General features: G+C 69.4%; 49 protein-coding genes, 1 tRNA gene, 3 pseudogenes and 1 riboswitch (1 of these 54 running past the window's edge). Of the genes and pseudogenes, 37 read left to right on the forward strand and 16 right to left on the reverse strand.

Annotated features, from left to right (window positions below; genetic code table 11):
* Positions 1 to 80: 80 nt before the first annotated feature.
* Both RF637_RS11505 and RF637_RS11510 read left to right on the forward strand, forming a co-directional pair.
* A pseudogene (locus RF637_RS11505) lies at positions 81 to 485 on the forward strand (nuclear transport factor 2 family protein); the annotation flags it as partial.
* Between the two features lie 27 nt (positions 486 to 512).
* Positions 513 to 899 (forward strand): annotated as a pseudogene (locus RF637_RS11510) (integrase core domain-containing protein); the annotation flags it as partial.
* On the opposite strand, the gene RF637_RS11515 reads toward RF637_RS11510, so the two are convergent.
* The 8 genes from RF637_RS11515 to RF637_RS11550 all read right to left on the reverse strand — a co-directional run bounded on the left by RF637_RS11515 (position 893) and on the right by RF637_RS11550 (position 10,107).
* Complete coding sequence (locus tag RF637_RS11515; RefSeq protein ID WP_368844903.1) at positions 893 to 1,363, reverse strand: DUF779 domain-containing protein; 471 nt, start codon at positions 1,361 to 1,363, stop codon at positions 893 to 895. The pseudogene RF637_RS11510 and the gene RF637_RS11515 sit on opposite strands and share 7 nt — an antisense overlap.
* Positions 1,364 to 1,390: 27 nt before the next feature.
* Positions 1,391 to 2,914 carry an aldehyde dehydrogenase family protein gene (locus tag RF637_RS11520; RefSeq protein ID WP_368844904.1) on the reverse strand — a complete coding sequence of 508 codons (1,524 nt, stop codon included), beginning with the start codon at positions 2,912 to 2,914 and terminating at the stop codon, positions 1,391 to 1,393.
* A 172-nt stretch (positions 2,915 to 3,086) separates the two neighbouring features.
* A complete protein-coding gene (locus RF637_RS11525; RefSeq protein ID WP_206399369.1) occupies positions 3,087 to 4,520 on the reverse strand; it encodes a dicarboxylate/amino acid:cation symporter in 1,434 nt (477 codons plus the stop codon).
* A 112-nt stretch (positions 4,521 to 4,632) separates the two neighbouring features.
* Positions 4,633 to 6,369 carry a DUF885 domain-containing protein gene (locus RF637_RS11530; RefSeq protein WP_183085805.1) on the reverse strand — a complete coding sequence of 579 codons (1,737 nt, stop codon included), beginning with the start codon at positions 6,367 to 6,369 and terminating at the stop codon, positions 4,633 to 4,635.
* A gap of 188 nt (positions 6,370 to 6,557) precedes the next feature.
* Positions 6,558 to 7,691, reverse strand: coding sequence for a MauE/DoxX family redox-associated membrane protein (locus tag RF637_RS11535; RefSeq protein ID WP_368844905.1), 1,134 nt, complete (start codon positions 7,689 to 7,691; stop codon positions 6,558 to 6,560).
* 72 nt (positions 7,692 to 7,763) lie between these two features.
* A complete protein-coding gene (locus RF637_RS11540) occupies positions 7,764 to 8,087 on the reverse strand; it encodes an acyl-CoA carboxylase subunit epsilon (protein ID WP_368835843.1) in 324 nt (107 codons plus the stop codon).
* Positions 8,084 to 9,664, reverse strand: coding sequence for an acyl-CoA carboxylase subunit beta (locus RF637_RS11545; RefSeq protein ID WP_368835844.1), 1,581 nt, complete (start codon positions 9,662 to 9,664; stop codon positions 8,084 to 8,086). Before RF637_RS11545 ends, RF637_RS11540 begins: the two co-directional genes overlap by 4 nt.
* Positions 9,665 to 9,816: 152 nt before the next feature.
* The gene (locus RF637_RS11550; protein ID WP_368835845.1) at positions 9,817 to 10,107 is read right to left on the reverse strand and encodes a YciI family protein; all 291 of its coding nucleotides are present in this window, start codon (positions 10,105 to 10,107) and stop codon (positions 9,817 to 9,819) included.
* 126 nt (positions 10,108 to 10,233) lie between these two features.
* Here RF637_RS11550 and RF637_RS11555 point away from each other — a divergent pair, with 126 nt between their 5' ends.
* Genes RF637_RS11555 through RF637_RS11570 form a run of 4 tightly spaced genes read left to right on the forward strand, consistent with a single transcriptional unit; the run spans position 10,234 to position 13,835 of the window.
* A complete protein-coding gene (locus tag RF637_RS11555; RefSeq protein ID WP_368844906.1) occupies positions 10,234 to 11,160 on the forward strand; it encodes a biotin--[acetyl-CoA-carboxylase] ligase in 927 nt (308 codons plus the stop codon).
* A complete protein-coding gene (locus tag RF637_RS11560; protein ID WP_368835846.1) occupies positions 11,157 to 11,768 on the forward strand; it encodes a hypothetical protein in 612 nt (203 codons plus the stop codon). The genes RF637_RS11555 and RF637_RS11560 overlap by 4 nt, the downstream gene beginning before the upstream one ends.
* On the forward strand, positions 11,761 to 12,921 hold the full coding sequence (locus tag RF637_RS11565; RefSeq protein ID WP_085106618.1) for an adenylate/guanylate cyclase domain-containing protein: 1,161 nt from the start codon (positions 11,761 to 11,763) through the stop codon (positions 12,919 to 12,921). Before RF637_RS11560 ends, RF637_RS11565 begins: the two co-directional genes overlap by 8 nt.
* Positions 12,918 to 13,835 carry a PP2C family serine/threonine-protein phosphatase gene (locus RF637_RS11570; protein ID WP_144999020.1) on the forward strand — a complete coding sequence of 306 codons (918 nt, stop codon included), beginning with the start codon at positions 12,918 to 12,920 and terminating at the stop codon, positions 13,833 to 13,835. Before RF637_RS11565 ends, RF637_RS11570 begins: the two co-directional genes overlap by 4 nt.
* A 135-nt stretch (positions 13,836 to 13,970) precedes the next feature.
* On the opposite strand, the gene RF637_RS11575 is transcribed toward RF637_RS11570, so the two are convergent.
* Together RF637_RS11575 and RF637_RS11580 are read right to left on the reverse strand one after the other, a co-directional pair.
* Complete coding sequence (locus tag RF637_RS11575) at positions 13,971 to 16,085, reverse strand: acyl-CoA dehydrogenase (RefSeq protein WP_368844921.1); 2,115 nt, start codon at positions 16,083 to 16,085, stop codon at positions 13,971 to 13,973.
* Positions 16,085 to 16,786 (reverse strand): TetR/AcrR family transcriptional regulator, encoded by a 702-nt coding sequence (locus tag RF637_RS11580; RefSeq protein ID WP_239318228.1) that lies wholly within the window; start codon positions 16,784 to 16,786, stop codon positions 16,085 to 16,087. The genes RF637_RS11575 and RF637_RS11580 overlap by 1 nt, the downstream gene beginning before the upstream one ends.
* Positions 16,787 to 16,858: 72 nt before the next feature.
* Between RF637_RS11580 and RF637_RS11585 the strand changes: the two genes are divergently transcribed.
* The 7 genes from RF637_RS11585 to RF637_RS11615 all read left to right on the forward strand — a co-directional run bounded on the left by RF637_RS11585 (position 16,859) and on the right by RF637_RS11615 (position 26,681).
* The gene (locus RF637_RS11585; protein ID WP_368844907.1) at positions 16,859 to 18,268 is read left to right on the forward strand and encodes an acetyl-CoA C-acetyltransferase; all 1,410 of its coding nucleotides are present in this window, start codon (positions 16,859 to 16,861) and stop codon (positions 18,266 to 18,268) included.
* A 50-nt stretch (positions 18,269 to 18,318) separates the two neighbouring features.
* A complete protein-coding gene (locus RF637_RS11590) occupies positions 18,319 to 19,701 on the forward strand; it encodes a 3-oxoacyl-ACP reductase (RefSeq protein WP_144999022.1) in 1,383 nt (460 codons plus the stop codon).
* 4 nt (positions 19,702 to 19,705) lie between these two features.
* Positions 19,706 to 20,782: a MaoC family dehydratase gene (locus RF637_RS11595; protein WP_368844908.1), complete on the forward strand. Its 1,077-nt coding sequence runs from the start codon at positions 19,706 to 19,708 to the stop codon at positions 20,780 to 20,782.
* An 89-nt stretch (positions 20,783 to 20,871) separates the two neighbouring features.
* Positions 20,872 to 23,274, forward strand: a complete 2,403-nt coding sequence (gene ligA / locus RF637_RS11600; protein WP_368844909.1) for an NAD-dependent DNA ligase LigA — start codon at positions 20,872 to 20,874, stop codon at positions 23,272 to 23,274.
* Positions 23,275 to 23,282: 8 nt separating this feature from the next.
* Positions 23,283 to 24,140 (forward strand): inositol monophosphatase, encoded by an 858-nt coding sequence (locus tag RF637_RS11605; RefSeq protein ID WP_368844910.1) that lies wholly within the window; start codon positions 23,283 to 23,285, stop codon positions 24,138 to 24,140.
* A 434-nt stretch (positions 24,141 to 24,574) separates the two neighbouring features.
* A complete protein-coding gene (locus tag RF637_RS11610) occupies positions 24,575 to 25,309 on the forward strand; it encodes a transglycosylase family protein (protein ID WP_368844911.1) in 735 nt (244 codons plus the stop codon).
* A gap of 241 nt (positions 25,310 to 25,550) precedes the next feature.
* Positions 25,551 to 26,681: an NAD(P)/FAD-dependent oxidoreductase gene (locus RF637_RS11615; RefSeq protein WP_368844912.1), complete on the forward strand. Its 1,131-nt coding sequence runs from the start codon at positions 25,551 to 25,553 to the stop codon at positions 26,679 to 26,681.
* Here RF637_RS11615 and RF637_RS11620 read toward each other — a convergent pair.
* The gene (locus RF637_RS11620) at positions 26,660 to 29,002 is read right to left on the reverse strand and encodes a S9 family peptidase (RefSeq protein ID WP_368844913.1); all 2,343 of its coding nucleotides are present in this window, start codon (positions 29,000 to 29,002) and stop codon (positions 26,660 to 26,662) included. The genes RF637_RS11615 and RF637_RS11620 overlap by 22 nt on opposite strands.
* Positions 29,003 to 29,070: 68 nt before the next feature.
* On the opposite strand from RF637_RS11620, the gene RF637_RS11625 reads away from it, so the two are divergent.
* A complete protein-coding gene (locus tag RF637_RS11625; protein ID WP_368835854.1) occupies positions 29,071 to 29,835 on the forward strand; it encodes a CPBP family intramembrane glutamic endopeptidase in 765 nt (254 codons plus the stop codon).
* A gap of 50 nt (positions 29,836 to 29,885) precedes the next feature.
* On the opposite strand, the gene RF637_RS11630 is transcribed toward RF637_RS11625, so the two are convergent.
* The gene (locus RF637_RS11630; RefSeq protein ID WP_064846920.1) at positions 29,886 to 30,524 is read right to left on the reverse strand and encodes a VOC family protein; all 639 of its coding nucleotides are present in this window, start codon (positions 30,522 to 30,524) and stop codon (positions 29,886 to 29,888) included.
* Between the two features lie 280 nt (positions 30,525 to 30,804).
* On the opposite strand from RF637_RS11630, the gene RF637_RS11635 reads away from it, so the two are divergent.
* The 4 genes from RF637_RS11635 (at position 30,805) to RF637_RS11650 (ending at position 34,333) form a co-directional block, all read left to right on the forward strand.
* Entirely contained in the window at positions 30,805 to 31,206 is a 402-nt protein-coding gene (locus RF637_RS11635) for a hypothetical protein (RefSeq protein ID WP_368835855.1), read from the forward strand.
* Positions 31,207 to 31,281: 75 nt separating this feature from the next.
* Complete coding sequence (locus RF637_RS11640; protein ID WP_206051947.1) at positions 31,282 to 31,623, forward strand: hypothetical protein; 342 nt, start codon at positions 31,282 to 31,284, stop codon at positions 31,621 to 31,623.
* Positions 31,588 to 31,708, forward strand: a riboswitch (SAM riboswitch). Its footprint overlaps the gene before it by 36 nt.
* 76 nt (positions 31,709 to 31,784) lie before the next feature.
* Positions 31,785 to 33,173 (forward strand): bifunctional o-acetylhomoserine/o-acetylserine sulfhydrylase, encoded by a 1,389-nt coding sequence (locus RF637_RS11645; RefSeq protein WP_098053327.1) that lies wholly within the window; start codon positions 31,785 to 31,787, stop codon positions 33,171 to 33,173.
* A gap of 2 nt (positions 33,174 to 33,175) precedes the next feature.
* Complete coding sequence (locus RF637_RS11650; protein WP_085106630.1) at positions 33,176 to 34,333, forward strand: homoserine O-acetyltransferase; 1,158 nt, start codon at positions 33,176 to 33,178, stop codon at positions 34,331 to 34,333.
* Positions 34,334 to 34,443: 110 nt separating this feature from the next.
* Here the strand turns inward: RF637_RS11650 and RF637_RS11655 are convergent, their stop codons facing one another.
* Positions 34,444 to 35,292 carry an SGNH/GDSL hydrolase family protein gene (locus RF637_RS11655; RefSeq protein ID WP_085106631.1) on the reverse strand — a complete coding sequence of 283 codons (849 nt, stop codon included), beginning with the start codon at positions 35,290 to 35,292 and terminating at the stop codon, positions 34,444 to 34,446.
* A 75-nt stretch (positions 35,293 to 35,367) separates the two neighbouring features.
* Here RF637_RS11655 and RF637_RS11660 point away from each other — a divergent pair, with 75 nt between their 5' ends.
* Positions 35,368 to 36,021 carry an alpha/beta fold hydrolase gene (locus tag RF637_RS11660; protein WP_318545631.1) on the forward strand — a complete coding sequence of 218 codons (654 nt, stop codon included), beginning with the start codon at positions 35,368 to 35,370 and terminating at the stop codon, positions 36,019 to 36,021.
* 4 nt (positions 36,022 to 36,025) lie between these two features.
* Here the strand turns inward: RF637_RS11660 and RF637_RS11665 are convergent, their stop codons facing one another.
* The gene (locus tag RF637_RS11665) at positions 36,026 to 36,262 is read right to left on the reverse strand and encodes an RNA-binding S4 domain-containing protein (RefSeq protein WP_064846925.1); all 237 of its coding nucleotides are present in this window, start codon (positions 36,260 to 36,262) and stop codon (positions 36,026 to 36,028) included.
* 37 nt (positions 36,263 to 36,299) lie between these two features.
* Here RF637_RS11665 and RF637_RS11670 point away from each other — a divergent pair, with 37 nt between their 5' ends.
* The 3 genes from RF637_RS11670 (at position 36,300) to mmsB (ending at position 40,027) form a co-directional block, all read left to right on the forward strand.
* Positions 36,300 to 37,319: a DMT family transporter gene (locus tag RF637_RS11670; RefSeq protein WP_368835856.1), complete on the forward strand. Its 1,020-nt coding sequence runs from the start codon at positions 36,300 to 36,302 to the stop codon at positions 37,317 to 37,319.
* A gap of 122 nt (positions 37,320 to 37,441) precedes the next feature.
* Positions 37,442 to 38,938, forward strand: coding sequence for a CoA-acylating methylmalonate-semialdehyde dehydrogenase (locus RF637_RS11675; protein ID WP_368835857.1), 1,497 nt, complete (start codon positions 37,442 to 37,444; stop codon positions 38,936 to 38,938).
* Positions 38,939 to 39,094: 156 nt separating this feature from the next.
* Complete coding sequence (gene mmsB / locus RF637_RS11680) at positions 39,095 to 40,027, forward strand: 3-hydroxyisobutyrate dehydrogenase (protein ID WP_239318215.1); 933 nt, start codon at positions 39,095 to 39,097, stop codon at positions 40,025 to 40,027.
* Between the two features lie 82 nt (positions 40,028 to 40,109).
* Here mmsB and RF637_RS11685 read toward each other — a convergent pair whose 3' ends face one another.
* On the reverse strand, positions 40,110 to 40,628 hold the full coding sequence (locus RF637_RS11685; RefSeq protein WP_167318695.1) for a MarR family winged helix-turn-helix transcriptional regulator: 519 nt from the start codon (positions 40,626 to 40,628) through the stop codon (positions 40,110 to 40,112).
* Between the two features lie 126 nt (positions 40,629 to 40,754).
* Positions 40,755 to 41,744: pseudogene (locus RF637_RS11690) on the reverse strand (AMP-binding protein).
* A gap of 102 nt (positions 41,745 to 41,846) precedes the next feature.
* Here RF637_RS11690 and RF637_RS11695 point away from each other — a divergent pair.
* The 15 genes from RF637_RS11695 to RF637_RS11765 form a co-directional block, all read left to right on the forward strand.
* Positions 41,847 to 43,043 carry an acyl-CoA dehydrogenase family protein gene (locus RF637_RS11695; protein WP_368835858.1) on the forward strand — a complete coding sequence of 399 codons (1,197 nt, stop codon included), beginning with the start codon at positions 41,847 to 41,849 and terminating at the stop codon, positions 43,041 to 43,043.
* Positions 43,044 to 43,353: 310 nt separating this feature from the next.
* Positions 43,354 to 44,736: a glycine--tRNA ligase gene (locus tag RF637_RS11700; protein WP_368835859.1), complete on the forward strand. Its 1,383-nt coding sequence runs from the start codon at positions 43,354 to 43,356 to the stop codon at positions 44,734 to 44,736.
* A 7-nt stretch (positions 44,737 to 44,743) separates the two neighbouring features.
* A complete protein-coding gene (locus tag RF637_RS11705) occupies positions 44,744 to 45,721 on the forward strand; it encodes a GNAT family N-acetyltransferase (RefSeq protein ID WP_368844914.1) in 978 nt (325 codons plus the stop codon).
* Positions 45,722 to 45,761: 40 nt separating this feature from the next.
* Complete coding sequence (locus RF637_RS11710) at positions 45,762 to 46,070, forward strand: hypothetical protein (protein ID WP_368835861.1); 309 nt, start codon at positions 45,762 to 45,764, stop codon at positions 46,068 to 46,070.
* A gap of 274 nt (positions 46,071 to 46,344) precedes the next feature.
* Positions 46,345 to 46,629, forward strand: coding sequence for a glycosyltransferase (locus RF637_RS11715; RefSeq protein WP_368835862.1), 285 nt, complete (start codon positions 46,345 to 46,347; stop codon positions 46,627 to 46,629).
* A 239-nt stretch (positions 46,630 to 46,868) separates the two neighbouring features.
* Positions 46,869 to 48,281, forward strand: coding sequence for a sugar porter family MFS transporter (locus RF637_RS11720; RefSeq protein WP_368844915.1), 1,413 nt, complete (start codon positions 46,869 to 46,871; stop codon positions 48,279 to 48,281).
* Between the two features lie 60 nt (positions 48,282 to 48,341).
* On the forward strand, positions 48,342 to 49,703 hold the full coding sequence (locus RF637_RS11725; RefSeq protein WP_368844916.1) for a galactokinase: 1,362 nt from the start codon (positions 48,342 to 48,344) through the stop codon (positions 49,701 to 49,703).
* Between the two features lie 84 nt (positions 49,704 to 49,787).
* Positions 49,788 to 50,639, forward strand: a complete 852-nt coding sequence (locus RF637_RS11730; RefSeq protein ID WP_239318210.1) for a hypothetical protein — start codon at positions 49,788 to 49,790, stop codon at positions 50,637 to 50,639.
* Positions 50,620 to 51,804: a tRNA dihydrouridine synthase DusB gene (gene dusB / locus RF637_RS11735; RefSeq protein WP_064846741.1), complete on the forward strand. Its 1,185-nt coding sequence runs from the start codon at positions 50,620 to 50,622 to the stop codon at positions 51,802 to 51,804. Before RF637_RS11730 ends, dusB begins: the two co-directional genes overlap by 20 nt.
* Positions 51,805 to 51,809: 5 nt before the next feature.
* Positions 51,810 to 53,129, forward strand: a complete 1,320-nt coding sequence (locus tag RF637_RS11740) for a deoxyguanosinetriphosphate triphosphohydrolase (RefSeq protein WP_144931398.1) — start codon at positions 51,810 to 51,812, stop codon at positions 53,127 to 53,129.
* Between the two features lie 120 nt (positions 53,130 to 53,249).
* Positions 53,250 to 54,629, forward strand: coding sequence for an MFS transporter (locus RF637_RS11745; protein WP_368835865.1), 1,380 nt, complete (start codon positions 53,250 to 53,252; stop codon positions 54,627 to 54,629).
* Positions 54,630 to 54,779: 150 nt separating this feature from the next.
* Positions 54,780 to 56,750, forward strand: coding sequence for a DNA primase (gene dnaG / locus RF637_RS11750; protein WP_085106644.1), 1,971 nt, complete (start codon positions 54,780 to 54,782; stop codon positions 56,748 to 56,750).
* A gap of 107 nt (positions 56,751 to 56,857) precedes the next feature.
* Positions 56,858 to 56,933: transfer RNA gene (locus tag RF637_RS11755), tRNA-Asn, on the forward strand.
* Between the two features lie 141 nt (positions 56,934 to 57,074).
* Positions 57,075 to 57,350, forward strand: coding sequence for a hypothetical protein (locus RF637_RS11760; RefSeq protein WP_368844917.1), 276 nt, complete (start codon positions 57,075 to 57,077; stop codon positions 57,348 to 57,350).
* 143 nt (positions 57,351 to 57,493) lie between these two features.
* Positions 57,494 to 57,671, forward strand: the 5' end (the start) of a protein-coding gene (locus RF637_RS11765; RefSeq protein ID WP_368835866.1) for an alpha/beta fold hydrolase. The gene runs 692 nt beyond the window's last position; the window shows 178 of its 870 coding nt (coding positions 1-178); the start codon lies at positions 57,494 to 57,496; its stop codon lies off the right edge, out of view.

A 57,671-nucleotide genomic window follows, 5' to 3' on the forward strand; every position in this document is an offset into this window, starting at 1 on the left:
CCGGACGGTTCGAGAGAACCACTCACTGATGAGAACCGCCGGGCCCCACACACCGTTTATCGGACAGTCCCTTCACCGCCGAAACCGCCGCCCGCAAGGTACAGGCCGCTGAAGACGCCTGGAATACTCGCGACCCCGAGACGGTCGCCCAGGCCTACAGCGTCGATACCGTGTGGCGAAACCGTGACCAGACGATCACCGGCCGGGACCAGGTGATTGCCTTCCTCACCGCCAAGTGGGATCGGGAACTCGACTATCAACTCCGCAAGAACCTGTGGGCGTTCACCGACGATCAGATCGCCGTGCGATTCCAGTACGAGTGGCACGACCATGACGGCCGGTGGTGGCGCTCCTACGGCAATGAGCTGTGGCGTTTCGACGCACAGGGCTACATGACCCATCGCGAGGCCAGCATCAACGACCGTCCCATTGGTCAGGGTGAGCGACGCGTCACCCCAGGCCACGGCGAACTTCCCACCTGGTGAGCCTGTCGCCCAGCGATTGAATGCCCCGCCGAGATCCACGACGACGACATTGCCCTCACCGCCACTGCCGTCCTCGTCCGGGCCGTCGAGTGGTTCAACCAGCGTGGTGTCACCGTCGAGAGGTGCTGTCCGACAACGGCGGCGCCTACCGCTCACACTTGTGGCGAGACACCTGCATCGACCTCGGCATCCGGCACAAACGCACGAGGCCGTCTCGGCCGCAGACCAACGGGAAGATCGAGCGGTTCCACCTCACCCTGGCCGACGGCTGGGGCTACGCCCGCTGCTATACGAGCGAGGCCGAGCGCCGCGGGAAACTCGAGGGCTGGCTGCACTACTACAACCACCACCGCCCCACACAGCCTGCGGGAACCAGCACCCTTCTCACGATTGACCAACGTCTCCGATCAGTACACCTCGATCCCACACAGTTCGCTGCGGGTGAGGAAGCGCCGGCCCGTGGGTGCCTCGAGGGAGAAGCCCCCACCGCGGCCGGGAACGGCGTCGATCACCAACCGCGTGTGCCGCCAGTACTCGAACTGCTCGGCGGAGATCCAGAACTCCAGGGCCCCGAGATCCTCGCCGGTCGGGGACGGCAACCGGGCTGTCCCCAGCAGGACATCGGCCCCGCCCGTGCGGAACTCACCGGCGGGGAAGCACATGGGCGAGGAACCGTCACAGCAGCCCCCAGACTGGTGGAACATGAGGGGTCCATGTTGCTCCCACAGTTCCTGCAACAGGGCCACTGCGGGCCCGGTGAAACCGACCCGTGAGGTGGTCTCACCGGGTACCGCAGCGGTCGCCTCGAGCACCACGGGGTGTTCGGGATCGGCGATGTCCGCCGGGGACGGGTCCGCCGGTGATGAAGGGGTGCTCATGACGGTTCCTCGCCTTCCGGTCACGGTCTAGAAGAAGCCCTGCGCGTTCTCGGTGTAGCTCACGAGCATGTTCTTGGTCTGCTGGTAGTGGTCGAGCATCATGAGGTGGTTCTCCCTGCCGATGCCCGAGGACTTGTAGCCGCCGAACGCGGAGTGCGCGGGGTAGCTGTGGTACTGGTTCACCCACACGCGACCGGACTGGATGGCCCTGCCGGCGCGGTAGGCGGTGTTACCGCTACGAGCCCACACACCGGCGCCCAGACCGTAGAGGGTGTCGTTGGCGATCGAGATAGCGTCGTCGTACGAGCCGAACTTCGCCACCGAGAGCACCGGACCGAAGATCTCCTCCTGGAAGATGCGCATGTCGTTGGTGCCCTCGAACACGGTGGGCTGCACGTAGTAGCCGCCAGCGAGGTCGCCCTCGAGCTCCGCGCGCGCGCCGCCGATGAGAACCTTCGCTCCCTCCTTCTTGCCGATGTCCAGGTAGGACAGGATCTTCTCGAGCTGGTCCGTGGAGGCCTGCGCGCCGATCATGGTGTCGGTGTCGAGCGGGTTGCCGGCGGTAATGCGAGAGACGCGGTCGATCCCGTCCGCGAGGAACTGGTCGTACATCGATTCCTGGATCAGCGCGCGCGACGGGCACGTGCAGATCTCACCCTGGTTCAGAGCGAAGAACGCGAAGCCTTCCAGGGCCTTGTCGTAGAAGCCGTCCTTCTGCTGGGCGACGTCCTCGAAGAAGATGTTGGGTGACTTGCCCCCGAGTTCCAGGGTCACCGGGATGATGTTCTCGGACGCGTACTGCATGATGAGTCGGCCCGTGGTGGTCTCACCGGTGAACGCGATCTTGCGAATGCGCTTGTTGGACGCGAGCGGCTTGCCGCACTCCACGCCGAAGCCGTTGACGATGTTGACCACGCCGTCCGGGATCAGGTCTTGGATCAGCTCCATGAGCACCAGGATGGACGCCGGGGTCTGCTCGGCGGGCTTGAGCACCACGCAGTTGCCGGCGGCGAGCGCCGGGGCGAGCTTCCACACGGCCATGAGGATGGGGAAGTTCCAGGGGATGATCTGGCCAACGACGCCGAGGGGCTCGTGGAAGTGGTACGCCACGGTGTCCTCGTCCAGCTGGGACAGCCGCCCTTCCTGCGCGCGGATCGCACCGGCGAAGTAGCGGAAGTGGTCGATGGCCAGGGGGATGTCCGCGTTGAGCGTCTCGCGCACGGGCTTGCCGTTGTCCCAGGTTTCTGCGACCGCGATCACCTCGAGGTTCTCCTCCATGCGGTCCGCGATCCTGTTGAGCATGAGCGCTCGCTGCGCGGGCGTGGAGGCGTTCCACGACGGCGCTGCGGCCCACGCGGCATCGAGTGCGGCCTCGATGTCTTCGGCCGTTCCCCGGCCGACCTCGGTGAACGCCTTGCCCGTGACGGGGGTGACGTCCTCGAAGTACTGCCCCTTGACCGGGGGCACCCACGCGCCGCCGATGAAGTGTTCGTAACGGGATTTGAAGCTGACGACGGATCCGTCCGTGCCGGGCTGGGTGTACACGCTCATGACGACCATCCTGTTGTCCGAAAGTGAGGTGTACCACACTATAGCCAGGCTCCCGACATCATGACAGGCACCCGCATGCCCCCTTATGCGTACACAATGTGCACACGCAACGGGGCGGCCCGGGAGAACCCGGACTGCCCCGTTCACAGAAAGTGCCGGTGGTCGGTGGCGCCTACTCGGTGCGTTGCCCGTCCGACGGCGCGGCGGGAGCGTATGCGTGCGAACCCTGCTCACCGGAGTGGGCGGGCTGCTCCGTGAGGGCGGCGTCGTCGTCCTTGAACGGCTCACCCGAACGTGGGGCGTCGTAGAGCCGGGTGTCCAGGATGCCTTCGCGCTTGGAGACGATCGTGGCCACGAGGGCCTGACCGGTGACGTTCAGGGCGGTGCGGCCCATGTCCAGGATCGGGTCCACGGCGAGCAGCAGGCCCACGCCGTCGAGTGGCAAGCCCAGCGTGGACAGCGTCAGGGTCAGCATGACCGTGGCACCGGTGGTGCCGGCGGTCGCGGCGGAACCCAGGACGGAGACCAGCGCGATCAGCACGAAGTGCATGGGGGTTAGGGGCACGCCGTAGAACTGCGCGACGAAGATCGCGGCGATCGCCGGGTAGATCGCGGCGCAACCGTCCATCTTGGTGGTCGCACCCAGCGGGATCGCGAAGGACGCGTAGTGCCCGGGGACGCCCAGGTTGCGCTCGCTCACGCGCTGCGTCATGGGCATGGTGCCCAGGGACGAACGGGAGACGAAGCCCAGCTGCATGGCGGGCCACACGCCCGAGAAGAACTGCTTGACGGACAGCCCGTTGAGCTTGATCAACAGGGGGTAGACCACGAAGGCCACGAGCAGCAGGCCCACGTAAACCGTGATCACGAACTTCACGAGCGAACCCATGGAGGTCCAGCCGTACTCGAACACGGCGCGGCCGATGAGCCCCAGGGTGCCCAGGGGAGCCAGGCGGATGATCCACCACACGACCTTCTGCATGATGGCCAGCGCGGACTGCATGAAGGTCAGGAACGGCTCGGCGGCCTTGCCGACCTTCAGCGCGGCGATGCCGATCACGAGCGAGACCACCAGGATCTGCAGGATGTTGAAGTTCACGGCGGTGGTCACGGTCTCCGGATCCACGACCTTGGAGCTGGTCTCCAGACCAAGGAAGTTCACGGGGATCAGGCCCTTGAGGAACCCGAGCCACGAGCCCTCACTGCCGGAATACGTGCCGGGCTGTTCCTGGCCGGTGCCCACACCGGGCTGCGCGATGACACCGAGCAGCATGCCGATCACCACCGCGATCAACGCGGTGATGGCGAACCACAACAGGGTCTTCCACGCGAGGCGCGCGGCGTTGGAGACGTCACGCAGGTTGGCGATGGAGGAGATCACGGCCGTGACCACGAGCGGGACCACGGCGGCCTTGAGGATGGTGACGTAGCTCGTGCCGATCGTGTCCAACGTGGTCATGAGCCAGTTGGGGTTCTCCTCGGGGTCGCCACCCATGGCAGCGGCCAGCGATCCGAGGAGAAGACCCAAAATCAGAGCGATCAGGATCTGCCACCCGAACGACGTCATCCACCGCGGGAGACGGCGAGTACTTTCTGCGGAATTCATGCGCCTAGGATAGGCCCGTGTATCCTAAACGGCACGGGTCACATGACGAAATATGACAGCGCGACACGGGAATAAAATCCTGTACCCTGAAGAATCCCTGAGAATCCGCCGCCTATAGGGCCAAGGCGTACGAGAGTGTGTCCAATCCCACGGAGCCCAGGCGCAGTGCTCGGGCATGAAACTGCCTGAGGTCGAAGTCCGCTCCCTCGCGCGCCATGGCCTGCTGCCGGGCGTCGAGCCACATCTGCTGGCCGATTCGGTAGGACGGCGCCTGACCCGGCCATCCCATGTAGCGCAACCATTCGAAGCGCAGCACGGAATCGGCCATCACTACGTTGTGGCGCAGGAACGCCCAACCGTCGTCGGAGGTCCAGGTCTCGCCCGCGCGCGCGCCGCCCAGCAGGTCCCCGAGCACCTCCGGGATCTCGAAGCCGCAGTGGAATCCCACGTCGAAGATCACGCGCACCGTCCGCAGGCGCTGCGAGTCGAGCATGCCCATCCGATCCCCGGGGTCGTCCAAGAAGCCCAGCTCGGCCATGAGTCGCTCGGCGTACAACGCCCAGCCCTCGCCGTGACCGGAGACCCAGATGCCCATCCGGCGCCATCTGTTGAGCTCACCCGCGTTCGCCAGGGCTGTGGCGATCTGCAGGTGATGACCGGGGACACCCTCGTGGTAGACCGTGGTGGTCTCCTCCCACGTGGCGTGCTGGGAGACGTTCTCGGGGACGGACCACCACATACGCCCGGGCCGGGTGAAATCACCGCTCGGGGGCGTGTAGTAGATGACGCCGTCGTGCGTGGGGGCGATCCGGCACTCGAGTTCGCGCATGGGCTCGGTGATCTCGAAGTGGGTGTCCGCGAGGGTGTCCAGTGCGGCGTCCGATAGCCGCTGCATCCATGCCTGCAACTCCTCGGGGGAGTGCAGTTGCCGTGCGGGGTCCGCGGTGAGAGCGGCCATGGCCTCGGGGACACTCGCTCCCGGCTGGATCTGCTCCGCGACCCGGCGCTGTTCGGCATCCAGCTCGAGCAGTTGCTGCACCGCCCAGTCGTAGACCTCGCGCGGGTCCAGCCGGGCGCCCAGGAACGAGGCGAGGTGCAACCGGTAGTCGTCAATCCCGCACGCGTCCGATTCCCGCGCCCCGGGGGCGAACTCCTCGCGCAGTGCCCGGGCGACGGCGCGGTATGCCTCGCGCGCAGCGTCCGCGGCGCGGCGCAGCTCCTCGCGCACGCCCTCCGGCGCGGTGGGGTCGTTCGTGAGCACCGCGAAGGAGCCCTTGTCCGACGCGTACTGCTCCGCCTGCTGGGAGGCCTCCACGATCTGCGGGGCGGACGGCGGGCGGTCCAGTTCCACGGCCTCGCGCAGGCCCTCGAGGTACTGCTCCAGGGCCGCGGGGATGTTGGCCATCCGGCCGGCGATGTGCTTCCACTCCTGCTCCGTGTCCCGCGGCATGGCGTCCAGGATCTGCCGGATCTCCTGCACCGGGGACGCGATGTTGCTGACCACGGACACGTCCAGGTTCGCCTCGTGGCGGTCCAGCTGCAGGCGCAGCTCGTCGCGCAGCGCGTGCAGCGTCACGCGGTCCACGTCGTCCTGGGGCTCCGCCCGCTCGACGAGCTCGAGCGTGGTGCGGGCCAGTTCCGCGGCGGCCGCGCGGCCCGCGGGCCCGTAGTCCGGGTAGTCGGTCTCGTGGCCGGGAATGCCGTTGAACGTGGCGGCGCTGGGATCCAGGGCCATGCAATGGTCGAAGTAGGTTTCTGCGAGGGTGTCCACGGCGGTCGCGGAGCGGTGCGTGGTGCCCAGGGGTGCCAGGGGTTCGCGGCTCTGCGGGGTGGAGTCGATGTGCGTCACAGAGTGTCACCCTAGTCACGCTCCGGCCGGCGGCAAGCACCCTGGCGAGTCCGACACGCCCGGGCGGTGTGCGCTCGCACGTCGGCGCTGTCGCAATTCGGCGCGGCGACGGCGCGGTTCCCGCGGCACCGGGGAGCGCGCCGGTGTGCTCACCGGTGTGGCCGCCGCGAAGCACCGGGGCGGCGAGTTCAGCCCGCGAATCGTTCCTCGAGTTCCGCGAGCAGCTCGAGCACTGCGTCCGTACCCGCGACCGGGCCGCCGGCGAGCAGCCCATCGGCACCGAGCACCACGACCCACGGGGTACCGGGGTGCTCGAACATGGCGCTCACCTCGTGCTCGCGGTCCACCAAACACGCTGCACGCAGGCTCGGAGGGAGCAGATCTCGGTCCTCCTCGCGGGCCACCACGGCGTGCACCGCGACCGGCCCCAGGTGGTCGGGCATCCCCGCCGCACGGTCGATCGCGGGGGCGCATGCCCCGCACGAAGGACTCACGTGGACCAGGGCGCGCGCCGCGGTGGCAGCCAGGCCACGCAGGGTCACCGGGTTACCGGCGGCGTCCGTGAGCCCCGCGTAGGGAATGGGTAAACGCGCGTAGACGTCGTGTTCTTCGGGGGCTTTGGAACTGCCGGCCGGTCGAGGGGCTGCGGAGTCTCCCGCGGGTCGAGGCGCGACGGCGCCGGGGACCGCACCCGCTGGTGGGCCCGCCTGTGCGGGGACCGGAGTACCCGCTGTGAGCGCGTAGGCGGGCACAGCGGCGTCGTCGTGCGAGGAACCCGGCAGCGGCGGGATCCCGGCGAGCGCGTGCGGGTCACCGGCGTGGGACGGACCCGGGCGTTCGCTCCACAGGCTCACGAGCATGAGTCCCACGGGGATCGCGACCGCCGCGACGACCCACCACGGGACGTCCAGGACCGGCCCGTCGTAACCGCCCACGGTGACGAGCAGCAGGGCCAGGGCGGCCACGATCGTGAAGGCGAGGTTGCGCACCACGGTCCGCGTGGACACCGGGGCACGGGACAGAGAGCCGAAGCACCCGCACGAGGCGGGATCCGACTGCCGGGTGCCGCGGAACACCGCGGCCGTGAACACCGAAAACAGCACCGTGGCGGCGGAGGCAGCGGCCCACAGCACCACCCCGGAGGCCAGCAGGAGCGCGATCGCCAGTACCAGTTCGAGCCACGGCAGGACACCCTGTAGCCAACGCGTCGTGAGGGGCGTGGGCAGGGACGGGCCGGTGGAGGGGGAGACGAGCTTGGCCACCCCGCTGATCAGCAGCACGAGGGCGAGTGAACCCAGGGAGGACGAGGAGATGACAGCCACGGAAACATTATCCATTTCGATGCATCCTCCTCATGTGCGCTGACAAGCCGACAAGGGGGCGGCGGACTGGGCTCAGCGATCGGGCAGGGTGCGCCGCCACGCACCGCGCCCCGGTCGCAACCGCAGGCCCAGGCGCAGTCGCCGGGTCTGGGACCGCGGAGGCTTGGGTGCGCGGGAGGGCTGGGCGTCCTGCGCCGCGGCCTGCGCGGAGAACACCACGGTGAGCGCGGCCAGCTCCTCCGGGGTCGGGTTGCCGTGGGTGACCGTGAACAGGGGGTCCTGGCGACTCGTGGTCTCGGGCAGCGAAGCGACCGCCGCGGTCCCCGGATCATGGGCGGGACGGGACACGTCACCGGCCGCCCGTGAGGCCGGTGAGGTGTTCTCGGCCGTGCTCACAGCGGGATGTTCCCATGCTTCTTGGCGGGGGTGGACGCGCGCTTGTCCGCGAGCCCGCGCAGGGCCCGGATGATTTGCTCGCGGGTCTCGGACGGGCAGATCACCGCGTCCACATACCCAAGTTCGGCGGCCTGGTAGGGGTTGAGCAGGTCCTCCTCGAACTTCTGCGCGAGTTCGGCGCGCAGCTGCTGGTCCTCACCAGTTTCCTGGGCGGCCTTGAGGTCCCGGCGGTAGAGGATCTCCACCGCACCCTGGGAGCCCATGACACCGATCTGGGCGGTGGGCCACGCGAGGTTGATGTCCGCGCCCAGCTTCTTGGACCCCATCACGATGTACGCGCCGCCGTAGGCCTTGCGGGTGATGAGCGTGACCAGGGGGACCGTGGCCTCCGCGTACGCGTAGAGCAGCTTGGCCCCGCGGCGGATGATCCCGTTGAACTCCTGGTCCGTGCCGGGCAGGAACCCGGGGACGTCCACGAACGTGAGGATCGGGATGTTAAAGGCGTCGCAGTGACGCACGAACCGCGCGGCCTTCTCGGAGGCCGCGATGTCCAGGGTCCCGGCGAACTGCATGGGTTGGTTTGCCACGATCCCCACGGTGTGACCCTCAACGCGGGCGTAGCCCACCATCACGTTGGGGGCGTAGAGTTCCTGGATCTGCATGAAGTGCCCGTCGTCCACGACCGTCTCGATCACGGTGCGCATGTCGTACGGCTGGTTCGCGGAGTCCGGGGTCAAGGTGTCCAGGGCGAGGTCCTCGTCCGTGACCTCTTCGACCTGGTCGTGGTCGAGCACCGGGCTGTCCTGCAGGTTATTGCCGGGCAGGTACTCGAGCAGCTCGTGGACGAAGTCGAAGGCGTCCTGCTCGTCCGAGGCCAGGTAGGCGGCGGTGCCCGTGCGCTCGTTGTGGGAGCGGGCCCCACCCAGGGTCTCCATGTCCACGGTCTCACCCGTGACGGTCTTGATGACGTCTGGGCCCGTGATGAACATGTGGGAGGTCTTGTCCACCATGACCACGAAGTCGGTCAGTGCGGGGGAGTAGGCGGCGCCACCGGCGCACGGGCCCATGATGAGCGAGATCTGCGGGACCACCCCGGAGGAGCGCACGTTCATGCGGAAGATGTCCGCGAACATCGCCAGGGAGGCCACGCCCTCCTGGATGCGGGCGCCGCCGCCGTCGTTGATCCCGATCACCGGGCACCCGTTGCGCAGTGCGAACTTCTGGACCTTGACGATCTTCTCGCCGTTGACCTGGGACAGGGAGCCCCCGAACACGCCGAAATCCTGGGAGTAGACGGCCACGAGGCGCCCGTCCACGGTGCCGAAACCGCTCACCACGCCGTCACCCAGCGGCTTCTTCTTCTCCATGCCGAACATGGTGCTGTGGTGCACGGCCAGGGCGTCGAACTCCACGAACGAGTCGGGGTCCAGCAACATCTCAATGCGTTCCCGGGCGGTGTTCTTCCCGCGCGCGTGCTGCTTGTCCACGGCCGCCTGTCCGGACGGTACCGCGGCCTCCTCGCGGCGCTGCCGGAAGTCGGCGATCTTGCCTGCTGTGGTGGACAGGTCGTGGCTCATAACACCTCGCGTCATCGTGATCGGTACTGGTTGGGCGTACCGCGAGCCCTGGGAACGCCCCCCAGTGTAATTGCAGGGCCCACACGCGCCTTTGTAGAAGTCCCACAACGCAGGCCGGTGCTCTTTCGACGGGCGCGAGCGTCCCGGGTCCCTCAGACGGAGGTGTCGGACCCCACCGAGCCGATCGTCACGGTCCATTCCCGGATCGTGTGCTCCGTGACCACACCGTGGACCACCAGGGGGTCCTCGGCGATGATCCGTTCGATCTCCTCGGCGCTGTCCGCGCGCAGGACGATCAATGCGGCGTCACCTTCCAAGGGCCCCGAAACGATCACGACGCCGCGCTCGTGCAGTTCGCGCAGGAACGCGCGGTGGGCGGGGCGGTGCTCGGTCAGGATGTCCTGCGGGCCGCCGTAGACGTAGTTCAAGGCGTAGACGCTCATACCGGGTCCTCTCGTGGTGGCACTGGCTGGTCCCAGCATATGCCCGGCTCACGACGCTAGACATAAACTTGCGGTACCGCCCCGTCGTCGACATGCGTCGTCGGCACAGTCATGTGAGGAGTACCCATGGAAGCCACCGAGGACCGGCCCGCCGCGGACTACCGCGCCGCGGAGCTGGACGGGGCGCTGCGCGGCCACGGGTGCCGCCTCACGATCCTGGACAGCGTCCCGTCCACCAACGAGTGGCTCGTCGAACAGCTCTCGCGGGACGCGGCGCACGACGCCGCCGGGGCACCGCTGCGAGCGGTCGTTGCGGGATTCCAGAGCCGCGGCAAGGGGCGCCTGGACCGCAGCTGGTTCACCCCCGCGGGCACCGCCGTGACGTTCTCGGTGGCCCTCACGCCGCGGGACCGCTCGGGCCGCGCGTGGCCGCAGGACCTCCTGCCGTGGCTCACGCTGATGCTCGCGCACAGTGTCACGGCCACCGTGCGCGAGCTGACCGGCGTCCCCGCGGCGGTGAAGTGGCCCAACGACGTCCTGATCCGCGAACGCAAGGTCTGCGGCATCCTCGCGTCCCTCGTACCCTCGCCCCCCGGTGCCGCACACCAAGGACCCACCGTGGTACTCGGCGCGGGCATCAACGTCCAGCAGGGCCACCTCCCGGTCCCCGGCGCCACGTCCCTGTGCCTCGAGACCGGGAACGACGCCGCTGTCCCCACCCGCAGCGCGGTGCTCACCGGGGTGCTCGCCCACTTCTCCCGCGCCCTCGACCGCGCGAGCGTGGACCCCGCCGCGCAACTCGGGCCGGGTGGGGAACTGCGACGGGAGCTCGAATCCGCTCTCGACACCCTGGGACGCCGCGTGCTCGTGCACCTGCCCGGGCGCAACGCGCCATTGCCCGCCACCGCCGTGGGACTGGGATCGTCCGGTCAGCTGCGCGTGCGCGACGACGACGGCCGCGAGCACGAGTACGGCGCGGGCGACGTCGTCCACGTGCGACCCGGCCCCCGCACCCCGGAGGACGCCGGACACGAGAACGAGAGGCCCCGATGACACGCTCGCGCCGCGCCCTGGACCTGGCACCGGGGGAGGACACGGTCGTGGCCACCCGCGCCCACCCCGTGAAACTCGTGGCCCCGGCGCTCGCCGCGTGGGCGATCGTGTTCGGTTATTCGGCCCTGCGCCGCGTCCTGGACCTCACGTGGCGGCCCACAGCCACCCCATGGACCACGCTGCACGCGTTCGTGGGGTGGCTGCTGCTCATTGCGGCATTGCTGCTCGCGTGGCGGTTCGTGCTCTCGCCCGCGTGGCGCTGGCTGCGCACGCGCTTCGTGCTGACCACCGCGCGGCTTGCCCTCGTGGGGCCCCCGGCGCGGGACGGTGCTGTGTTCCTGCCCCTGAACGAACTGCGCTCGGTGCGCGTCACGCGCGGGGCCACCCGGCCCGGCGAGGCCCGCGAGGGCCTGGACCGCGGCACCGTGCTCGCGGATTTCGGGGGCCTGGGCGGGCTCAAACTCGCCAGCTGCCCGCAACCGGCCCGCTTCGCCGCGTTGGTCCGCGAGTCCGCGGCGGACGCGGGCAACTACAGTGGTGGAGGCAACACGGCCGGACCGGGGTATCCCGGAACCCATATCGCCCAGCAAGGAGGACCGCGTGGCTGACGACCCCTCGGAGCACACGGACGGATACGTCACCGGGCCGCAGACCGAACAGCTCAACCTGAACGTGCACAATCCCGTGCAGTCCAACCTGTACGGGTCGGAGGAGTCCAAGGCGGCGGCGCGCCACCTCGACTCCCTGTTGTTGGGTTCGCAGCGTCACCTGCGGCGCCGGGAGGCCGCGCGTGAAGCGGGGCTGTCCACGGCGTCCGCCCGGAAGATCTGGCGTGCCCTGGGCTTCCCGAACCTCAGCGACGACGACGTCTACTTCACGGGCGAGGACGTCCGGGCCCTGCGGGTGGTCTCCAACCTCGTGCAGGAGGAGAAGCTCAGCGAGGAGGCCGCGCTGTCCCTGGCCCGCTCCGTGGCGCAACTGACCGACCGCATGGTCGTGTGGCAGATCGAGGCGCTCGTCGAGGACATGGTGGCCCACCGGGACATGACGGACGCCCAGGCACGGCGCGAACTGCTGCGCATGCTCCCGGAGATTCTCGAACCGCTCGAGAACCTGCTCGACTACGCGTGGCGCCGTCAGCTCTCCGCAGCCGTGCAACGACTGGCCATGCGCGGTGAACGCGCGGACGGGTCCACGGTGAGCCTCGGGATGACGGGCCCGGACGTGGGCTCCTCGTCCCTGCCGCTCGCGCGCGGCGTGGGGTTCGCGGACCTCGTCTCCTACACGTCCCTGTCCCGGCAGATGAACGAGCGCACCCTGGCCAACCTCGTGCAGCGCTTCGAGAAGCGGTGCGCGGAGGTGATCTCGATCGGCGGTGGCCGCGTGATCAAGACCATCGGCGACGAAGTGATGTTCCTGTCCGAGACCCCCGAGGGCGGGGCGCAGATCTCGCTCGCACTCGCCCGCGTGATCAAGAACGATCCCCTGTTGCCGCAGGCCCGCGTCGCGTTCGTGTGGGGGCGCGTGCTGCCGCGACTCGGTGATCTCTACGGGCCCACCGTGAACCTCGCGTCCCGGCTCGTGGCCCTCACGGAACCCGGGGGTGTCATGGTGGACGCCTCCACCGCCCGTGTACTCGACGGCGACGACCGGTTCGTGCTGACCCCGCAACCCACCCGCAACGTGCGCGGCTTCGGGGACGTGCGCCCCGTGTCGATCACCCAGGGCCACGGGCCCTTTCTGGAAGACGAGGTCGAATGACCGTTCCCCTGACCATCCGATCGGGCGGTGTCACCGATCGGGGACTGCGTCGTGAGACGAACGAGGACGCACTGATCGTCACGGACACCATGTGTGCCGTCGCGGACGGGATGGGCGGTCACGAGGCCGGTGAGGTGGCCAGCGCGCTGTGCGTGTCCACGCTGGGTGGCTCGGACCTGTTCTCGCTCGACGACTTCCGCGACTACGTGATCGTGGAACCGGCACCCGGATCGGACGTCGCCCGGTTCCGCGCGACGATCGACCGCCAGCTCAAGCTCGACCCGGACGTGCCCAACGAGGCACTGGAGGCCGTGCACCGGGTGCGCTCGGTGCTGTGGGAAGCGGACCAGGCCATCCAGGCCCAGTGCGGCACGCGCGCCGGGACCACGGTCACGGGTGCGTGGCTCGTGGAGATCGCCGGTACCTGGTTGTGGCTCGTGTTCAACGTGGGGGATTCGCGCACCTACCAGCTCGTAGGCCCGCCCGTGGGGGAGCCGCCCACGACCGAGACCGGACCCGTGGGCGTGACCCAGCTGACCGTGGACCACTCCGAGGTGCAGTACCTCGTCTCGATCGGCCAGCTCACCCCGGCCCAGGCGCTCGTGCACCCGCGGCGCAACGTCATCACGCGCGCCCTTGGCACGGGCCAGATCTGGGAACCGGACGTGATCGTGGTGCCCGCGGTGCCGGGGCAGCGGTTGCTCATGTGCTCCGACGGTCTCACGGGGGAACTCTCGCCCGCGCACATCGCCCGCGTCCTGCACTCGGTCCCGCACCCCAAGGAGGCCGCAGACGTCCTGGTCCAGGCCGCGCTGCGCACTGGTGGCCGAGACAATGTCACGCTTGTGGTCGCGGACGTGCTGCGCGCGGACGACCCCCGCGCCAACACCACGTCCATCCCCAGGATCCGCTGAGTTCACGTCCCGGGCATCGCGCGGCCGGTGCCTGGGCACGCTTGCGTGCGCGCGTCAAGCCGAGCGTTTCGTTCGCAATGAAACGGTCGGGGCGCGGCTCACGCGGACGCGGAAACCCCGCGCGAGCCGGCCGGGTCAGGCGTGGTGGCCGCGCGTCTGGGCGCCCGGGTCCTTGGCGGGCTTGGGCTCCTTGACGGGGGCCTTGCCGCTCGCGCGCAACCGGCGGTAGTAGCCCGCGGCCTCCTCCTGGCGCTCGGCCTCCACCGTGCCGCCGATCTCAGCGCGCAGCAGCTCGGGCGAGAGCCCGAACGCGTCCACCAGCTCCAGGGAGTAGGGGCGCAGGCGCGCAATGAGGCGGTTGATGTAGGACTCCAGAGCGCGGCCGCGGCGCATCGAGAGTCGACCGTAGGAGAGGTACCACGCGAGGTCCTGCTCGATCAGGTGCAGGCCGAAGAGGTCCCGCAGCCACGTGAGCACGCGCTTGGTGTCCGGGTCCTCGATCTTCTCGAGACCAGCGGTGAACGCCTCCCACTGCAGCAGCTGGGCGTGGGAGCGGGCGGCCTCGAGCAGCTGGTTCTGGTTGTCGTTGAACGCCTTTGCCTGCTCGGTGCGGGACTTGCGGGACACGGCCCGCAGCTTGTCCGCGATGTCGCCGATCATGGTTTGCACCCGGTCGGTGAGCAGCGCGCGCTGGGCCGCGGGATCGCGCAGGGCGTTGACGGACTTGCGGGAGTCCCCGGTGTCCGAGAACGCCTGGGTTAGCTTGCGCAACCCGGAGCGGTTGAAGCCGGCCTCGGTGGCGCGGTCCGCCACGTAGCGGGCCATCACGCCCACGTCCGCGTTCTTGAACTCCGCGGAGTAGTCGTTGAGCAGGCGCTTGGCCACGAGCTGGAGCAGGATGGTGTTGTCACCCTCGAAGGTCACGTACACGTCCAGGTCCGCGCGCAGCTCCACGAGGCGGTTCTTGGCCATGAAGCCCGCACCGCCGCACGCCTCGCGGCACTCCTGCAGCGTGTCAAGGGCGCTCCACGTGGACATCGGCTTGAACGCCGCGGCCAGGGTCTCGAGCTCCTGACGGTTGCCGTCCGAGTCGTCCTCGCCCGAGAAGACCTCGTGGAACTTGTCGAGCAACTGCTGGTGCGCAAACGTCATGGCGTACGTCTCGGCGATGCGGGGGATCAACCGGCGCTGGTGGCGCTGGTAATCCAGCAGCGTCTGCTCCTGGATGTCCGAGTCCGTGGTGAACTGCCGACGCTGCTCGGCGTAGCGCACCGCGATGCTCAGCGCGGCCTGGTTCGCGATCGTCGCGGCGCCGTCGAGGGACACGCGGCCCTGCACCAGCGTGCCGATCATGGTGAAGAAGCGCCGGCCCGGGGACGGGATGGGGGAGGAGTAGACGCCGTTCTCGTCCACGTCCCCGTACTTGTTGAGCAGGTTGGTGCGGGGCACGCGCACGTGGTCGAAGTGCAGTCGGCCGTTGTCGATGCCGTTGAGCCCACCCTTGCGGCCGTCGTCCTCGCCGCCCACGCCCGGCAGGAACTCGCCGTTCTCGTCCCGCAGGGGCACGTAGAGGCAGTGCACACCGTGGTTGGTGCCGTTGACGATGAGCTGCGCGAACACGGTGGCCGCGCGGCCGTGCACCGCGGCGTTGCCGAGGTAGTCCTTCCACGCGGCCTTGAACGGCGTGTGGATCTCGAACTCGTCCGTCTCCGGGATGTACGTGGCGGTGGTGCCGATCGAGGCGACGTCAGAACCGTGGCCGATCTCCGTCATGGCGAACGCACCGGGCATGCTGAGGTCTAGGATGGAGGGGAGCCACTTCTTGTGGTGCTCCTCGGTGCCCAGGTTCAGCACGGCGGAGCCGAACAGGCCCCACTGCACACCGGACTTGATCTGCAGGGACGGGTCCGCGAGCACGAGCTCCTCGAACGCGGAGAGGTTGGCGCCGGGGCTCATGGCCCCGCCCACGCTCTCGGGCATGCCCAGGTACTGGGGCCCGGCATCCGCGAGCAGCTTGAGCTGCTCGAACGTGACGTTGCGCTGGTCCGCAAAGGACTGGTCGTACTGGGACTGGAAGCGGGGATCCTTCGCCCGCTCGCGTGCCGCCTTGCGTGCTTCGGGCCAGCGCCCCAGCAGGATGGCGCCGAGCTCGGCGGTGTCGATCCCGGACGGGGTGGTGGCACCGTCCTCGGGCAGGTCTTCGATGCGGTCGGTATTGGGAACTGTTCCGCTGACCGAGGTAATGGACATCATGACTCCTGACGGTTCTCTGGGACGGGTGGTTTACCCGTCGTCCTGATGGGGGAAGTTGGTGGTGCGGATTCACTGCCGGTCACGGGGCGCAGGCCCTCCACGGCCCACGTGGTGATGATCCGACTCATGGTGTGGCGATCCGGTTTTGCGGTATCGCCGCCGAGTTCGAGCCAGGCCTCACCCGCACCGCGGACCATGCCCACGGTGGAAGCGGCCCAGCACTTCAGGACCCCCTCGGGCGTGGCCCGGCTGCCGTGGTGGCGCATGTGTTGCTCCATGAGCAGGCCCCTTACGGAATCCACGAAGCGTTCGATCGTGGAACCCCGTTCCGTGGGTGCGGTCACCACGAAGCGGTAGACCTCACCGGAGGCCGCCACGGACTTGAGGTACTCGGAGACGAGGGCGTGGATCATGGCGGCGAACGTGTCCGCTTCGCTGGCCGCGGCCACCATGCGTCGACGCATCCGGGTCACGAAGTACTCACCCACCGCGGCCTGCACGCCGGCCTTGTCCTTGAAGTAGCGGTAGAAGACGGACTTGGAGGTCCCGCACGCCGTGGCGATCTCCTCCATGGACAGCGCAGCACCGTTCGCGGCCACGGCGTCGCGCGCGGCCGTGATCAGTTCGATCCGCCGCACGGCGCGGTGCCGCTGCCAACGCGAGCTCCTGCCGTCCACGGGGTGGGTGACCTGTTTCACGATACCGAGAGTATCAGCTATTCTGGATCCCGAGTGATCCAGATCGCATAAATTCCCCGAAAGGAACTACGCATGAGCGAGAACACGCAGAACACGGCACCGTCCACCCCGGCCACCGGAACCGGTTCCGAAGCCGCCAAGCGAGTTGCGGCCCCGGCCGCCTCCTCCGCGCCGCAGGGCGGAGCGACGGGAGCCCGCGCCGTCGTCGTGGCGGGCAACCGCATCCCCTTCTCCCGCGCGGGCGGGTCGTACGCGAACGCGTCCAACCAGGACATGCTGACCGCCGCGATCGACGGGCTCGTGGCCCGGACCGGGATCGCGGGCGAACGCCTGGGCGCCGTGGCGGCCGGTGCCGTGATCAAGCACTCCCGGGACTTCAACCTCACGCGCGAGTCCGTGCTGGGCTCCGCGCTGGACCCCGCGACCCCGGCCTACGACGTCCAGATGGCGTGCGCCACGGGCATGGAGACCGTGAGCTCGATCGCCAACAAGATCCGGCTGGGCCAGATCCGGGCCGGGATCGCCGGTGGTGTGGACTCGTCCTCGGACGCTCCCATCGCCGTGAGCGAGGGGCTGCGCCGCGCGCTGCTCAAGCTGCAGCGCGCCAAGACCACCGCCCAGAAGCTCAAGGCGTTCAAGGACCTGCGCCCGGGCGACCTCTCGCCGTCGGTGCCCTCGTCCGGTGAGCCGCGCACGGGCCTGAGCATGGGTGAGCACCAGGCGCTGACCACCCAGAAGTGGGGCATCACACGCGAGGCCCAGGACGAGTTGGCCGCGGCCTCCCACCAGCACCTGGCCGCCGCGTACGAGCGGGGCTTCTTCGACGACCTCGTGACCCCTTTCAAGGGTCTGACCAAGGACAACAACATGCGCCCGGACTCCACCGTGGAGAAGCTGGGCGGGCTGAACCCGGTGTTCGGCAAGAAGCTCTCCGGTGAAGCCACCATGACGGCCGGCAACTCCACGCCGCTCACGGACGGTGCCTCCACGGTGCTCATCTCGTCCGAGGAATGGGCCGGTGAGCACCACCTGACCCCACTCGCCGAGGTCGTGGACAGCGAGGCCGCCGCGGTGGACTTCGTGACCGGCAACGAGGGCCTGCTCATGGCCCCGGCCTACGCCGTGCCGCGTCTGCTGGCCCGCCACGGCCTCACGCTGCAGGAGCTGGACCTCGTGGAGATCCACGAGGCGTTCGCCTCCACCGTGCTGTCGATCCTCGCCGCATGGGAGTCCCCGGAGTTCTGCAAGGACCGCCTGGGCCTGGACGCGCCCCTGGGCTCGGTGGACCGCGCCAAGCTCAACGTCAACGGGTCCTCACTCGCCACTGGGCACCCCTTCGCCGCCACGGGTGGTCGCATCGTTGCCTCCACCGCCAAGGAACTGGCCGCACGTGCCAAGGAGACGGGCAAGCCGCAGACAGCGCTGATCTCGGTGTGCGCCGCCGGTGGTCAGGGTGTGGCCATGCTGCTGCGCTCGGTCTAAGCGAGTTCACGGCCACGGCGAGACACCACGATTTCTGGGAGAGGACACAAGTGACGGACACATATCTGGACATGGTCAATTCGGGGCTGGGCAAGCAGCTCGCGGGCAAATTGGGCCTCCCGCGCCCGGTTACGCTGCGCCGGTTCACCGCGGACGGGGACTTCCCGAGCGGCTCCGTGCTCGTGCTCGGCCGGGGTGCGGCGGGCGACGCCGCGTCGTCGGCCCTGCTCGGCTGGGACCTGGACGTGCGCCGGCACGCTCAGGACGTGGACCGGGTGGGTGCGGTGGTGATCGACTACACGGAGGTCGACAGCCCCGCCGATCTCGCGGACGCCGCCCTCGAGCTGGCCTCGGCCGTGCGCAAGCTGCGCCCGGGCGGGCGGGTCATCACGCTGTCGCGACCGGCGCCCGGGATCGGGACCGGAGCGGCGTCGGGCACGCTGCCCGGCGCGCGGCAGTTGACCCCGTCGCAGGCCGCGGCGCGCCAGGGTGTCGTGGGCATGCTGCGCTCGATCGCCCAGGAGATGCGCGGCGGCGTGACCGCCAACGGCGTCCTGCTCGCGGACGACGTCGCTGCGGACGCTCCCGGTGTCACGGGCGCCCTGCGCTTCTTCCTCTCGGGCCGCAGCGCGTACGTGGACGGGCAGTTCCTGACCGTGGGTGACGACCGCGGGGACGCGGACGTGGACTGGGTGCACCCCGTCGCGGGCAAGGTCGCAGTGGTCACGGGTGCCGCACGCGGGATCGGCGCGCAGGTCACGCGTACGCTCGCGGCCTCGGGTGCCACGGTCATCCCCGTGGACGTGCCCGCCGCCGGTGACGCGCTGAGCAAGCTCGCCAACGAACTGCGCGTGCCCGCGTTGCAGCTGGACGTCACGGACCCGCAGGCCGGACAGAAGATCCTGGACCTCGCGGTGTCCCGGTACGGCCGGCTGGACCTCGTGGTGCACAACGCGGGCATCACGCGGGACAAGATGCTCGCCAACATGGACCAGGCCAAGTGGGATTCCGTGATCGCGGTCAACATCGAATCGCAGTTGCGGATCACCGAGACCCTGCTCGCCTCCGATCAGCTGGGCCCGGCGCCGCGCATCGTGTGCCTCGCGTCCACGAGCGGCGTGGCGGGCAACCGCGGTCAGACCAACTACGCCGCCTCCAAGGCCGGGGTGATCGGTGCGGTGGCCGCCACGGCACCGCTGATCGCGGAGAAGGGCGGGACCATCAACGCCGTGGCTCCCGGGTTCATCGAGTCGGACATGACGGCCAAGATCCCGGCGGCCCGCCGCCAGATCTCCCGCCGGTTGAACTCCCTGCAGCAGGGCGGTACGCCGGAGGACGTGGCACAGGCCATCACGTTCCTGCTCTCGGACGCCGCCGGTGGGATCAACGGTCAGACGTTGCGCGTGTGCGGCCAGAGCCTCGTGGGAGCATGATCGCATGAGCACTCCTGACCCGGTCCTGCCCACCGTTCCCTCCGACTACGAACTCGTCCAGCCGGCGGGTTCGGTGAAGCTGCCCGCGCTGTACGCGTCCGCGGGGGCGCGCGCGGCGTCGTCGGCGGCTTCCGACGCCGCCGCTGCGGCCACGCACAAGGTGCTCCCGGCTCTGCGCGACTCGCCCGTGGGGCGCGTGCTGCCCGGCGCGCTGCGTAAGTCCCGCACGGAACGCGTGGGGGCTGCCCTGCAGGTGCCGCGCGTGGCCCACGTCGTGGAGGACGTTAGCGCGGAACCCGAGTGGCACGAGAAGTTCTGCCGCGTGGTGCACGCAAGCACGCATCCCGTGGCCCCGGGGTCGCAGCACACCACGGTGTTCTCGGGTGCGCTGCACGCGCTCGCGTTCCCCGTGGCCATGTCGGTGCTCACGCGCAAGGACTTCCCCCTGCCCGTGCTGGGCATGGTGCACCTGAGCAACACCATCCGCCACGTCACGGACGTGGCCGTGGGGGAGCGGCTCACCGCCACGGCGTGGACCGAGAATTTGGGCACCCACCGGTCCGGGACCACGGTGGACGCCGTGGTGACACTGTCCCGCGAGGGCGGGTCCGTGGTCTGGGCCGGGCGCTCCACGTACCTGGCCAAGGGCGTGCACACCGCGATCGCGGACGAGGGCGCGCGCGTTCCCGAGGAGTCCCCCCACGAGCGCGCACCGTTCGATCCGCCGCAGCAGACCGCGCAGTGGGTCCTGGGCGCCGGGACCGGGCGGGACTACGCGGCGGTCAGCGGCGACTACAACCCCATCCACCTCTCCGACCCGTCCGCCAAGGCGCTCGGGATGAAGGGGGCGATCGCGCACGGGATGTACACGGCCTCGCGCGCGCTGGCGCTGACCGGCGTGCCCGCGGAGGTCCCCTTCGCGTGGTCCGTGGACTTCGCCGTCCCGGTGCAGCTGCCGACTACGGTGGCGGTCTCGGTGGAAGACGACGGTCGGGGCGCCCACTGGCGCGGTTCCCGCGTCCTCGTGTGGGACCCCAAGCGGCAACGCCCACACGCGGAGGTCACGGTCACGGCCCTGTGACCGCTCGCTGATCCGCCTGACGAACGCCCCCGGGACCGAGGTTCCGGGGGTGTTCGTGTCTGTCGGTGGGGTGGGACACAATGGGGGGCGTGAGCACAGACAACGCGCGGCGGGCCACGGACGCCACGGGCCAGAGCCTCAATCCGGACGAGCCCAGCGAGACACTGCGGGAGGAGTACGCCGATCTCGCGGACCGCGTCCGCGAAGCACGCACGGCGTACTACGTCCACGACCAACCCGTCATATCGGACGCCGAGTACGACCGGTTGTACCGCTCCCTCGAGGAGTTCGAGGCCCTGCATCCCGAACTCAAGGCGAACGATTCCCCCACGCAGGAGGTGGGCGGTGACGTTTCCGCGGCGTTCAGCGCCGTGAAGCACCTCGAGAAGATGTACTCGCTCGAGGACGTCTTCTCCACGGACGAGCTCATGGCGTGGTTGACCCGCGCCCAGCAGCAGGTCGAGCAGTTGCCGGATGCGCCCACCGTGGCGTGGTTGAGCGAGGTCAAGATCGACGGCCTGGCCGTGAACCTGCTGTACCGCAACGGTGTGCTTGTCCGGGCCGCCACGCGCGGGGACGGCACCACGGGTGAGGACATCACCCACAACGTGGCCACCATCAAGACCATCCCGCAGCGGCTGACCGGTGAGGACTTCCCCGAAGAGGTCGAGATCCGCGGCGAGGTGTTCATCTCATCCAAGGATTTCCGCGCCCTCAACGAGGCCATCGTGGAAGAAGGCCGTGCGCCGTTCGCGAACCCCCGTAACGCCGCGGCGGGGTCCCTGCGCCAGAAGGACCCGCAGGTTACCGCGCGACGGCCGCTGTCCATGTTCGTGCACGGCATCGGGTTCTCCCGCGGTTTCGAGCTGGAGACGCAGTCGCAGGCGTACGACGTCCTGCGGGACTGGGGACTGCCCGTGAGCCCGTACTCCCGGGTCCTGGACTCGATGGAGAAGGTGCTCGAGTTCATCGCCGAGTACGGCGAGAAGCGTCACAGCCTGCTGCACGAGATCGACGGCATCGTGATCAAGGTGGACGACCGCCGCACGCAGTTCCGGCTCGGCTACACCTCCCGCGTCCCCCGGTGGGCCGTGGCGTACAAGTACCCGCCGGAGGAGGTCAATACGAAACTCGTGGACATCCTGGTCAACGTGGGTCGTACCGGTCGCGTCACGCCCTTCGGGCTCATGGACCCGGTGCGCGTGGCGGGTTCCACCGTGGAGATGGCCACCCTGCACAACCAGGACGTGGTCAAGGCCAAGGGCGTGCTCATCGGGGACACCGTGGTGCTGCGCAAGGCCGGTGACGTCATCCCGGAGATCGTGGGGCCCGTCGTCGCACTGCGGGACGGCACGGAGCGGGAATTCGTGATGCCCACCGAGTGCCCGTCGTGCGGCACGCCCCTGCGTCCCGCCAAGGAGGGGGACGTGGACATCCGCTGCCCCAATGCGGAGACGTGCCCGTCCCAGCTCAAGGAGCGCGTCAACCACGCGGCGAGTCGCGGGGCCTTCGACATCGAGGCACTGGGCGAGGAAGCGGCCAAGGCCCTGACCCAACCTGTTCCCCAGGACGCACCGGACGGCACCGAGTTCTCCGTGCCCCCGCTGCGCAACGAGGCCGGGTTGTTCGATCTCACGCCGGAGGACCTCAAGGAGGTGAAGGTGTGGCGGGACTCCCGGCGCACCGTCACGGACAAGGAGACGGGGGAGAAGACCCAGCGGGTCACCCCCGAACTCGTCCCGTACTTCTGGACCAAGCCCACCAAGAACAAGCCGAGCGTGCCCTCCAAGACCACGGAGATCATGTTCCAGCAGATGGAACAGGCCAAGGACACCGACCTGTGGCGGATCCTCGTGGCGCTGTCCATCCGCCACGTGGGTCCCACGGCCGCGCGCTCGCTGGCCACGTCCCTGCGCAGCATGGACGCGATCCGCTCGGCGGACCTGGACACGCTCGCGGGCACGGACGGGGTGGGCCCCATCATCGCGCAGGCCGTCATCGAGTTTTTCGAGGAGCCGTGGCGGTGTGAGGTCGTGGACCGCTGGGCCGCCGCGGGTGTGCGCATGGAGGAAGAGGTGGACGAGTCCACCCCCCGCACACTTGAGGGAGTCACCGTGGTGGTCACGGGATCGCTCGAGGCCTACAGCCGGGACTCCGCGAAGGAGGCCATCCTAAAACGCGGCGGCAAGGCGTCCGGGTCGGTGTCCAGGAAGACGGCGTTCCTGGTGGCTGGCGAGAACGCGGGTTCCAAGCTCGACAAGGCGGAGTCCCTCGGGGTTCCCGTGCTGGACGAGGCCGGTTTCGAGCGCTTGCTCGCGCAGGGCCCGTCGGCGTTCCACGACGCCGCTGCCGCACCGGGAGCGTCCTCGGCCGAGGACGCCCAGGACGGTGACCCGGAGGCCTCGGCCCCGGACGTGGCCGAGTCGGATGGCCAGGGCGCCGCGGCTGACGCCCCGGATGCCGCTGCATCCCACGACAACGCGGGGAAGTGAGACGCGAGATGGCGGATGCACTGGAAGGGCTGGGTCCGGGGTCGGACGAACTGCAGGAGCTGTTGGAGGTCGCGCTGCGCGCCGCACAGGCCGGGGCCGACGTCCTGAGCGGTCGTGACAGCACCGAGTTCCACGCGCAGACCAAGTCCTCGGACGGCGACTGGGTGACGTCCTTCGACGTCGCCGCGGAGGAGGCTGTGAGTGCCGTCCTGCGCCGTGAACGGCCCCGGGACGCCATCACGGGGGAGGAATCGGGAACGTACGTGCCCGAGCACCGCAGCCCCGTGCGGTGGTCGGTGGACCCGTTGGACGGGACCACCAACTTCATCCGGGACATCGTGTACTACGCCACCTCCGTGGCCGCGTGCGACGAGCACGGGAACTGGCTCGTAGGGGTCGTGAACGCCCCCGCTCTCGGGCGGATCTATTACGGCGTCGCAGGCCTGGGTGCGTGGGTCCGGCGGGACGGACGGGACACGAGGCTCACGGGTCCGGTCCCCGGCCGCCGGGGCGCGCTCTACGGCACGGGTTTCTCGTACGACCCCGCCGTGCGGCGTGAGCAATTCGGCTCGTTCCTGGACACCATGGAGAACTTCTCGGACATGCGGCGTCTGGGAGCGGCCTCCCTGGATCTCTGCATGGTGGCCGACGGCACCCTGGACGGTTACTCCGAACGTGGACTGCACGAGCACGACTGGGCGGCCGGCGCATTGATCGCCCACGAGGCCGGGGCGGTGGTGCAGCGCCCCGATCTGCCCGTTCCACCGGCGCTGAGTGAGCAAGAACACTCAGCGGGCAGTGCGATCGCGAACGCATACGAAAAGGCCCGCGTGACCAGTGTGATCGCGGCCTGGGCCCCGCGCTGAGTAGTGGTAATCACACCGTTATCGGTTGGCAATCACACCGTTATGCGAGCCGGGAACCCGGGTCGGGTTGACCTGTTCGTCGCGGGTGGCCTAGCGTGGCCGGAGTTGATTGGCCGTGGTGGCCGTGATACGTGTCCGCGACTGGGGGTGTCCCCAGAAACGGGATAACGAAAAAGTAACTTTCTGCTTGGCAACGCCCGGAACGTTACGTTATCGTTATTATCAACTTCCTCAGCGGACTTTCGTGAGCGGAAGTTCGCTTCCGGGCCCGCTCGATCCGTGGCTCGGCTTGTGCTGGATGTTGCCGCAACACCGTACGTCGTCTGTATGGCAGCATTCCGTAGTTTCTACCCCTAACACCAACTGTCAAGGGTGGACGACGGCGCGAAGACACCCAGGGATGGGAACGAGCGTAGGTGGCCTTACGGAGCATAATGAAGACTTCAACCGCTATTCGCCGTGGTGCCGCTGCTGTCCTGATGGGCGGCGTGGCCGTGGGCGCGTTCGCCGTCCCCGCCAACGCCGCTCCCAGCCTTGACGCGATCAAGCAGTGCGAGTCCGGTGGAAACTACCAGGCGCACAACGCTTCCTCCGGTGCCTCGGGTGCCTACCAGTTCCTGACCTCCACCTGGCAGAGCATGGGCGCCATCACCGCTGGCTACGCCAACGCCGCCGATGCTCCCGCCCACGTGCAGGACGCTGCTGCGGCTGCGCTGATGGAGCGTTCCGGCCCGAGCCAGTGGGAGTGCTCCGGCATGATTTCCGGCGGTTCTTACACCGCTCCGGTTGCCGCTTCCGTGGCCCCGCAGTCTTCCTCCGTCCAGAAGGCTGCTCCGGTTCAGCAGGCTGCCCCCGTGCAGCAGGCCGCTCCGGTTCAGCAGGCTGCCCCCGTGCAGCAGGCCGCTCCGGTTCAGCAGGCTGCCCCCGTGCAGCAGGTTGCCCCCGTGCAGCAGGCCCCGGCCGTGGAGTACACCGCTCCCGCGGCTCCCGTGCAGCAGGCCGCTCCCGCCGCCGGCACCTACACCGTGCAGGCCGGGGACACCCTGGGCACCATCGCCAACAAGCTGGGTGTCAACGGTGGCTGGCAGGCCCTGTTCGCCGCCAACTCCGGCACCGTGGCGGACGCCAACCTGATCTTCCCGGGCCAGGTTCTGAACATCCCCGCCTGATCCAGGCACTCATCGCTTGCGATGACCGGGTGATGCGGAGGACCGAGGTCCGCCGCTGACCCCTCGAAGCCCCGCCCCGCACCGATCCCGGTGTGGGGCGGGGCTTCGTCGTACCCGGAACCGGTCCGGATCCCACGGTGTGGGCTGTCACGCCACGGCATCCTGCGGGGCCCCGATTGCCGAGCCGGAGGATTCCTCGCCGGCTTCCGGGATGCGACCGGTGGGGTGCCACAATGAGGTCATGACGACTGAGATCGCGATCATTGGAGCAGGCATCGCCGGATTGTCCGCGGCCTCGGAGCTGGCGGAACACCGGGGGACTGGTGAGGGAATCCTCGTGGTGGAGGCGGAACGGGACGCGGCCATACACACGTCCTCCCGGTCCGCGCAGCAACTGATCCCGAGCTACGGTCCGGAACCGGTGCTCGAGCTCACCCGCTGGAGCATTGCCCGGTTGCTCGAAGCTGGCAACTATCTGGCGGCGCCGCTCGCGTGGCCCAGCTCGTTCGTCGTCGCCGGCTCGCCCGAGGACGTGGCCGCCATGACTGTTCCCGGGCTGCGTACCCTTGAGGGCGCCGAACTGTTCGAGCTGTGCCCCGAACTGCGGGTAAACCCGCAGCGCTTCAGGACCGCCGCTGTGGACGAGTCCGCCGTGCGCACGGATGCCACCGCCCTCGTGGCATGGCATCGCGAGCGAGCGCTGGCGGCCGGCGTCGAGATCCGGACGAACAGCTGCGTGACCGATGCCAGGCGGGCCGGGGACCTGTGGGAGCTGACCCTCGACGCCGCCCGGCCGAAGACCGTGCGTGCCGCCACGGTCGTCAATGCCGCGGGTGCGTGGGCGGATGAGGTGGGAGCGCTGTTCGGCGCGGCGCCCCAGGGATTACGGCCTCTGCGGCGCACGGCGGCCCTCGTGACCTTGGCCGAGCCCATGCCGCCGGAACACCCCATGGTCGACGATGCCGCCGAGGACTGGTACTACCGCCCCGATGCCGCGGGCGCCATGATCTCGCTCGGGGAGGCCGAACCCAGCGAACCGTGCGATGCCCAACCGCACGAGGGCGCCGTCGCCGGGCTGATCGCCACGATCGAGCGGGAGACCAGCCTGCGGATCACGGGCGTGGTCAAGGCATGGACCGGGCTGCGCACGGAGCGTCCGAGCGACGTCCCCGTGTGCGGCTGGGACCCGGTGGCACCGGGGATGTTCTGGCTCGCGGGCCAGGGCGGGTACGGGTTCCAGACGAGTTCGGCACTCGCCAGGGCCGCCGCGGAACTGGTGCTGCGCGGTGAGGTAGGGGACTGGCTCAGCCCCGCCACTCGCGATGCCCTGGCCCCGGAGGGCTCCCCCGATCAGTCCGCGACCCCCAGGTAGCGCGCGAGCCACGCGTACTCCCAGGCCGTGTCCTTCCACTGCGAATAGCGCCCGGACGCGCCACCGTGGCCGCCCGCCATCTCACAGCGCAGCACCACGGTCTCCGGGTGCCGGGCACGAGTGCGCAGGGCGGCGACCCACTTGGCCGGTTCCACGTACAGCACGCGGGTGTCGTTGAGGCTCGTGACCGCCAGGACGGGCGGGTAGTCCGCGTCCCGGAGGTTCTCGTAGGGGGAGTACGAACGCATGTACTCGTAGACCTCGGCCGAGTCCACGGGGTTGCCCCACTCCTCCCACTCGAGGGCGGTGAGCGGCAGCTCGGGCATGAGCATGGACGTCAGCGGGTCCACGAACGGGACCGCCGCGAGCGCCGCACAGTACAGCTCGGGCGCGAGGTTGAGCACGGCTCCCACGAGCAGGCCGCCGGCCGAGCCACCCATCACGGCGATCCGCTGGGCGTCCACGTCCGGGCGGGCGGCGAGGTGGCGGGTGACGGCGACGTAATCGGTGAACGTGTTGGTTTTGGTGTCCTTCTTACCGTTCTCGTACCACCCGCGGCCGAGTTCGCCACCGCCGCGCACGTGCGCGACCGCCCAGATCACGCCCCGGTCCAGCAGCGACAACCGGGACACGGAGAAGCCGGGGTCCGTGCTGATCTCGTAGGACCCGTAGGCGTACTGGAGCACGGGTGCGGGGCGGGTGGGGTCCAGGTCCGCGCGGCGCACGATGCTCACGGGGATCCGGGTCCCGTCCTCGGTCACGGCCCAGTCCCGTTCCACGGTGTAGTCCTGGCTGCGGTACCCGCCCAGCACGGTGGCCTCGCGCCGCAGGACGGGCTCGCCCACGCCGTACTCGTTCGTCCCGGACTCGCCGGGTTCGGCCGTGGGGATGTCGTAGACGCGCGGCGGTGTCACGAAGGACGTGTAGGACACCCGCACCACGGGGTTCTCGTACTCCGCGGAGAGCACGCCACTCGTGTAGAGCTCCTCGTCGAACGCGGCCTCGGCCCCGTCCAGCAGCGACGGCGACGCCGCACCGGCCGCCGCGCTCGACGCCGCGGCGTCGTCCGAGTCCGCAAGGCGTCCTGAGCCCGTGTCCGATGTCGAGGGCACGGCCTCGCGTGGGCCCGCAACGATCTCGTCCACCGCGCGGCGCGGGATCAGGCGGACCCGGGGCGTGGTGTCCGCGCGCAGGGCCACGACCAGGTGGGTGGCGGTGGGAACACAGGACTCGATCCGCACGTCCTCCGACGCCGGGATGACATCCGTGAGCTCGAGGTCCGCGAGGGCACGGCCCGCGTGCCCGAGCGGCATGAGGCTCACCCGGCCGTTAGGGGCGTGCGCGTCGTGGGTCAGGAGCACGTAGTCCTGGCCGGCCACCGTGAGGGGTTCCACCTCGTAGAGCACCCGGTCCTCGCGCGAGATCATGACGCGCCAGGGCAGGGAAGCCGGCCCAGCGGTGTAGTCGGACGCATCGGCGACCGGCTCATCCGTGGGGGAGCCGGCCAGCTCGGTCAACGGCAGGATCCGGTACTCGCTGTACTCCGAGCAGGACGAGGACAGCATGAGCCACTGCTTGTCCGCAGAGAGCTCGGCCCCGAGCCACAGACCGGGGTCGTCCTCCTGGAACAGCAGCTCGTCGGACGATGCGTCCCGGCCGATGACGTGCCGGTACACGCGCCACGGCCGCCAGGACTCGTCCACGACGATGTAGATCAGCTGGGAGGCGTCCGGTGTGAGAAACGCGCCGTACGAGGTCTGCTCGATCCGGTCCGCGAGAAGTTGTCCCGTAGCGAGATCCTTGACCTGGATCGTGAACCGTTCGTCACCTGCGGTGTCCTCGGACCAGGCCAACCTGGAGCCGTCCTCCGACACGCTGAAGGCGCCCAGCGCGTAGAAGTCGTGCTCCTGGGATGCGGCGTTAGCGTCCAGGAGGGTTTGTTCGCCGTCCAGTGCGGTGCCCGGTTCCACGGTGGGCGGTGTCCACTGCGCGGGGTCGGTGACCGGGACGCGGCAGAAGATCTGGTGGGCGCCGCCCTCGACCGTGCGCGTGAAGTACCACCAGTCCCCGCGACGCGACGGCACGGACAGGTCCGCCTCGAGCGTGCGGTCCTTGATCTCCCCGTAGATCCGCTCGCGCAGGGGCGCCAGATCCTCGGTCGTGGCCTCCGCGTAGGCGTTCTCGGCGTCCAGGTGCGAGCGCACCTCGGGGGAGTCCTTGTCCCGGAGCCACTCGTAGGGATCGGCGAAGGTGTGCCTGTGGAACGTGCGTTCCACCGGGCGGCTCGGGGCCACGGGATAGGACGGCTGCTCGGAAGTCATGCCCACAGTCTAGGGACGGGTGGGGACGCGCAGACGTGGTCCCGCTCGCGAGCGGCCACAATGGTCCCGTGCAGACTCCCACCCCTTCGCAGCGCGGCATGTCGCGCGCCGACACGTGGCTTCAGATCGTCCTGGTGCTCGGCGTGTCCCTCGGGACGTCCGCGGTCTACGCCGTGCTGGATCTGGCCGAGGTGCTCATGCGGTCCTCGCTGGCCGACACCACGACGACGCTCAACCGGCCCCTGAGCAGCGTCCCCCTGATCGACGCGTTGCGTCAGCTCACGGGCATCGGCTTCGCGCTCGTCCCCGTGCTGCTGGCCCTGTACCTCATGGCCGGGGTGGCGCGGGGGATCCCCGGCGTGCTGTGCAGGATCGGGGTGGATGGGCGCAGACCCGTGTGGGACACGCTGTGGGGAATGGGCCTGTTCGCGGTGATGGGCGGCGGCACCCTGGTGCTCTATCAGGTGGGCCGGTCCCTGGAGATCACCGCGCAGATCACCACATCCACCATGGAGCAGACCTGGTGGGCGGTTTCTTTGCTCGTGCTCTCCGCGCTGCGCCACTCGATCGTGGAAGAGATGATCGTGGTGGCGTTCCTGTGCGAGCGCTTGCGATCCCTCGGATGGTCGTGGTGGCTCGTGGCGGTGGCCTCCGCGGTGGTGCGGGCCAGCTATCACCTGTACCAGGGGTTCGGACCCACGCTCGGGAACCTGGTCATGGGACTCGTGTTCGTGTGGCTCTACCGCCGCGGCGGTCGACTCATGCCGCTGCTGATCGCCCACGCCCTCCTGGACACCGTGGGCTTCCTGGCCCCGCAACTGCTCGCGGGCTGATGCCGGAGACCGGTGGAGCGGCGTCGTCGGCCGCACCGAAGGGAACCAGATCAAATGGTGACGGTGCCGTCCGGGGTGTCGAACGAGACGGCCATGACCCCGGGGGTGCCGTTGGGGGCGCACCAGGTGACGTCCAGCGAGCCCAGGACGTCCTCCACGGGACCGCCGAGCCACTCCGTGACGCGGTCGGGGGAGCCGGCGATCTCCATCCCGCTCAACCGGACGTCCGTGATCCGCGCCTGGGACGGGTGCATCTCGTCCTCGGAATCGAAGTGCACCATGAACGGCAACTGCGGGTCGGAGATCAAACCCTTCACGCCGATCTGATGCCATTCGAGCTGCCGACCGTCGGGGAACAACCGGCCACCGGGCACGGAGGGGCGGCCCAGCTTGGCCTCGAAGGGCGCGAGGTCGGGGACCTCCACGACCCAGCCGAGCCAGCCGCCGCCGGCGTCGGAACGGGCACGGACGGCCTGACCGAACGGCGCCTTCTCCGCGGCGGGGTGCTCGAGCACCGTGACGACCTCCACGTACTGGTGGTCGGTGAGCGGCAGGATCATGTTCCGGGTGCCGAAACGGGGGTGCACACCGCCCTTGACCGGTTCGATCCCCAACCGGTTCGCGATGCGTTCGGTGGTGGCCTCGAGGCCGTCGGGCTGAGCCGCGAAGGAAACGTGATCCAAGTTCATGACGCCATGGTGGCACCGGCCACACGGGCCACCAAATCGAGCGCGAGCCCGGCGAGTGTGTGACCTGCGCCGCCCGGTCCGGTGGGCAGGGCCGGCTCTCCGCACCTCCCGAGACCTGACATCGGGACGGCTGATCCGGGCGGGGACTGTGTTGGTCCAGGTCAACGAGACGCGCGTCTCAGAGGCTGGAGTCCGCAGCATCAGCCGGGGAGTCTCCGACCGGGCCCTCGCTATGTGACCTGAGACCGATATCGATCCCGATCACTACGAGGTGGTTCCCGTGTCCGCAAATGCCGTCGGTTTCACACTCCTGATCCTCCGAGTCGCCCTGCTCCTGGGGAAGTTCGTGCACGTCAAGGTGGGTTGGGTCCAGAGCCTGTTCCTGCCGAGCTCCATCATCGGCGGCGCGATCCTCCTGCTCCTGGGCCCGCAGGTGCTGGGCCGCTTCGACGGGCCGTGGGGCGAGAACGGCCTGTTCCGCAGCGACGAGTACTACCCCGCCGGCACCATGACCAGCCGCCCGTCCTCCGTGGAACCGTTCTCCCTGCACATGTCCATCGCGGCCGTGGCTGGCGGCGTTCACCATCCTGGCGGTGGTCGGCATCGCGTTCAACGTGGCCATTTTCCTGTGGTTGGCACCCCACATCATCGGTCGCTACTAATTCGGGCGCGGTATCGGTGACTTCCGCCAGTCCATGGGTGTGACCGCCACCGGGCTGATCCTCATGCGCGTGGTGGGCCCGGAGGCCAAGACCCGGTGTTCGAGGCGTTCGGTTACAAGCAGCTGGTGTTCGAACCGTTCTTCGGGGGCGGGTTGGTCACGGTGCTGGCCATCCCCGTCATCTACCTGACCGGCGTGCGGCCGTTGTTCTTCGTGATGCTCGCGGTGTTCGTGATCGCGGTGCTCACGGGTCTGTTCTACGTCCATCCACGTGAGATGAAGGACCGGGAACTGCACACCCGGGAGATGGAACAGCAGGAACGAGCGGCCACTGACCCCGAGCCCGCTCGCAGCGTCCCCGGCTTGACTCCCGCCCCGCCGGGTTCGGACAATGAGGTAATAGGTCACGAGAGTCAGCGCGAAGCCCCAGCTAGCTGACCGGCAACCCTCCCTTCCGCGGTGGGGTGCCCTGGGTGAGGACCTGGCCGTGGCGTCGACCGACGTCATGCGGCAAGCGCGGGTCGTTGGTGCCCGGTCACAGCACGGGCACCGTGCGGATCGCCACCGGACCCCTGATCCCTCCGAGAAGGAGTACGGCCATGAGCACCGCTCCCACCCCCGACAATCCCCAGGGCTGGTCGTTCGAAACCCGACAGATCCACGCGGGCCAGAACCCCGACCCTGTGACCGGGTCGCGCGCCCTGCCGATCCACCAGACCACGTCCTTCGTGTTCCCGGACGCCCGCACGGCGGCGGCCCGGTTCGCGCTCGAGGAGATGGGCCCCATCTACTCGCGCCTGACCAACCCCACCACGGAGGTCGTGGAGAACCGGGTCGCGTCCCTCGAGGGCGGCGTGGGGGCCCTGATGGTCTCCTCCGGACAGGCCGCGGCCACGCTCGCGATCCTCAACCTGGGCGGCGCCGGAACCCACGTGGTGGCCAGCCCGTCCCTGTACGGCGGGTCGTACAACCTGCTCAAGCACACGCTGCCGCGCATGGGCGTGGAGACCACGTTCGTCTCGGACCCGGACAATCCCGCGCAGTGGCGGGACGCGGTGCGCGAGAACACCGTGGCGTTCTTCGGTGAATCCATCCCGAACCCCCGCAACGACGTGCTCGACATCGAGACGATCGCCGGGATCGCCCACGAGGCGGGTGTCCCGCTCATCGTGGACAACACGATCGCCACGCCCTACTTGGTGCGGCCCATCGAGTGGGGCGCGGACATCGTGCTGCACTCGGCCACCAAGTTCCTGGGCGGCCACGGCACGGCGATCGGCGGGTTCATCGTGGACACCGGAGCGTTCGACTACTCGCGGGACCCCGAGCGCTTCCCCGGTTTCAACCAACCGGACGAGACGTACAACGGGCTCGTCTACGCCCGCGATCTCGGTGCGGACGGGGCCTTCGGCGTCAACCTCTCGTACATCCTCAAAGCGCGCGTGCAGTTGCTGCGTGATCTGGGGACCTCGATCTCTCCGTTCAACGCGTTCTTGATCGAGCAGGGCATCGAGACGCTGTCGTTGCGCATGGAACGTCACGTGGCCAACGCGCAGAAGGTCGCCGAGTGGCTCGAGGCCCGCCCCGAGGTGCGCTCGGTGTCCTACGCCGGTCTCGAGTCCTCGCGCTGGCACGACCGCGCCCTGAAGTACGCGCCCAACGGTGCCGGGTCGGTGCTCGGTTTCGTGCTCGACGGCGGCCGGGACGCCGGTGTCGCGTTCGTGGACGCCCTGAGCCTGCACTCCAACGTGGCGAACATCGGTGACGTGCGCTCGCTCGTGATTCACCCCGCCTCCACGACGCACGCCCAGCTCAAGGACGAGGAGCAGCTCGCGGCCGGCGTGGAACCGGGATTCGTGCGGCTGTCCGTGGGTGTCGAGGGCATCGACGACATCCTCGCGGACCTCGAGTCCGGATTCGCCGCGGTGGGTGCGCGCGGCGACGCTGCCGGTGACGCGGCGTCGTCGGCGGAGGACACGGGGAACTGACCATGACGGTCGTGGGCAACGGGCCGCGCACGCGGCGCGACGGCGTCGTACGGCGGGCCGAACTCGGCGAGCTCGTGCTCGAGTCCCGGTTCCGGCTGCCGGACGTGCACCTCGCGTACGAGACGTGGGGCGAGCTCGCGGCGGACGGTTCCAACGCGGTGCTGATCGAGCACGCGCTCACGGGTGACACGCACGTGGCGCGCGGTGGCGCGGGACACGAGGACGCCGCGAGCGCTCCCGAGGGCGCGGCCGCCGCGGCGGACGGTTGGTGGGACGGACTCGTGGGCCCGGGTGCCGCGATCGACACGGACCGCTACTTCGTGGTGTGCGCCAACATCCTGGGCGGGTGCTACGGCAGCACGGGACCCGCGAGTCCCGCACCGGACGGCGTCCCGTGGGGCTCGCGTTTCCCGCGCGTGACCGTGCGGGACTCGGTGACCGCGGAGGCCCTGCTCGCTCGGGCGCTCGGAGTCTCCCGGTGGCGGCTCGTGATCGGCGGGTCCATGGGCGGAGCTCGCGCCCTCGAGTGGGCCGTGTCCCACCCGGATCGGGTGGCCGCGTGCGCCGTGATCGCGGCCAACGCGCGCGTGGGTGCCGAGCAGCTCGCGTGGGGACAGGCACAGTCGCTCGCGATCCGCCAGGACCCGAACTTCCGGGGCGGCGACTACTACGCGGGCGAGTACCCGGAGGCGGGTCTGGGGCTCGCGCGGCGGATCGCGCACATCACCTATCGCAGCGCGCACGAGCTGGAGACGCGCTTCGGCCGCGAACCCCAACCCCGTGAGGACCCCGAGGCCACCCACGTCGCGGACCGCGGTCGGTACCAGGTGGAGAGCTACCTGGACCACCAGGCGTCCAAACTCGCGGGCCGCTTCGACGCGAACTCGTACCTGAGTGTCAACGAGACCTTGATGTCGCACGACGTCGCTCGGGGCCGCGGCGAGCTACGGGACGTCCTCGCCCGCACGCGGTGCGAGTGGCTCGTGGCCGCGGTGGACTCCGATCGGTTGTTCTTCCCCTCGGAATCCGCCGAACTCGTGGCTGCGCTACCGGGGGAGCAGGAGCTGCACACGATCACGTCCCCGAGCGGGCACGACGGGTTCCTGATCGAAACTCCGCAGGTGGGCATGTTGCTGCGGGAGACCGTGCTGCGGGATTGAGCAGGGAGCCCTGACGGGTCGGTTTCAGCGGTGAGACCCGGTGGGAACGGGTCGGCTTCAGTGGGCGCGGCCCTGACTGGCGGGACTGGGTGACCCGGCCCCGGGCCGGCTCAGGCCTCCCGGTCCTCGACAGGGATGCCCTCGCCCGCACCGGGGATCGTGGTGCGCCCGAACGAAGGGCGCTTGGCGGTGATGTTGTCCCCCGAGCTGCGACGCCGGATCCGGCGGCCGACCCACGGGACCAGGTACTTCCCGGCCCACACGAGGTCCTCTCGACGCGCCTCGCGCCACGTGCGCGCGGGGCGGTCCCCGAGTTCACCGGGAACCAGGTCGTGCTCGACCCCCAGGGAGTCCAGGACCTCGCACGCGATGAGCTGGTGGCCCAGGGGCGAGAAGTGCAACCGGTCCGGTGCCCACATGGCAGGTTCCCCCAGTTGCTGCAGTCCCCAGAGGTCCACCATCACGGCGTCGTGCCGGGCGGCCACCACGCGCACGTTCTCGTTGAAGATCGCCACGCGCCCGCGGATGCCGCGCAGCACGGGGGTGTTGCCGATGTCCGGGCCGTCGAACATCGTGACCGTGGCACCCGTGGCGGCGAGTTTCTCGATCACGGCGTCGAGCCGCACCGCGATGTCGTCCGGATCCGCACCGGGTCGCAGCATATCGTTGCCGCCCGCGCTGATGGTCACGAGGTCCGGGCGCAGTTCGATGGCCGGTTCCAGCTGTTCGTCCACGATGCCCTGGAAGAGCCGACCGCGGATCGCGAGGTTGGCGTACGCGAAGTCGTCGGTGTGGCGCGCGAGCTCCTCGGCCACGCGATCGGCCCAACCGCGCACACCGCCGGGGACGGCGTCGTCGGGATCGCCGACGCCCTCCGTGAAAGAATCGCCGATCGAGACCATGCGGTGCCAAGGGTGCTTCGGGTCGGAGGGGGCTCGGGAGTGCGTGCTCTTATCCATACCAGGGTTCTAACACACCCGCCTGAACGACTCAGGCCCGCGGGCAGCGCCGGGTGGGCATGTCAGGATGGAACCATGCAACAAGCTCCCCACGTGATCTGGAACAACGAACCGCAGGACCGCGCCGGAACACCCTTGGTGGTCATGTTCCACGGCTACGGTTCGTACGAGGAAGACCTCATGGCCCTGAGCTTCGCGCTACCGCAGGGCTACACGTACGCGTCCGTGCGCGCACCGCAGCGCGCGGGTATGGGTTTCCAATGGTTCCCGTTAGCCGCAGATCTCGCGTTCACCACGGACGCCGTGGTCGCCGCGGCCGAGGCCGTGATCGAGTGGTTGCGCGAAGAGTCCCAGCAGCACACGCACGTCTTCCTGCTGGGGTTCTCCCAGGGCATGGCCATGGCCACGACCGTGGCGCGTCACGTCCCCGAGCTCGTGGACGCCGTCGTGGGGATGTCCGGGTTCGTGGTGCCCGTGGCGCCCGACGACGCCCAGGCGGGGTTCTTCCAAGACGAACGTCTGCGCGCCGAGCCGCTGCGCATGTTCTGGGGCCGGGACCCGGAGGACCCCGTGATCACCTCGGTGCTCGTAGACGGCACCGCCGAGTGGGCCAACGATCACACCGAGCTGACCAAGATCCAGTACCGGGGCATCGGTCACGGGGTGTGCCCGGAGGAACTCGCGCACATCAAGGAGTATCTCCAGGCCGCCGTGGACGCGACCTCGTAGGGCGTCAGCCCGTCACGATGCGCACGGGCGGCAGCTCCGCCCCGACCACCGCGATCACGTCTCCGGCGTGCAGTTGCGCGCCGCGGCGCAGTTCCACCGCGCCGTTGACCGTGACCTGCCCCTCGGACACCAAGTGCTTGGCGTGTTGGCCGTCCTCCGCGAGGTTCGCGAGCTTGAGCGCTTGGCCCAATCGGATCATCTCGTCACGGATCGGGAGTTCTTCGTAGTCGTCGTGATGCATGGGTCCATCCTCGCAGGCTCGGGAGTAGTCTTCATCGGTGACCTCTTCCACCCCCGTCCGCCGTCGCGCCCCCACTCCACACGCGCCCGCCCGGAGCCCGCTCGTCCTGCTCACGGGGGTCGTGCTGAGTATCCTGGCGGGGTCGTGCCTGGCCGTCCAGTCGCGGTTCAACGGCGCGCTGGGCCGCGCCATGGGGGACCCGTACCTCGCCGCGCTCGTGAGCTTCGGGATCGGGTTCGCAGTGTTGCTCGTGGGCTCCGTCCTACTGCCTGCGGGCCGGCGCGGCGCGGCGCGGTTGCCGGGCGTGCTGCGCACGCGGCGGATCCGCTGGTGGTACTTCCTGGCCGGGGTCTTCGGCGCGTACCTCGTGATCGCGCAGACGCTCACGACGGCGCTGCTGGGCGTGTCCGTGTTCATCCTGGGTCTCGTGGTGGGCCAGTCCCTGGGCGGGATGCTCGTGGACCGGTGGGGGATCGGCCCCGGCGGGATGCAACCGCTGAGCCGCTACAGGGTGCTCGGTACCGTCCTGATCCTGGCCGCCGTGGCCGTGGCCATGGTGCCGCGGTTCTCGGCGGGTTCCCTGCACATGTCCACCCCGGCGCTCGTGGGCGCGGTGGCGTTGCCGGTTCTGGCGGGTGTGCTCAACACGGTGCAGACGGCGTGGAACGCTCACATTGCCGCGGCCACAGGGACGCCCCTCACATCCACGCTCACGAACTTCGCGGCCGGGACCGTGGCACTCGTGGTCGTGGCCGGTGTGGCCCGCTGGCTCACGCGCCCCGGACCCGTGCAGTGGCCCCACGAGTGGTGGCTCTACACGGGCGGGATCCTGGGCATCGTGTTCGTGGCCGCCGGGGCGGTGCTGGCCCGGCACGTGGGTGTGCTGCAGACCAGCCTGGGGCTCGTGACGGGCATGCTGCTTGGGGCGCTCGTGCTCGACGTCGCCGTGCCCACCGCGGCCACCGTGGTCACCCCCGTCACGGTCGCGGGCACGCTGGCCACCCTCGTGGGCCTCGTGGTCGTCACACTCCCGTGGGGTTCACGCCGCCTTTCCTGAGGCGCGATTCTGCGTGGTGTGGTCGGGAATCCGTCGCCCCACGATTGATTGCACGTGTAATGGTTTGTCGTTAGATTTTTCGTGAGACGCACGTCACACTGGAGCGCCGCGAGGAGACGACCATGACCCAGATCCCACATTTCATCGCAGGCACACGCGTCCCGGGGGAGTCCGGGCGATTCGGGGACGTCTACAACCCCGTGCGGGGCACGGTCGCGGCGCAGGTGCCCCTGGCCACCGCGGACGAGGTCGAGCGCGCCGTCATCTCGGCCCAGGAGGCGTTCCCCGTATGGTCCGCGCTCAACCCCCAACGCCGGGGGCGGCTCTTGCTCAAATGGGTGGACCGGATTAACGAGAACGCGGACGAGCTGGCCGAGCTGCTGTCCAACGAACACGGCAAGACGCTGGAGGACGCGCGCGGGGACATTCAGCGCGGCGTCGAGGTCGTGGAATTCGCCGCCGGGGCACCCCACCTGCTCAAGGGGGAGTTCTCCGCGAACGCCGGCACGGGGATCGACGTCCACTCGGTCCGCCAGCCCCTCGGCGTGGTCGCGGGGATCACACCGTTCAATTTCCCGGCCATGATCCCGCTGTGGAAGACCGGCATCGCGCTCGCAGCGGGCAACACGTTCGTGCTCAAGCCCTCGGAGCGCGACCCGTCCGTGCCCGTGCGGCTCGCGGAACTCGCCGTCGAGGCCGGGATGCCCGAGGGCGTGCTGAACGTGGTCCACGGGGACAAGACCGCCGTGGACGCGCTGATCGAGGACCCGCGCGTCAAGGCCATGGGATTCGTGGGTTCGAGTCCGATCGCCCAGTCCATCTACGTGGCCGCCGCGCAGCACAACAAGCGCGCCCAGTGCTTTGGGGGTGCCAAGAACCACATGGTCATCATGCCGGACGCGGACCTCGAGCAGGCCGCGGACGCCCTCATGGGCGCCGCCTACGGCTCCGCGGGGGAGCGCTGTATGGCGGTGTCCGTGGCGGTGCCCGTGGGGGAGGCCACCGCAGACCGGTTGGTCGACCTGCTGCGCGAACGCATTGACCAACTCACCCTGGGCCCGTCCCTCGACCCGGCTTCGGACTTCGGCCCGGTCGTGGGCCCGGACGCCAAGGAACGCATCGAGCGCTACATCGGCATCGGTGAGCAGGAGGGCGCCACGCTGCTCGTGGACGGGCGCGGCGCGGAGGTCGCGGGTCACCCCGACGGCTTCTGGGTCGGGGCCACCCTGTTCGACCACGTCACACCGGACATGCAGATCTACAAGGACGAGATCTTCGGCCCCGTGCTGTGTGTTGTGCGTGCCGAGGACTACGAGGAGGCCCTGCGCCTGCCCTCCGAGCACGAGTACGGCAACGGCGTGGCCATCTTCACGCGCGACGGGGACACCGCGCGCGACTTCACGTCCCGGGTGGACGTGGGGATGGTGGGCGTGAACGTCCCGATCCCCGTGCCCATCGCGTACTACACCTTCGGCGGGTGGAAGGCCTCCGGTTTCGGCGACCTCAACCAGCACGGCACGGACGGGTTGAAGTTCTACACGAAGACCAAGACCGTGACCACGCGCTGGCCCTCCGGGGCCAAGGAGGGCTCGAGCTTCGTGATGCCCGCCGGCAGCTGAGCGGGCCCGCGGGCGGCCGCGGGTTCCCTTCCACGGGGCCCGGCCCTGGTCCCCGCCCCATAGGTCCCGCGCCTCACGACCCGCACTTCGCGACCCGAGCCGAACGCCCGAACCGAACGTCCCGAACCCCCGGGTTCCGTACCGTCAGGGAGCACCATGAACACCTCCGGCACAACAGATCTCCGGGTGGCCTTCCTGGGCCTGGGCCATATGGGCGGGCCCATGGCCGCCAACTTGGTGGCCGCGGGCGTCCCGGTCCTGGGGTTCGACGTGGTCCCCGCCGCGATGGACGCCGCCCGCGCGGCCGGGGTCACGGTGGTGGACTCGCCCGCGGCCGCGGTCCATGAGGCGCAGGTCGTCATCACCATGTTCCCTTCGGGTCGACACGTCCGGCAGGCCTACACGGGCGACGACGCCGCGCCCGGTCTGCTCGCGGCGGCACCCGCCGGGACCACGTTCCTCGACTGCTCCACGATCGACATCTCCGACGCGCAGGACGCCGCCGAACTCGCCGTGGCGGCGGGCCACCGGGCGGCGGACGCACCGGTCTCGGGCGGCGTCGTCGGGGCGGAGGCGGGAACGCTCGCGTTCATGGTGGGCGCCCCGAAGGACGTATACCGGGAGGTGCTCCCGCTGCTCGAGATCATGGGCGGGCGGATCGTGCACTGCGGGGGCAACGGCATGGGGCAGGCCGCGAAGATCTGCAACAACATGATCCTGGGCGTGTCCATGATTGCGGTGAGCGAGGCGTTCGTGCTCGCCGAGAAACTGGGGCTCACGCACGACGCGATGTACGACGTCGTCTCGCAGGCCTCGGGACAGTGCTGGTCCCTGACCACGAACTGCCCGGTGCCCGGGCCGGTTCCCGCGAGTCCCGCCAACCGCGATTTCCGGCCGGGCTTCGCCGGAGCCCTGATGGCCAAGGACCTGAACCTGGCCGTCTCCGCACTGACCGATACCGGGGTCGCGGCCCACATGGGCCCGCTCGCCGCGCAGCTGTACCGCGAGTTCGCGGCCGGCGACGGCGCCCACCGGGACTTCTCGGGGATCATCGAGACCATCCGCGCCGAGAGCGAGCGCGGGGCCTGAATGGCATCGCCTGACCAGCAAGGATTGAGCGGGGAGCGTGCGCGGCGGGGCTTAAATGGCGGGGCCTGGCGTCGCAGGGGCGTCAGCCCTCGATCGCGAAGTCCCCGGCGTGTGCGCGGAAGCGCCGCAGGATCGCGATGAGCGAGTCCACCTCGTCCGGTGCGAACCCCGTGTCGCGGAACAGGTCACGGTTGAGCGCCTCGGTGGCTTCGGCGGCTACGGCCGTCCCCCGATCCGTGAGCACGATGGTGATGGCCCGCCGGTCACTGGGCAGCGGTTCGCGGCGCACCAGGCCCGCGTCCTCGAGGCGGTCCACCGCGTTGGTCACGGAGGTCGGGTGGACCTGCAACAGGGCACTGGCCTTCTTCATGAGCATCTGGTGCTCGCGCGAGAAACTCAGCAGCGCGATCAGCTCGTAGCGCGCGAATGTGAGCCCGAACGGTTTGAGGACGGCCTCGGCCCGGGACAGCAGGATCTGTTGCACGCGCATGATGGCCGTGACCGCCGCCATGGGCGCGGCGGTGTCCTCCCACCCATGCCGCATCCAGTTGCGTTGGGCCTCGGCAATGGGGTCCCTGGGAAGCCCGGGAGTGGTCGACATAGGGAACCCGCCTTCCTCATCGGATGCCGTCGGTGCCCTCCCGCGGCCCGGTCAGGGTACCAAGGGCCTGTCATCGAACGTCCGTCACCGGGCGACCGTCACGGGAGGGCCGTCACCGGGCGGCCATTACTGGTCCAGGGACAGATCCTCCTCGCGGTACTCCGTCCCGTACCCCTCCGGCGCTCGGCCGGATTTGGAGCGCCGCGTCTCCACCGAGCGCAGTTCCACGCGACGGATCTTGCCCGAGATGGTCTTAGGCAGTTCGAGGAACTCGATCCGACGGATCCGCTTGTAGGGTGCGACCTTGGTGCGGCAGTAGGCCAGGATCTCCGTGGCGGTCGCGACGTCGGCCATGCGGCCGGGCGCGAGCGTGACGCAGGCCTTGGGGACCGCGAGGCGCAGCTCGTCCGGGGTGGGGACGATGGCCGCTTCCAGCACCGCGGGGTGTTCCACGAGCACGGACTCGAGCTCGAACGGGGAGATCTTGTAGTTGTTGGACTTGAACACGTCGTCGGAGCGGCCCATGTAGCTGAACACCCCGTTCTCGTCCACCGAGACGATGTCGCCGGGTTCCAGACCGATCCAGTACATCGTGGAGAGGTGGCCCACGGGGTAGGACGTGTGGGTGTGCTCCACGAGTTTCGGCGTGGACGTGGTCCCGGACGTGAAGTACAGCAGCAGGGTAGCGTCCCCGCCCGTGGGCGAGTCCGGTTCCAGTTCGTCCGAGCTCGCGTACGCGTCCCGGTAGTCCAGGCACGTGCGGTGGGGAAGCTCGGGGGCGGCGACCGGTTCGGAACCCGCCCGGACCCCCGGGACGTACACGACCGCGTAGTCCCCGGGCCCGGAGGCGAACTTGGCGGCATCCTCCACGCCGCCCACCGCCCGCGAGGCGCCGGCGCGTTCCACCCGGCCGTGAGGTCGGTGGGTTCCATCTGGGTGGTCGAGGGGATCACCACCGCCCCCAGCTTGATGCACGCGAGCATGCACTCCCACAGCTCCACCTGGTTGTTGAGCATCGAAGCGCGGCCACACGAACTTTTCCCGGGCCCGTTCCCACTCCTGCTGGAGCGACACCAGGTGGTCGCGTGCGGCGCGAATCTCGTCCGTGACGGTCATGACCGGCCCCTCAAATCCATGTGATCTGTGACACACATATGTACTTGGACGGTCTATAGTTGAAAAGATCACCATTGGATTACCGAGCACCCGAGGGCCAGGATGACCACCACCATCACCTCCTCTCGTCCCCGTGCCGCGTCCGAGCTTCCCGGAGTGGACCTGCTGAAGATCCAGCAGCTGCTCTGCGATGACGAACGCACCCGTTTGGCGGGGATCGAGAAGCACCTGCAGGACAACGTCCGCCGTCAGTCGATCGACCCGTGGAACCGGGAGCACCTGCCCCTGGAGATGCTGCCCCCGCTCGCCGAGCTCGGCCTGGGCAACCTGTTCCGGGACGGCTCGTCCCTGTTATTCCAGGGACTCGTGCATGCGCAGCTCGCCCGGGCGGACGTGTCCCTGTCCGCGCTGATCGGGATCCACAACGAGTTGATCGTGGGGACCCTCGTGGAACTGGGGTCGCAGCAGCAACAGGACACGTGGCTCCCCGGACTCTCGGACCTCTCCACGATCGGGGCGTTCTGCCTCACTGAACCCGAGCACGGCTCGGACATCGCCGGCGGCCTGGCCACTACGGTCACCCGCGAGGGTGACGAGTGGGTCATCAACGGTCGAAAACGTTGGATCGGTGCCGGAACCGTGGCCCAACTGGCCCTCGTGTGGGCGCGGGACACGGCCGACGGTCAGGTCAAGTGTTTCGCCGTGCCCACCGGGACACCCGGGTACGCCGCGACCAAGATCGGCAACAAGATGGGTCTGCGCATCATGCAGAACGCGGACGTGACGTTCACGGACCTGCGTGTCCCCGCGGACGCCCTGCTCCCCGGGGCCGTGAGTTTCGACGCCGCCAACATGCTGCTCAAGGACTCGCGCGCCTGGGTCGGGTGGCAAGCGGTGGGCGCCCAACAGGCCATCCTGGACGTCCTGCGCGAGTACACCCTGCGGCGGGAACAGTTCGGCAAGCCTCTCGCGAGCTTCCAGATGGTCCAGCAGGCCATGGCGGAGATCGCGGGCAACCTCGCGGCGAGCTCCGCGCTCATGGTGCAAGTCACCCGCCTGCAAACGTGCGACGAGATGGACATGATGCACGCGGCCCTCGCCAAGTCCACCGCGACCCGGCTCGGCCGGCGCTCGGCCTCACTGGCGCGTGACGCCCTGGGCGGCAACGGCCTGCTGAGCGACTACGAGATCGCCAAGGTCCTGGGGGACCTCGAGGCCATCTACACGTACGAGGGCAGCTACCACATCAACTCGCTCATCGTCTCCCGGGCGCTGACGGGGGTTTCCGCGTTCGTCTGAGTGGCCGGGAGCTGACGACCAGAAGTGGGAAGCCGTGCCCGCACGACCGCGCCCGGGGTCGTGACCGACCGGGCGCGGTCCCTCATGAGCGAGGGCCGCACGGTTAGGCGGGGATTCGGCATCCTCGTTACCCTGGTGACAGCGCCTTCGCGCGCCGTCGGGCGTTCTCGTCCCCACCGCACCCGCACCCTTCGGTGCCGGTCCCGCGTGGGCGGCCCCGCGGCGTCGTCGTCGGCGCCGTGAACGACCCACCCAGTACTCCACGCACGGCCGCAGCCAGCGGTCGGGCGAGAAACGGACGTGAGACCGCATGGCTGCCAAATCCACCCTGGACAATGTCATCTCCCTGGCCAAGCGCCGGGGCTTCGTGTTCCAGGCGGGTGAGATCTACGGCGGTTCGCGCTCCGCGTGGGACTACGGGCCCCTGGGCGCGGAACTGAAGGAGAACATCAAGCGCGAGTGGTGGCAGACCTTCGTGCGCGGCCGCGCGGACATGGTGGGCCTGGACTCCTCGATCATCCTGCCCTCCGCGGTGTGGGAGGCTTCGGGCCACGTGGAGACCTTCACAGACCCGCTCGTGGAGTCGCTGCACACCCACAAGCGCTACCGCGCGGACCACCTGCTCGAGGCGTACGAGGCCAAGCACGGGCATCCGCCGGTCAACGGGCTCGCGGACGTCAAGGACCCCGAGACGGGCCAGGACGGCAAGTGGACCGACCCCCAGCAGTTCTCGGGGCTCATGAAGACCTTCTTGGGTCCCGTGGACAACGAGGAGGGCAAGCACTACCTGCGCCCGGAGACCGCTCAGGGCATCTTCGTGAACTTCCTCAACGTGGTCACCGCGGCGCGCAAGAAGCCCCCGTTCGGGATCGGGCAGATCGGCAAGGCGTTCCGCAACGAGATCACCCCGGGCAACTTCATCTTCCGCACGCGGGAGTTCGAGCAGATGGAGATCGAGTATTTCATCCACCCGGACGAGGCGAAGCGCTACTTCGACGAGTGGGTCGAGGCGTGTTGGAACTGGTTCGTGGACCTGGGTGTGAACCCCGACAACATGCGCCGCTACGACGTCCCCGAGGACGACCGCGCGCACTACTCGGACGGCACGATCGACATCGAGTACCGTTTCGGTTTCCAGGGCTCCGAGTGGGGCGAGCTGATGGGCGTGGCCAACCGCACGGACTTCGACCTGAACAACCACACCGAACACTCCGGCACCAAGATGCAGTACTTCGACCAGGCCTCGGGGGAGCGTTATACCCCGTACGTGATCGAGCCGTCATTCGGGCTGACCCGTTCCATGATGGCGTTCCTCGTGGACGCGTACGTGGAGGACGAGGCCCCCAACACCAAGGGCGGCGTGGACAAGCGCACCGTGCTGCGCCTGGACCCGCGCCTCGCTCCGGTCAAGGCCGCCGTGCTGCCGTTGTCCAAGAAGGAGGACCTGCGCCCCGCCGCGCAGAACCTGGACGCCGAGCTGCGCAAGCGCTGGAACATCGACTACGACGACGCCGGGGCTATCGGCCGCCGCTACCGCCGCCAGGACGAGATCGGCACGCCGTTCTGCATCACCGTGGACTTCGACACCCTCGAGGACCAGGCCGTGACCGTGCGCTCGCGCGACGAGATGACCCAGGAGCGCGTGGGTCTGGACCGCGTCCAGCAGTACCTCGCCGACCACCTCGAGAAGTAGGCACCGCATGAGCATCGAGTACCGTCCGTGGCGCGAGGACGACGACCTGCGTCTGCTCGAGGTCTGGCCGGACGCGCCGTCGGCACCCGCGCAGGCCTTCCGTGCGCGACTGGGTGCCGACGACGCCGCCGCGTTCTCCCGCACGCTCGTGGCCGTCGACGACGGCGTCCCCGTGGCGGCCGGGGTGGTCTACGAGTCCTCGTGGCACCCGCGCCGGTTGTGGGCGTACGTGGAGGTGGCTCCGGACCGGCAGCGCGAAGGCATCGGCCGGGAGCTCCTGGCGCGCTTGCGGAAAGTGGCCGCGGACGCGCCGTCGAGCGTCACGGCGCTGCGCTCCCGCGTGACCCCCGGCTCCGCGGGGGAGAGCTTCGCGAAGGCGGAGGGCCTGACCCCGGCCATGCGCTCGCGCGTGGTGCGCGTGGCCGCGGGTGCCCTGCCCGAACCCGCGCTCGGACAGGCCGCGGACGGCTCGTGGGTGCGCTCCGTGGAAGATCTCGCGACCGGTTCCGTGGAACTAACACGCGCCGTGTGGGAGTTCTACCGCTCGGTCCACGAATGGGACCCGGTCGCGGAGATCGGGATCGGTGCGGTGAACCGGCAGTTGCTCTCGGACACCGCCGGAGCGTTCGGAGCCCTGGTGCTGCGCGCGGGCGCTCCGGGGAGTGACGGTCCCGCACCGATCACCGCGTTCGCCGTGAGCTACCGCCCGTTCGATCCGCAGGATCCCGAGGACCGGGCCACCCGGTTCGAGGCCGCGGACGTGTTGCTGGGCTACGTGCCGGGCGCCTCTTCCGATGACGGTTCCGCGCGTGAGGCGGGTGCGGCCGTGGAGACGCTGCTGGCCCTGCTGGTCCGGGACTACCCCGTGGAGCTCGGGGTGGACGACTCCATGACCCCGCTCGTGGCCGTGGTGGACAACCTGCTGGAGGCCGGGGTCGCGCACGTGGTCACGGAAACGGTCACGCTGGTGGACGACCGCGTGTAAGGCCGCCGGTCCAAGCCGGTGCGGGGGGAGGACGGGTGCGGTGAGGACACTGGTTCTCCACGCGGGTGACCACACGGCGTGCCCGTACGGCATCGACCTGTTTCCGGGTCCGGGTTTCCCGGTCACCGGTGTCCGACCCCTGCGCGGCAGGCTACCCCGGAAACTGCGGGACGTCGTGGAGCATCGGACCCACACTATGGTGGACGTGCCCCTCAGGGCCGTGCCCGGGGTGCGGAACGCCGAACTGGTCCTGGGGGTGCTCGAACCCGTCACGGCACTCGCCGCGCAGCTCAAGCGGCGGGACGTGCCGCCGTACGCAGGCACACTCCTGGTGATGATTTCGTGCTAGCTCATGGAATGGATCCGACGAGCGGATCCCCATCGCAGACGCGCGCTCGTCCGCCGGTTCTCGGCGGTGGATCTGATCCTCACGCTGAGCCGGAACCAGATCGACATCCTCGTGGATGCAGGGTTCCGGGCCGATCAGGCGGCCGCTATCCCGTTCGGCTGCGCACCGGAACTGTTCACCGACGACGGGACGCAGCGGGCCGTCGACGTCCTCGCCGCCAGGTCCGATCACGGCCGTTCCCACGCGGGAGCTCGCGTACCTCACCGGGCAAACGGTGGCACTCGAGGCCGCGGCCGGCGGGGCAGCCGTGGCCTTCACCGCGACCGAAGCCCTGAGCGAATACCTCAGCGCGGGGTTCGCGGCACCCGTGGCGGTCGGTGACCCCGAGGGTTGGCGACACACCGTGGACCGCTTGCTGCGCCACCCGGCCGAGCGGGAGGCGCTCGCGGAGGCGGGTAGGGCCGTGGTCACCGAGCGGTTCACGTATGACAGGATGTGGCGCGCGTTGCGGGACGAGCTCCACGATCACGGGATCCGTTCGGGCCGCGGTGCGAACTGACCGCCGCCGTCCGGTCTCGGTCTACGAGGCCTCCGCGTGCTGCTCGTGCCGGGACAGCACGGCCGTCACGAGCCACGCGGCCACGCTCGCGAGCGCCACGGCGGTGGAGCCCGCGGCCAGGATCGCGGGCACCGAGGACTGACCTGACGACAGGACGTCGAGCGGGTCGGCGCCGAGCAGCCTCGCGGGCCCCGCAATGCGTCGTTCGTGGTAAGACGTTCACGGAGGAAAGGAGTCCCATGCCCGAGACCCAGGCGAGTCCGTCGCGCACGGAGCCACCGCGACGCCAGGAGATGAACGGCCGGTTGCGGCTGATCGCCACGGTGGCCACGTTCGGCGGATTGCTGTTCGGTTACGACACCGGGGTGATCAACGGAGCGCTGCCGTCCATCGTGGCGGATCTGCGGTTGACGCCGTTCCTGGAGGGTCTCGTGGCCTCGATCCTGCCGTTCGGCGGGGCGTGGGGCGCGGCGTTCGGCGGCAAGCTCGCCGACCGCTACGGCCGCCGCCGGGTGCTGATGATACTGGCTGTGGTCTTCGTGGTCGCCACGATCGGGTGTTCGATCGCACCCACCGTCGCGGTGCTCGTGATGTTCCGCTGCCTGCTGGGGCTGGCCGTGGGCGCGTGTTCCGTGATCGTGCCCGTGTTCCTCGCCGAACTCGCCCCCTCGCACCTGCGCGGTCGCGTGGTCGCTCAGAACGAGCTGATGATCGTGGGCGGCCAGGCGCTCGCCTTCGTGTTCAACGCGGGGTTGGCGACGGCGTTCGGGCACCTCCCGCACGTGTGGCGCGTCATGCTCGTGCTCGCGACCGTCCCCGCGCTCGTGCTGTGGATCGGGATGATCGTGGTGCCGGAGTCCCCCCGCTGGCTGGCCCGCCACGGAGCGGTGGAGAAGATGTTCCAGGTGTTGCGCCGCATCCGCGAGGACTCCTACGACCGGCGCGAGGGTGAGACCGTCCTGGAACTTGCCCACGAGGACGAGCACCGCCCCGCGGCCCGGATCACGGATCTGGTCCGCGTCCCGTGGATCAGACGAATCTTCGTGCTGGGCGCGTCCATGGCCGTGATCAACCAGATCTCGGGGATCAACGCGATCCAGTACTACGGCGTCACGGTGCTGCAAGACGTGGGCTTCGGGGGCAACGGGGCGTTCTACGCCAACATCATCCCCGGGATCATGGGGGTCGTGGCTGTTGCCCTGGCCATGTACCTGCTCAAGCACGTGGGCCGCCGGACACTGTTGCTGACCGGGTTGGTGGGGACGGCAACGTCGTTGACGGGCTTCGCGGTGTCCTACCTGACGATCCCCGAGGGCAGTCCGGCGCGCGCGTGGGTGATCCTCGCGTGCATCGTGGTGTTCGTGGGGTTCATGCAGTGCTGCATCGGCACCGTGACGTGGTTGTACATGTCCGAGATCTTCCCGCTCAACGTGCGCGGCGTGGGCATGGGTGTGTGCGCATGGATCCTGTGGATGATGACGTTCCTGGTGGGGCTCACGTTCCCCGTGCTCACGGACGCGCTGGGCGTGGGGTACACGATCATGATCTTCGTGGTGCTCCAGCTCATAGCGATCGTGTGGGTGTACTGCGTGGCCCCGGAGACCAAGGACAAGTCCCTTGAGGAGCTGGAGCGCTACTTCCGCGCCGGGTAGGGGACAATGGTTCGTCAGTCGTCCTGCGACGCCCCGTCCACACCATGTGAGGAACCGTTCGTGTCCTGTGAGCTCAGCGAAACCACCACCCCGGAAGACTTCGCGCGCCCGCGCTGGGTCGCGCAACCGGACGTGCGTGAGCGGGCGCAGCGGTTGAGCACGAAGTTCGAGGAGGTCTACGCCCGCCCGCCCGCAGGGGTGTGGGCCGCGCCCGGCCGCGCGAATCTCATGGGCGAGTACATCGACTACTCGGGCGGGATGTGCCTGCCCTTCGCCCACCAGTACGTGACGTTGACCGCCGCCGCACCCCGCACGGACGGGCTGCTGCACGCGCAGTCCCTCCAGGACGCGGACGCCTCCGTCGCGGACCGTGAGCCGCGCGCGGCCCGGGTGAGTGACGTCCAACCCGGAGCCATCCACGGCTGGTTCGGCTACGCCGCGGGCGTGGCGTGGGGGATGAACCGCGTGGCCGTGGGGCACTCCGAGCACGAGGCCGTGCCCGAACTCGCGCTCGGTGCGGACTTCGGCGCGGACCTGCTCGTGGACTCGACCGTGCCCATCGGCGCGGGGCTCGCCTCCTCCGCGGCGCTCGAGTGCTCGGTCGCGCTCGCCCTGTTCTCGCTGCGCACGGGCGACGACCACCCGGACGACACCCTGCGCCGTGCCCTGGCCCGAGCCTGCATGGACGCGGAGAACTACATCGTGGGCGCCAACACCGGCGGCCTGGACCAGACGGCGTCCCTGCGCTCGCACGCCGGGCAGTTGCTCGCGCTGGACTGCCGCGATTTCGACGTCGCCCGTCTGCCCGCCGATCCCGCGCTCGCGGGTCTCACGTGGCTCGCCGTGGACACGTGCGCCCCGCACAAACTGGCCGACGGTCAGTACAGTTCCCGCCGCGCCGAGTGCGAGGCCGCCGCCGCCGTGCTCGGGGTCTCCCGGTTGCGCGACGCACTGCCCGAGGATCCGGGGTTCGACGACGCCGCGGCGGTCCTCGAGCGCTTCGACCACCTGCTCGGGGCGGGCGCTCCGTTGACCGAGGACCCCCGAGGGACCCGGTTGCGCCTGCGTCATTCCGTGACCGAGATGGTGCGCTCGGAGAAGATCGCCCGACTCCTGCGTGAGGCGGACCCGGACTGGGCGGCCGTGGGGCGGCTGCTCGTGGCGGGCCACGAGTCCATGCGGGACGACTGCCAGGTCACGGTCCCGGAACTGGATACGGCGGTCGAGGGCTGCCTGGCCGCCGGGGCCGTGGGCGCCAAGGTCGTGGGCGGCGGTTTCGGGGGCTCGGTGATCGCCCTGGTTCCCGAGACCCACGTGGAGCGACTCGCGAGCGCGGTGCAGCACCGGTTCGCGGAGAACAGGTTCCCCGATCCGCTGTTCCTCACGCTCACCCCGTCCGACGCCGCCCGCAGGGTCCTCTGACCCCGCGCCCCTGCGGCATCGGTTGCACGGGGCAATGATTCGGTGCTGGAAGAATCACGCGGTAGGAGCACAGGAGGAGGGCGCATGTTCGCACGGGCCAGGGTGGCGCGCAGGCTGCAACGGGGCCGGGCGGCGTCGTCGTCCGGGGACACCGCCACGGCACGCGATCACTACGAGGTGGCCCTGCGCGCGGCGCGACTCGGGGAGGCGTGGCTGGAAGCGGGCCAGGCGGCGTCGTGGTTGGGGAATCTCGCGCGGGACGCCGGCGACTGGGCGGACGCGGAACACTACTACCGACTGGCCGCGACGCAGTACAAGCGCGCGCCACGGTCGGCGCGATCCCTGGGAGCGCGGGTGCAGTGCCTCGAGAACCTCGGGGACGTGCTGCTGCTGGCCGGGCGCCCGTGGGACGCATACCGCGAGTTCCAGGAGGGGGCCGCGGCGGCGGGGGTGGATCCTGCGCGACCCGCCGGGGACGGTGCGGGCTTCGTCACGCGGGAGGACCTGCGCTGGGTGTCCCACCTGGCCACCGCGGCGCAAGCGGCCGGGCGGCGCAAACTCGCGGCCGAGCACTACGAGACCGTGCTCGCGGGCTGCGAAGCGCGCGGGGACGTGGCCGGGCAGATCATGTGCTGGAAAGGGCTCGCGGCGCTCGCCGAGGGGATGATGGCCTGGAACGACGTTGCCCACGCCCTCCACACCGCAAGCAACCTCTACCCCGCGCTGCCCGAGCCGGAGGCCCACACGCGCGAGTGGGTGCAGTGCCTGCGGGACCTGGGCGCGGTGTACAAGACCCTGGGTCGCAGGGAGGAGCAGGTGCGCGCGTTCAAGCTCGCGATGCGACTCGAGCAGGTGGACGCGTCCGCGCGCACCGACCGCGACGCCGGGCAGCGGACGAATGAGACAATGGCCCACGATGAGCACCGAGACGACTGAGACCGCGGACCGTGAACCGGCCGTGTTGAACTTGAAACCCCTACAGCTGGGCCGGCTGACCGTGGACGTACCCGTGGTCCTGGCGCCGATGGCCGGGGTCACGAACAAGTCCTTCCGCACCCTGTGTCGGGAGTACGGCGGGGGACTATACGTGACCGAGATGGTCACGGCGCGGGCACTCGTGGAACGCCGCCCCGAGTCCCTGCGGATCATCGACCACGACCCCCACGAGACCCCGAGATCCATCCAGATCTACGGTGTGGACGCCGTGAACGTGGGCAAGGCCGTGCGGATGGTCGCGCAGGAGGATCGCGCGGACCACATCGACCTCAACTTCGGGTGCCCCGTGCCCAAGGTCACCAAGCGCGGTGGTGGTTCCGCCCTGCCGTGGAAGACCGACCTGTTCCGCGCGATCATCCGCACGGCGGTGCGCGAGGCCGGGGAGATCCCCGTGACCGTCAAGATGCGCATCGGCATCGACGGCGAACACCAGACCTTCCTGGATGCCGGGCGCATGGCCCGCGATGAGGGGATCGCCGCGGTGGCCCTGCACGGGCGCACCCTCGAACAACACTATTCGGGCCACGCCGACTGGGATGCGATCGCGCGGCTGCGCGAGGCCCTCCCGGACATCCCCGTGCTGGGCAACGGGGACATCTTCTCCGCGGAGGACGCGGTGCGCATGGTCGAGCACACGGGCGTGGACGGCGTCGTCGTGGGTCGGGGCTGTCAGGGCCGGCCGTGGCTGTTCGGGGACCTGCAGGCAGCCTTCGAGGGCAGCCCGCGCCGCTACCGGCCGGGTGTGCGCAAGGTCGCGGAGACCGTGTACCGCCACGCCGAGCTGCTCACCCAGGAGTTCGGGGACGAACTCAAGGGCTGCCGCGAGATCCGCAAGCACGTGTCCTGGTACTTCAAGGGGTACCCGGTGGGCGGGCAGTTACGCGCCCGCATGGCGCAGGTGCCCACACTCGCCGCGCTGCGCGAACTGCTCGACGAACTCGACCTGGATGCCCCCTACCCGGGCGCGGACGTCGAAGGGCCTCGGGGCCGGGCGGGCTCGCCCAAGAAGCCCCACCTGCCGGACGGCTGGCTCGACTCCCGCATCCTGGGCGACGCCGAACGGCTGGGTCTCGCGGCCGCCGAGCTCGACGTCTCGGGAGGCTGATCCCACTGCACACCCCCGACCGTCTGGCGATCCTGCCCCCGGACTACGAGCCCACCGACACCGAGCGGTTCGTCGTCGAGAACCACCACAACCGCCATCGCAGCCACTTCGAGCGGGACCGCGCGCGCGTGCTGCACAGTTCCGCGCTGCGAAGGCTCGCGGCCAAGACCCAGGTGGTCTCGCCGCAGTCGGACGACTTCGTGCGCAACCGGCTAACCCATTCGCTCGAGGTCGCCCAGATCGGGCGCGAGCTGGGCAAGGCGCTCGGGTGCGATCCGGACGTCGTGGACGCCGCGTGCCTGTCCCACGACCTCGGTCACCCGCCGTTCGGGCACAACGGTGAGACGGCGCTCGCGCAGCTGACCCGCGGGATCGGGGGCTTCGAGGGTAATGCCCAGACCCTGCGCCTGCTCGTGCGGCTCGAGCCCAAGATCATCGCGCCGTCGGGGGAGCCCGCGGGGCTCAACCTTACCCGCGCGACACTCGACGCCACGTGCAAGTACCCGTGGAGCGCGGCGGACGCCCCGCCCCGGCCGGACGGGCGCCCCAACCGCAAGTTCGGAGTCTACGAGGACGACCTGCCTGTGTTCGAGTGGTTCCGCGCGGGCGCGGTGCCCGGACGCAAGTGCATCGAGGCCCAGGTCATGGATCTCGCGGATGACATTTCCTACAGCGTCCACGACGTCGAGGATGCGGTCGCGGCCCACGCCCTGCAGCTCGAGAACCTCACGCAACCCGCGCACCGCCACCGGGTCATCGAGTGCACCCGCAGCTGGTACCTGCCCGCGGCCACGGAGGACGAGCTCGACGCCGCGCTGTCCCGGCTCGAGTCCTCATCCGTGTGGATTCCCCGTCTGCACGGGACACGCGCGGATCTGGCACGACTGAAGAACATGACGAGCCAGTTGATCGGCCGGTTCGCGATGTCCGCGGTCGCGGCCACCCGGGACGTGGCCGGGGACGACCGGCTCACCCGGTACCGGGCGTCCCTCGTGGTCCCGCGCGAGACGGAGCTGGAGATCGGGGTGCTCAAGGGCATCGCGACCGCGTTCGTGATGACCGTGCGGGACGCCCTGCCCCTCTACGACAACCAGCACGAGATCCTCACGATCCTCGTGGACGCCCTGATGCAGACGGACGGGCGGTTCCTGGCCCCCGAGTTCGCCGCGGACTGGCGTGCCCTGGGGGACGGCCCCGGCAGTGAAGCCGCCCGGTTGCGGCTCGTGGTCGATCAGATCGCGTGCCTCACGGACCGCTCCGCGGTCGCGCTGCACGACCGGATCCGGGGCACCAACTGGCGCACGGGGGACAAGCCGCTCTGGTGAGGTCCGGCGGCATCAATTCTGTGCCCCACATCGCGTCCCGTTGATCGGGAAAATCGGGTGCGTCACGTCCGCGTGAGACTAAGATCACCGTGTTCCCTCCCCACGACCGGAAGTGATCCCGTGAGTTCCGAAACCGCCGCCCCATCGCGTGGGCTCGTCCTGGAATCCGCCGCCTGGGTGGCTCCGCTGTGTTGGATCGCGGTGCTGCTCGACGGTTTCGACGCCGTGGTGCTCGGCGCCGTCATGCCCGCCCTGCTCGCGGACCAGGCGTGGGGGATGACCACCGGTGAGGCCACCGCGGTCGCGACCGCCGGTCTGTTCGGCATGATGGTCGGCGCCCTGGGCATGGGCTACCTCACGGACCGCTGGGGCCGGCGCAAGATGCTCATCGGCGCCGTGATCGTATTCTCGGTGCTCACGTTCGCCGCCGCGTTCACCCCGACCGTCCTGTGGTTCGGCATCCTGCGCTTCCTCGCGGGCCTGGGCCTGGGCGGTTGCCTGCCCACCGGCATCTCCATGGTCACCGAGTTCTCCCGCCCCGGCCGCGGCTCCAACGCCACCACGGTCATGATGACCGGCTACCACGTGGGTGCCGTGCTCACCGCAGCGCTTGCGATCTGGGTGCTGTCCCACTTCACGTGGCACACCATGTTCATCGTGGGCGCGCTGCCCGCCCTGATCCTCGTACCGCTCATGCTCGTGTTCCTGCCCGAGTCCCCGTCCTACCTCGCGTCCAAGGGCCGCCTCGAGGATGCCCGCCGGGTGGCCGCGCACTACAACGTGCCTTTGGAGATCGGCGACGCCGCCCCCGCGGCCTCGGGCGCGCGCGGTGCCGCAGCGCCGTCGGCCCAGGTGGTGGCCGAGAAGAAGGGCGCGGCCCTACTGTTGAGCGGCACGTACGCGCGCAACTCCGTGGTGATCTGGATCGCGTCCTTCATGGGTCTGCTGCTCGTGTACGGGCTCAACACGTGGTTGCCGCAGATCATGCGCGCCGCGGACTACGACCTCGGCAACGCGCTGGGCTTCCTGCTCATCCTCAACGTGGGCGCCGTGGTGGGGCTGTGGATCGGTGGCCGCGTGGCGGACCGGATTACCCCCCGCATCGCGAGCATCATGTGGTTCGCGGCCTCGGCCGTGCTGCTCGCGGCCCTCGCGATCCGGCTGCCCGTGGCCGGGATCTACGTCATGGTGTTCCTGACCGGGTGCTTCGTGTTCTCTTCCCAGGTGCTCGTGTACGCGTTCACCGCGACCAACCACCCGCCGCGCGTGCGCGCGACCGCCCTGGGCATGTCCGCCGGGGTGGGGCGTCTCGGCGCGATCAGCGGTCCCATCGTGGGCGGCACGCTGCTGGGTGCCGGGCTCGCGTACCCGTGGGGCTTCTTCGCGTTCGCCGCGGTCGGTGCCCTGGGCAGCCTGGCTATGGTCGGCTCCAAGACCGTGGGTGCCCCGGACCGCCGCATGGTGGTCGGCGGGAACGACGACGCCCCGGCGGCTCGCTGACCCCGCGCCCTGTTCGTCGCAGGACCGTTCGGTGACGCCGTGGCCGGAGTCATCGCGTGTCCTTGCGGGCCCGTTAACCAGTCGTTCCGGGCCGCTGCACATCCGTGACGCGTGCGCGATCCGGTTTGACGGGGTGCCTAAACTGGCCGAGTGGCCGGACTGATCAAGCGTGAAGACATCGACGAGGTCCGTGCGCGCACGGACCTCCGCGAGGTCGTGGAACAGTACGTGACCCTCAAGCCCGCGGGCATCGGTTCGTACAAGGGACTCTGCCCCTTCCACGACGAACGCACGCCGTCCTTCCACGTGCGCCCCCAACTGGGCACGTACCACTGCTTCGGGTGCGACGAGTCCGGGGACGTCATCTCCTTCCTCATGGAAATGGACCACACGCCGTTCTCGGAGACCGTGGAACGGTTGGCCGCCCGGATCGGGTACGAGCTGCACTACGAGCAGGGTTCCGCACCCAACCGGGAGGAAGTAGGGCGTCGACAGCGGTTGCTCGACGCACACAAGGTGGCCGCGGAGTTCTTCCAACGCAACCTCTACACCCGGCAGGCCGCCGCGGCCCAGCGGTTCCTGGGGGAGCGCGGTTTCGATCATGACGCCGCTCGCACCTACGGGATCGGCTACGCACCGCAGGGGTGGTCCCACCTGTTGCAGCACCTGCGCAATCACGGGTTTACGGACCAGGAACTCAAGCTCACCGGCATGGTCTCGGAGGGCAACCGCGGACTCTACGACCGGTTCCGGGGGCGGCTGATCTGGCCCATCCGCGCGGTCGCGGGGGAGGTCATCGGGTTCGGGGCACGCAAGCTCTACGACGACGATCCCGGCCCCAAGTACCTCAACACCCCCGAGACCCAGCTCTACAAGAAGTCCCAGGTGCTCTACGGCATTGACCTGGCCAAACGGCCGATCGCCAAGACCAAACAGGTCGTGGTCGTGGAGGGGTACACGGACGTCATGGCGTGCCACCTGGCCGGGATCACCACGGCGGTGGCCACGTGCGGCACCGCGTTCGGCGCGGACCACATCAAGATCGTGCGCCGGTTCCTCTCGGACGACTCCGCCGGGGGAGAGGTCGTGTTCACGTTCGACGGCGACGCCGCCGGACAGAAGGCCGCGCTGCGCGCCTTCCAGGAGGACCAGCGGTTCGTGGCCCAGACCTACGTGGCGGTCGAGCCCCACGGGATGGATCCGTGTGACCTGCGCCTGACCCGCGGGGACGTGGCCGTGCGTGATCTCGTGGAGTCCCGCACCCCGCTGTTCGAGTTCGCCTTGAAAGCCACGATCCGCGAGTACGACGTCAACAGCCTCGAGGGTCGGCTCCGCGCCATGCGGGCGTGCGCCCCGATCGTGGCCGGGATCCGTGACCCCGCCCTGCGCCCCGCGTACGCGCGGGAGCTGTCCGGGTGGCTGGGGATCGAGACGAACGAGGTGCTGCGCGCCGTCGACGCCGCCTCCCGCAGTGAGAACGGCCGGGGAGAACCGGGGCGGGGGCGCGCTCAGGGGTCGACCCCGGACCGTCCGGATGCGCGTGGCCACCGCGGTGACTCGGTCGGATCGAGGCATGGCTCGGGGCCTGTCTCCGGGCCCGGCTCGGCCCCCGGTGAGAACCACCGGCCCGAGGCGCCCGAGCTGCCGGATCCGCGCGAACCCGTGTCCCGGATGGAACGGGAGGCGCTCGAAGTGGTGCTCCAGCTCCCGGACCTCGTGCCGGACGGCTACTGGGAGCATTTCGATTCCGCCGGCATGACGTACCGGGTGCACCAGGTCTTGCACGATGCCGTGGTGGCCGCCCGCGCGGACGAGGACTATCACGGGGAGGGCGGTCGCGCGTGGCTCGAACACGTGCGCGCCCACCTGCCCGAACCGTTGCACGGCTACCTCGCACAACTGTCCGTCACGCCGCTACCCGCGGCCACCGAGCAACAAATGCGCAACTACGCGGTGGGCGTGCTCACCTCGCTCGTGGAGATGCACATCAACCGGGCGAAGTCGGACAAACTGGCCCACCTCAACCGGTTGAACGCGCAACGGGAACCCGAGCTGTACCAACAGCTCAACCGCGAACTGCTGGACCTCGAACTGCAGCGGCGCAGCCTCACCGGGGTGTGACCCCGACTCAGAGGGGTGTGGCGCTTGCGGGTGGTGGCGGGGATTCGATTTGAGGAAGCCGCGACGGGGCGGTAAAGTATCGTCTCGTTGCGCAGCAGTGCGTACATTCCCCCGTAGCTCAATTGGCAGAGCATTCGACTGTTAATCGAAGGGTTACTGGTTCGAGTCCAGTCGGGGGAGCCACCACGGAGGCCCTCTTCCAGTACGGAAGGGGGCCTTCGTCGTATCCAGGGCGGCACCCGCCTCCGGGAGCCGCCGCGGCCTAATAGACTCGGCGGCTGTTCCGTACGTGCGGCCCACGACTCAGGCGGGTGACCCGGTTCCGTGACTCTGGCTTCTCGCCGATTGTGCGCCGTAGCGGCGCTGTTGTACTCGGTGTGGGTCCTCTATCCGCTCGTGAACCGGGAACTGCACCCGTGGACGTCCTTCGTGTCCGAGTGCGTCGTCGCGGACCTCGCCGGGGCCACCGTGCTGCGAACCGTGGACGCAGTGGTCGGGGTGGTGCTCGCCGGGGTGACGGCGTTCTCCTCTGCGCGGCTGCGGACCCTGTGGCGCGCTCTCCCGAACGGTGCGCGAGGGACGGACGGGCCCGCGAAGTGATGTCCTCCCGCAATCGCGGTGTGGCTCATCGCCGCGGCCGGTGTGCCCGTCGCCCAGCGGTTGCGCTCACGGGAACTCACAACGAAAAGGACAACGGTTCCGCGCCGTCGGGCATCGGGGATCATGTCAGCACCCGCGAAGTTATGGGCGGCCCCGTACGGATCCTCGATGCGGGCTCCGGGCCGGTCATCGTGTGCTGTTCCGGCGTGGCGTCGACCCTGTGGGACTGGCTTCCCGTCGTCGAACGGCTACGCCGGGACCACCGCGTGATCGTGTACGACCGCCCCGGATACGCCCAGGGGGACCGGGTGTCCGAACAAC

The organism is Kocuria sp. CPCC 204721 (genome assembly GCF_040980945.1).
GTDB lineage: Bacteria > Actinomycetota > Actinomycetes > Actinomycetales > Micrococcaceae > Kocuria > Kocuria marina.

What these genes read in the sequence shown, in the direction of transcription:
- RF637_RS11515 (WP_368844903.1), bottom strand. Translation starts at nt 1,363, where the DNA reads ATGAGCACCCCTTCATCACCGGCGGACCCGTCCCCGGCGGACATCGCC.
- RF637_RS11520 (WP_368844904.1), bottom strand. Translation starts at nt 2,914, where the DNA reads ATGAGCGTGTACACCCAGCCCGGCACGGACGGATCCGTCGTCAGCTTC.
- RF637_RS11525 (WP_206399369.1), bottom strand. Translation starts at nt 4,520, where the DNA reads ATGAATTCCGCAGAAAGTACTCGCCGTCTCCCGCGGTGGATGACGTCG.
- RF637_RS11545 (WP_368835844.1), bottom strand. Translation starts at nt 9,664, where the DNA reads ATGAGCCACGACCTGTCCACCACAGCAGGCAAGATCGCCGACTTCCGG.
- RF637_RS11550 (WP_368835845.1), bottom strand. Translation starts at nt 10,107, where the DNA reads ATGAGCGTCTACGCCTTGAACTACGTCTACGGCGGCCCGCAGGACATC.
- RF637_RS11555 (WP_368844906.1), top strand. Translation starts at nt 10,234, where the DNA reads ATGGAAGCCACCGAGGACCGGCCCGCCGCGGACTACCGCGCCGCGGAG.
- RF637_RS11560 (WP_368835846.1), top strand. Translation starts at nt 11,157, where the DNA reads ATGACACGCTCGCGCCGCGCCCTGGACCTGGCACCGGGGGAGGACACG.
- RF637_RS11570 (WP_144999020.1), top strand. Translation starts at nt 12,918, where the DNA reads ATGACCGTTCCCCTGACCATCCGATCGGGCGGTGTCACCGATCGGGGA.
- RF637_RS11575 (WP_368844921.1), bottom strand. Translation starts at nt 16,085, where the DNA reads ATGTCCATTACCTCGGTCAGCGGAACAGTTCCCAATACCGACCGCATC.
- RF637_RS11585 (WP_368844907.1), top strand. Translation starts at nt 16,859, where the DNA reads ATGAGCGAGAACACGCAGAACACGGCACCGTCCACCCCGGCCACCGGA.
- RF637_RS11595 (WP_368844908.1), top strand. Translation starts at nt 19,706, where the DNA reads ATGAGCACTCCTGACCCGGTCCTGCCCACCGTTCCCTCCGACTACGAA.
- RF637_RS11605 (WP_368844910.1), top strand. Translation starts at nt 23,283, where the DNA reads ATGGCGGATGCACTGGAAGGGCTGGGTCCGGGGTCGGACGAACTGCAG.
- RF637_RS11610 (WP_368844911.1), top strand. Translation starts at nt 24,575, where the DNA reads ATGAAGACTTCAACCGCTATTCGCCGTGGTGCCGCTGCTGTCCTGATG.
- RF637_RS11615 (WP_368844912.1), top strand. Translation starts at nt 25,551, where the DNA reads ATGACGACTGAGATCGCGATCATTGGAGCAGGCATCGCCGGATTGTCC.
- RF637_RS11620 (WP_368844913.1), bottom strand. Translation starts at nt 29,002, where the DNA reads ATGACTTCCGAGCAGCCGTCCTATCCCGTGGCCCCGAGCCGCCCGGTG.
- RF637_RS11630 (WP_064846920.1), bottom strand. Translation starts at nt 30,524, where the DNA reads ATGAACTTGGATCACGTTTCCTTCGCGGCTCAGCCCGACGGCCTCGAG.
- RF637_RS11645 (WP_098053327.1), top strand. Translation starts at nt 31,785, where the DNA reads ATGAGCACCGCTCCCACCCCCGACAATCCCCAGGGCTGGTCGTTCGAA.
- RF637_RS11650 (WP_085106630.1), top strand. Translation starts at nt 33,176, where the DNA reads ATGACGGTCGTGGGCAACGGGCCGCGCACGCGGCGCGACGGCGTCGTA.
- RF637_RS11655 (WP_085106631.1), bottom strand. Translation starts at nt 35,292, where the DNA reads ATGGATAAGAGCACGCACTCCCGAGCCCCCTCCGACCCGAAGCACCCT.
- RF637_RS11660 (WP_318545631.1), top strand. Translation starts at nt 35,368, where the DNA reads ATGCAACAAGCTCCCCACGTGATCTGGAACAACGAACCGCAGGACCGC.
- RF637_RS11665 (WP_064846925.1), bottom strand. Translation starts at nt 36,262, where the DNA reads ATGCATCACGACGACTACGAAGAACTCCCGATCCGTGACGAGATGATC.
- RF637_RS11675 (WP_368835857.1), top strand. Translation starts at nt 37,442, where the DNA reads ATGACCCAGATCCCACATTTCATCGCAGGCACACGCGTCCCGGGGGAG.
- mmsB (WP_239318215.1), top strand. Translation starts at nt 39,095, where the DNA reads ATGAACACCTCCGGCACAACAGATCTCCGGGTGGCCTTCCTGGGCCTG.
- RF637_RS11685 (WP_167318695.1), bottom strand. Translation starts at nt 40,628, where the DNA reads ATGTCGACCACTCCCGGGCTTCCCAGGGACCCCATTGCCGAGGCCCAA.
- RF637_RS11695 (WP_368835858.1), top strand. Translation starts at nt 41,847, where the DNA reads ATGACCACCACCATCACCTCCTCTCGTCCCCGTGCCGCGTCCGAGCTT.
- RF637_RS11700 (WP_368835859.1), top strand. Translation starts at nt 43,354, where the DNA reads ATGGCTGCCAAATCCACCCTGGACAATGTCATCTCCCTGGCCAAGCGC.
- RF637_RS11705 (WP_368844914.1), top strand. Translation starts at nt 44,744, where the DNA reads ATGAGCATCGAGTACCGTCCGTGGCGCGAGGACGACGACCTGCGTCTG.
- RF637_RS11720 (WP_368844915.1), top strand. Translation starts at nt 46,869, where the DNA reads ATGCCCGAGACCCAGGCGAGTCCGTCGCGCACGGAGCCACCGCGACGC.
- RF637_RS11730 (WP_239318210.1), top strand. Translation starts at nt 49,788, where the DNA reads ATGTTCGCACGGGCCAGGGTGGCGCGCAGGCTGCAACGGGGCCGGGCG.
- dusB (WP_064846741.1), top strand. Translation starts at nt 50,620, where the DNA reads ATGAGCACCGAGACGACTGAGACCGCGGACCGTGAACCGGCCGTGTTG.